General features: G+C 72.2%; 49 protein-coding genes and 1 riboswitch (1 of these 50 cut by a window edge). Of the genes, 20 read left to right on the top strand and 29 right to left on the bottom strand.

Features of this window, described 5'->3' with window-relative positions; all coding sequences use genetic code 11:
- Window positions 1–149: 149 nt before the first annotated feature.
- Window positions 150–1,322 (bottom strand): cystathionine gamma-lyase, encoded by a 1,173-nt coding sequence (locus tag ACIP5O_RS01075; RefSeq protein WP_401287000.1) that lies wholly within the window; start codon window positions 1,320–1,322, stop codon window positions 150–152.
- 9 nt (window positions 1,323–1,331) lie between these two features.
- Window positions 1,332–1,709 (bottom strand): phage holin family protein, encoded by a 378-nt coding sequence (locus tag ACIP5O_RS01070; protein ID WP_401286997.1) that lies wholly within the window; start codon window positions 1,707–1,709, stop codon window positions 1,332–1,334.
- A 51-nt stretch (window positions 1,710–1,760) separates the two neighbouring features.
- On the opposite strand from ACIP5O_RS01070, the gene ACIP5O_RS01065 reads away from it, so the two are divergent.
- The 4 genes from ACIP5O_RS01065 to ACIP5O_RS01050 all read left to right on the top strand — a co-directional run bounded on the left by ACIP5O_RS01065 (window position 1,761) and on the right by ACIP5O_RS01050 (window position 4,224).
- Window positions 1,761–2,078 (top strand): cupin domain-containing protein, encoded by a 318-nt coding sequence (locus tag ACIP5O_RS01065; RefSeq protein ID WP_401286994.1) that lies wholly within the window; start codon window positions 1,761–1,763, stop codon window positions 2,076–2,078.
- 163 nt (window positions 2,079–2,241) lie between these two features.
- On the top strand, window positions 2,242–2,460 hold the full coding sequence (locus ACIP5O_RS01060) for a DUF5326 family protein (RefSeq protein WP_356539710.1): 219 nt from the start codon (window positions 2,242–2,244) through the stop codon (window positions 2,458–2,460).
- A gap of 420 nt (window positions 2,461–2,880) precedes the next feature.
- On the top strand, window positions 2,881–3,645 hold the full coding sequence (locus ACIP5O_RS01055) for an IclR family transcriptional regulator (RefSeq protein ID WP_401286991.1): 765 nt from the start codon (window positions 2,881–2,883) through the stop codon (window positions 3,643–3,645).
- 138 nt (window positions 3,646–3,783) lie between these two features.
- The gene (locus ACIP5O_RS01050; RefSeq protein ID WP_401288093.1) at window positions 3,784–4,224 is read left to right on the top strand and encodes an SsgA family sporulation/cell division regulator; all 441 of its coding nucleotides are present in this window, start codon (window positions 3,784–3,786) and stop codon (window positions 4,222–4,224) included.
- A gap of 105 nt (window positions 4,225–4,329) precedes the next feature.
- Here the strand turns inward: ACIP5O_RS01050 and ACIP5O_RS01045 are convergent, their stop codons facing one another.
- Window positions 4,330–5,739: a YibE/F family protein gene (locus ACIP5O_RS01045; protein WP_401286988.1), complete on the bottom strand. Its 1,410-nt coding sequence runs from the start codon at window positions 5,737–5,739 to the stop codon at window positions 4,330–4,332.
- Between the two features lie 72 nt (window positions 5,740–5,811).
- Window positions 5,812–5,958: riboswitch (TPP riboswitch) on the top strand.
- Between ACIP5O_RS01045 and thiC the strand changes: the two genes are divergently transcribed.
- The gene (gene thiC / locus ACIP5O_RS01040) at window positions 5,952–7,733 is read left to right on the top strand and encodes a phosphomethylpyrimidine synthase ThiC (protein ID WP_401286986.1); all 1,782 of its coding nucleotides are present in this window, start codon (window positions 5,952–5,954) and stop codon (window positions 7,731–7,733) included. (Overlaps the previous riboswitch by 7 nt.)
- A 62-nt stretch (window positions 7,734–7,795) precedes the next feature.
- Here thiC and ACIP5O_RS01035 read toward each other — a convergent pair whose 3' ends face one another.
- The 3 genes from ACIP5O_RS01035 to ACIP5O_RS01025 form a co-directional block, all read right to left on the bottom strand.
- Window positions 7,796–8,446, bottom strand: coding sequence for a hypothetical protein (locus ACIP5O_RS01035; RefSeq protein ID WP_401286984.1), 651 nt, complete (start codon window positions 8,444–8,446; stop codon window positions 7,796–7,798).
- Window positions 8,447–8,678: 232 nt separating this feature from the next.
- On the bottom strand, window positions 8,679–10,169 hold the full coding sequence (locus ACIP5O_RS01030) for a metallophosphoesterase (protein WP_401286981.1): 1,491 nt from the start codon (window positions 10,167–10,169) through the stop codon (window positions 8,679–8,681).
- Window positions 10,170–10,494: 325 nt separating this feature from the next.
- On the bottom strand, window positions 10,495–11,601 hold the full coding sequence (locus tag ACIP5O_RS01025) for a LacI family DNA-binding transcriptional regulator (protein ID WP_401286979.1): 1,107 nt from the start codon (window positions 11,599–11,601) through the stop codon (window positions 10,495–10,497).
- Window positions 11,602–11,992: 391 nt separating this feature from the next.
- On the opposite strand from ACIP5O_RS01025, the gene hisC reads away from it, so the two are divergent.
- From hisC to ACIP5O_RS01000, 5 genes are all read left to right on the top strand, one after another.
- Window positions 11,993–13,090 carry a histidinol-phosphate transaminase gene (gene hisC, locus ACIP5O_RS01020; RefSeq protein ID WP_356539721.1) on the top strand — a complete coding sequence of 366 codons (1,098 nt, stop codon included), beginning with the start codon at window positions 11,993–11,995 and terminating at the stop codon, window positions 13,088–13,090.
- 276 nt (window positions 13,091–13,366) lie between these two features.
- Window positions 13,367–14,875, top strand: coding sequence for a cytochrome ubiquinol oxidase subunit I (locus ACIP5O_RS01015; protein WP_401286975.1), 1,509 nt, complete (start codon window positions 13,367–13,369; stop codon window positions 14,873–14,875).
- Window positions 14,876–14,893: 18 nt separating this feature from the next.
- A complete protein-coding gene (gene cydB / locus ACIP5O_RS01010) occupies window positions 14,894–15,916 on the top strand; it encodes a cytochrome d ubiquinol oxidase subunit II (RefSeq protein WP_401286972.1) in 1,023 nt (340 codons plus the stop codon).
- A 25-nt stretch (window positions 15,917–15,941) separates the two neighbouring features.
- Entirely contained in the window at window positions 15,942–19,577 is a 3,636-nt protein-coding gene (gene cydD / locus ACIP5O_RS01005; RefSeq protein ID WP_401286969.1) for a thiol reductant ABC exporter subunit CydD, read from the top strand.
- Window positions 19,578–19,600: 23 nt separating this feature from the next.
- The gene (locus ACIP5O_RS01000) at window positions 19,601–21,313 is read left to right on the top strand and encodes a GAF domain-containing protein (RefSeq protein WP_401286966.1); all 1,713 of its coding nucleotides are present in this window, start codon (window positions 19,601–19,603) and stop codon (window positions 21,311–21,313) included.
- A 97-nt stretch (window positions 21,314–21,410) separates the two neighbouring features.
- Here the strand turns inward: ACIP5O_RS01000 and ACIP5O_RS00995 are convergent, their stop codons facing one another.
- Window positions 21,411–22,301, bottom strand: coding sequence for a Cof-type HAD-IIB family hydrolase (locus tag ACIP5O_RS00995; RefSeq protein ID WP_401286963.1), 891 nt, complete (start codon window positions 22,299–22,301; stop codon window positions 21,411–21,413).
- A gap of 245 nt (window positions 22,302–22,546) precedes the next feature.
- Here ACIP5O_RS00995 and ACIP5O_RS00990 point away from each other — a divergent pair, with 245 nt between their 5' ends.
- Complete coding sequence (locus tag ACIP5O_RS00990) at window positions 22,547–22,837, top strand: hypothetical protein (protein ID WP_401286960.1); 291 nt, start codon at window positions 22,547–22,549, stop codon at window positions 22,835–22,837.
- A 68-nt stretch (window positions 22,838–22,905) separates the two neighbouring features.
- On the opposite strand, the gene ACIP5O_RS00985 is transcribed toward ACIP5O_RS00990, so the two are convergent.
- The 6 genes from ACIP5O_RS00985 to ACIP5O_RS00960 all read right to left on the bottom strand — a co-directional run bounded on the left by ACIP5O_RS00985 (window position 22,906) and on the right by ACIP5O_RS00960 (window position 29,339).
- Entirely contained in the window at window positions 22,906–23,802 is an 897-nt protein-coding gene (locus ACIP5O_RS00985; protein ID WP_401286957.1) for an LLM class flavin-dependent oxidoreductase, read from the bottom strand.
- 106 nt (window positions 23,803–23,908) lie between these two features.
- Window positions 23,909–24,781, bottom strand: coding sequence for a DUF72 domain-containing protein (locus ACIP5O_RS00980; protein WP_401286955.1), 873 nt, complete (start codon window positions 24,779–24,781; stop codon window positions 23,909–23,911).
- A 96-nt stretch (window positions 24,782–24,877) separates the two neighbouring features.
- Window positions 24,878–25,420 carry an RNA 2'-phosphotransferase gene (locus tag ACIP5O_RS00975; RefSeq protein ID WP_401288090.1) on the bottom strand — a complete coding sequence of 181 codons (543 nt, stop codon included), beginning with the start codon at window positions 25,418–25,420 and terminating at the stop codon, window positions 24,878–24,880.
- A 178-nt stretch (window positions 25,421–25,598) separates the two neighbouring features.
- Window positions 25,599–26,624 (bottom strand): MerR family transcriptional regulator, encoded by a 1,026-nt coding sequence (locus ACIP5O_RS00970; RefSeq protein WP_401286952.1) that lies wholly within the window; start codon window positions 26,622–26,624, stop codon window positions 25,599–25,601.
- Window positions 26,625–26,700: 76 nt separating this feature from the next.
- Window positions 26,701–28,494, bottom strand: coding sequence for an SDR family oxidoreductase (locus ACIP5O_RS00965; protein WP_401286949.1), 1,794 nt, complete (start codon window positions 28,492–28,494; stop codon window positions 26,701–26,703).
- Window positions 28,494–29,339: a M24 family metallopeptidase gene (locus ACIP5O_RS00960; protein WP_401286947.1), complete on the bottom strand. Its 846-nt coding sequence runs from the start codon at window positions 29,337–29,339 to the stop codon at window positions 28,494–28,496. The genes ACIP5O_RS00965 and ACIP5O_RS00960 overlap by 1 nt, the downstream gene beginning before the upstream one ends.
- Before the next feature lie 283 nt (window positions 29,340–29,622).
- On the opposite strand from ACIP5O_RS00960, the gene ACIP5O_RS00955 reads away from it, so the two are divergent.
- Genes ACIP5O_RS00955 through ACIP5O_RS00940 form a run of 4 tightly spaced genes read left to right on the top strand, consistent with a single transcriptional unit; the run spans window position 29,623 to window position 33,147 of the window.
- Window positions 29,623–30,597, top strand: a complete 975-nt coding sequence (locus ACIP5O_RS00955; RefSeq protein WP_125660723.1) for an ABC transporter ATP-binding protein — start codon at window positions 29,623–29,625, stop codon at window positions 30,595–30,597.
- A complete protein-coding gene (locus tag ACIP5O_RS00950) occupies window positions 30,594–31,505 on the top strand; it encodes an ABC transporter permease (RefSeq protein WP_401286944.1) in 912 nt (303 codons plus the stop codon). The genes ACIP5O_RS00955 and ACIP5O_RS00950 overlap by 4 nt, the downstream gene beginning before the upstream one ends.
- On the top strand, window positions 31,502–32,413 hold the full coding sequence (locus ACIP5O_RS00945; protein ID WP_401286941.1) for an ABC transporter ATP-binding protein: 912 nt from the start codon (window positions 31,502–31,504) through the stop codon (window positions 32,411–32,413). The genes ACIP5O_RS00950 and ACIP5O_RS00945 overlap by 4 nt, the downstream gene beginning before the upstream one ends.
- Before the next feature lie 14 nt (window positions 32,414–32,427).
- A complete protein-coding gene (locus ACIP5O_RS00940) occupies window positions 32,428–33,147 on the top strand; it encodes an ABC transporter permease (protein ID WP_401286938.1) in 720 nt (239 codons plus the stop codon).
- Between the two features lie 183 nt (window positions 33,148–33,330).
- Here the strand turns inward: ACIP5O_RS00940 and ACIP5O_RS00935 are convergent, their stop codons facing one another.
- Together ACIP5O_RS00935 and ACIP5O_RS00930 are read right to left on the bottom strand one after the other, a co-directional pair.
- Entirely contained in the window at window positions 33,331–34,731 is a 1,401-nt protein-coding gene (locus ACIP5O_RS00935) for an MFS transporter (RefSeq protein WP_401286936.1), read from the bottom strand.
- Between the two features lie 35 nt (window positions 34,732–34,766).
- Window positions 34,767–35,447 carry a FadR/GntR family transcriptional regulator gene (locus ACIP5O_RS00930; protein WP_401286933.1) on the bottom strand — a complete coding sequence of 227 codons (681 nt, stop codon included), beginning with the start codon at window positions 35,445–35,447 and terminating at the stop codon, window positions 34,767–34,769.
- A 123-nt stretch (window positions 35,448–35,570) separates the two neighbouring features.
- Between ACIP5O_RS00930 and lpdA the strand changes: the two genes are divergently transcribed.
- Both lpdA and ACIP5O_RS00920 read left to right on the top strand, forming a co-directional pair.
- Window positions 35,571–36,974 carry a dihydrolipoyl dehydrogenase gene (lpdA, locus tag ACIP5O_RS00925; RefSeq protein ID WP_401286930.1) on the top strand — a complete coding sequence of 468 codons (1,404 nt, stop codon included), beginning with the start codon at window positions 35,571–35,573 and terminating at the stop codon, window positions 36,972–36,974.
- A 99-nt stretch (window positions 36,975–37,073) separates the two neighbouring features.
- Window positions 37,074–37,679 carry a rhomboid-like protein gene (locus ACIP5O_RS00920; protein WP_401286927.1) on the top strand — a complete coding sequence of 202 codons (606 nt, stop codon included), beginning with the start codon at window positions 37,074–37,076 and terminating at the stop codon, window positions 37,677–37,679.
- Between the two features lie 187 nt (window positions 37,680–37,866).
- Here ACIP5O_RS00920 and ACIP5O_RS00915 read toward each other — a convergent pair whose 3' ends face one another.
- From ACIP5O_RS00915 to ACIP5O_RS00875, 9 genes are all read right to left on the bottom strand, one after another.
- Entirely contained in the window at window positions 37,867–38,673 is an 807-nt protein-coding gene (locus ACIP5O_RS00915) for an HAD family hydrolase (protein WP_356539750.1), read from the bottom strand.
- Window positions 38,670–39,959: a serine--tRNA ligase gene (gene serS, locus ACIP5O_RS00910; protein ID WP_401286923.1), complete on the bottom strand. Its 1,290-nt coding sequence runs from the start codon at window positions 39,957–39,959 to the stop codon at window positions 38,670–38,672. Before serS ends, ACIP5O_RS00915 begins: the two co-directional genes overlap by 4 nt.
- Before the next feature lie 487 nt (window positions 39,960–40,446).
- Window positions 40,447–41,382, bottom strand: coding sequence for a prephenate dehydratase (pheA, locus tag ACIP5O_RS00905; RefSeq protein ID WP_030209318.1), 936 nt, complete (start codon window positions 41,380–41,382; stop codon window positions 40,447–40,449).
- A 192-nt stretch (window positions 41,383–41,574) separates the two neighbouring features.
- The gene (gene efeB, locus ACIP5O_RS00900) at window positions 41,575–42,876 is read right to left on the bottom strand and encodes an iron uptake transporter deferrochelatase/peroxidase subunit (RefSeq protein ID WP_401286920.1); all 1,302 of its coding nucleotides are present in this window, start codon (window positions 42,874–42,876) and stop codon (window positions 41,575–41,577) included.
- Window positions 42,877–42,882: 6 nt separating this feature from the next.
- A complete protein-coding gene (locus tag ACIP5O_RS00895; RefSeq protein WP_401286916.1) occupies window positions 42,883–44,871 on the bottom strand; it encodes a copper resistance protein CopC in 1,989 nt (662 codons plus the stop codon).
- A gap of 24 nt (window positions 44,872–44,895) precedes the next feature.
- On the bottom strand, window positions 44,896–45,366 hold the full coding sequence (locus ACIP5O_RS00890) for a copper chaperone PCu(A)C (protein WP_401286913.1): 471 nt from the start codon (window positions 45,364–45,366) through the stop codon (window positions 44,896–44,898).
- Window positions 45,363–46,103 carry an SCO family protein gene (locus ACIP5O_RS00885; RefSeq protein ID WP_401286911.1) on the bottom strand — a complete coding sequence of 247 codons (741 nt, stop codon included), beginning with the start codon at window positions 46,101–46,103 and terminating at the stop codon, window positions 45,363–45,365. Before ACIP5O_RS00885 ends, ACIP5O_RS00890 begins: the two co-directional genes overlap by 4 nt.
- A 39-nt stretch (window positions 46,104–46,142) precedes the next feature.
- Window positions 46,143–46,916 (bottom strand): YcnI family protein, encoded by a 774-nt coding sequence (locus ACIP5O_RS00880; protein ID WP_401286909.1) that lies wholly within the window; start codon window positions 46,914–46,916, stop codon window positions 46,143–46,145.
- 199 nt (window positions 46,917–47,115) lie between these two features.
- On the bottom strand, window positions 47,116–47,901 hold the full coding sequence (locus tag ACIP5O_RS00875) for a hypothetical protein (protein ID WP_401286906.1): 786 nt from the start codon (window positions 47,899–47,901) through the stop codon (window positions 47,116–47,118).
- A gap of 228 nt (window positions 47,902–48,129) precedes the next feature.
- Here ACIP5O_RS00875 and ACIP5O_RS00870 point away from each other — a divergent pair, with 228 nt between their 5' ends.
- Window positions 48,130–48,609 (top strand): ATP-binding protein, encoded by a 480-nt coding sequence (locus ACIP5O_RS00870; protein WP_401288088.1) that lies wholly within the window; start codon window positions 48,130–48,132, stop codon window positions 48,607–48,609.
- Between the two features lie 90 nt (window positions 48,610–48,699).
- Here ACIP5O_RS00870 and ACIP5O_RS00865 read toward each other — a convergent pair whose 3' ends face one another.
- Together ACIP5O_RS00865 and ACIP5O_RS00860 are read right to left on the bottom strand one after the other, a co-directional pair.
- Window positions 48,700–50,160 (bottom strand): aminopeptidase P family protein, encoded by a 1,461-nt coding sequence (locus tag ACIP5O_RS00865; protein ID WP_401286904.1) that lies wholly within the window; start codon window positions 50,158–50,160, stop codon window positions 48,700–48,702.
- Window positions 50,161–50,353: 193 nt separating this feature from the next.
- The gene (locus ACIP5O_RS00860; protein WP_401286901.1) at window positions 50,354–51,832 is read right to left on the bottom strand and encodes a PP2C family protein-serine/threonine phosphatase; all 1,479 of its coding nucleotides are present in this window, start codon (window positions 51,830–51,832) and stop codon (window positions 50,354–50,356) included.
- A gap of 535 nt (window positions 51,833–52,367) precedes the next feature.
- Between ACIP5O_RS00860 and ACIP5O_RS00855 the strand changes: the two genes are divergently transcribed.
- Window positions 52,368–53,108 carry a bifunctional DNA primase/polymerase gene (locus ACIP5O_RS00855; protein WP_401286899.1) on the top strand — a complete coding sequence of 247 codons (741 nt, stop codon included), beginning with the start codon at window positions 52,368–52,370 and terminating at the stop codon, window positions 53,106–53,108.
- A 179-nt stretch (window positions 53,109–53,287) separates the two neighbouring features.
- Window positions 53,288–54,010, top strand: a complete 723-nt coding sequence (locus ACIP5O_RS00850) for a hypothetical protein (RefSeq protein WP_401286896.1) — start codon at window positions 53,288–53,290, stop codon at window positions 54,008–54,010.
- A 220-nt stretch (window positions 54,011–54,230) separates the two neighbouring features.
- On the opposite strand, the gene ACIP5O_RS00845 is transcribed toward ACIP5O_RS00850, so the two are convergent.
- The 3 genes from ACIP5O_RS00845 to ACIP5O_RS00835 all read right to left on the bottom strand — a co-directional run.
- Window positions 54,231–55,208 carry a DUF5926 family protein gene (locus ACIP5O_RS00845; protein WP_401286893.1) on the bottom strand — a complete coding sequence of 326 codons (978 nt, stop codon included), beginning with the start codon at window positions 55,206–55,208 and terminating at the stop codon, window positions 54,231–54,233.
- Window positions 55,209–55,351: 143 nt separating this feature from the next.
- Window positions 55,352–55,954, bottom strand: coding sequence for an ATP-binding protein (locus ACIP5O_RS00840; RefSeq protein ID WP_401286891.1), 603 nt, complete (start codon window positions 55,952–55,954; stop codon window positions 55,352–55,354).
- 107 nt (window positions 55,955–56,061) lie between these two features.
- A protein-coding gene (locus ACIP5O_RS00835; RefSeq protein WP_401286888.1) for a glycerophosphodiester phosphodiesterase crosses the window boundary here: on the bottom strand, window positions 56,062–56,643 show its 3' portion. The gene runs 240 nt beyond the window's last position; the window shows 582 of its 822 coding nt (coding positions 241–822); the start codon falls outside the window, past its right edge — the gene reads right to left on this strand; the stop codon is at window positions 56,062–56,064.

Below are 56,643 nucleotides of genomic sequence, written 5' to 3'. Positions count from 1 at the left end.
GGCCTCTGTCGTTACCGTGATTGGACACCGACGCACGGTCAACTAGCCTTGTGCAGGCGGGTTTCCGCGCGTGGAACCGAGGGCGTTCCGAGCCACGAGGGGGAGGCTCGGAGCGCCCCGTTCCACGCGGGGAGGCCCGTACCCGCTGCTCAGCCGACGGAACCGGCCTCGTCGAGGGCGCGCAGCACGTCGGCGATCAGGTCCTCGGGGTCCTCGGCGCCGACGGAGAAGCGGATGAAGCCCTCCGCGACCGCGTCCCCGCCCCAGCGCCCGCGCCGCTCCGCCGTGGAGCGCACCCCGCCGAAGCTGGTGGCGTCGTCCACGAGCCGCAGCTCCTCCAGGAACCGCTCGGCCCGCTTCCGGTCCGCCAGCTCGAAGGAGACCACCGGCCCGAAGCGCCGCATCTGCCCGGAGGCCACGGCGTGCGAGGGGTCGCCGGGCAGCCCCGGGTAGCGCAGCCCGGTGACGTCCGCCCGCCCGGCGAGCGTCCGCGCCAGCTCCAGGGCGGTCGAGCACTGGCGGTCGATCCGCAGGTGGAGCGTGGCGAGCGAGCGGTGGGCGAGCCAGGCCTCCATGGGGCCGGGGATGGCACCGACGATCTTGCGCCAGCGCCGCACCTCCGCCGCCCGCTCGGGATCGCGGCAGCTCACGTGGCCCAGCAGAATGTCGCCGTGTCCGGTCATGCCCTTGGTGTCGCTGGCGACGGAGAAGTCCGCGCCCAGCTCCAGGGGCCGCTGGCCGAGCGGAGTGGCCAGGGTGTTGTCCACGGCGACGAGCGCGCCCGCGGCGTGCGCCTCGCGCACCAGGCGGCGGATGTCGCAGACGTCGAGCCCGGGGTTGGACGGGGTCTCGATCCACAGCAGCCGGGCCCCTTCGAGGACGGCGAGCTGCCCGTCGCCCCCGGTCGGGGCGGTGCGGACCTCGATCCCGTACGCCCGCAGCTGCTCGTGGAGCAGGGGCAGCGCCTGGTAGCCGTCGGTCGGGAGCACCACGGCGTCGCCGGACGTCAGCTGGGAGAGGAGGACGGCGGAGATCGCGGCCATGCCGGAGGCGAAGACCAGCGTCTCGACGCCCTCTTCCCCCGGTGCCTCCAACTCGCCGATCGCCTGTTCCAGGCGGGTCCAGGTGGGGTTCTCGTCGCGGCCGTAGGTGTACGGACCGGTCGGTTCGCCCGGCAGGTGGAAGTGGGCGGCGAACACCGGTCCCGGAAGGGTCGGTTCGTACTTCACCGGCTCGGGGAGCCCGGCCCGCACCGCGCGGGTCCCGTCGCCGAGCGCGGCGGCCGTCCGGTCGGGGCCGGAGGCGTTTTCCTCGTGCGTCACGGTGCCCCCTCAGTCCCGGTCGGGGAGCACGACGTTCAGTGCCCAGGAGACGACGGAGATGATCAGGGCGCCCAGGACCGCGGTCCAGAAGCCCTCCACGTGGAAGCTGAGGTCGAGCTTGTCGGCCAGCCAGGAGGTGAGGAGCAGCATCAGGGCGTTCACCACGAGGGTGAACAGGCCGAGCGTCAGGACGAAGAGGGGAAACGTGAAGAGCTGGACGACGGGCTTCACCACGGCGTTCACCAGGCCGAAGACCAGTGCGACGAGAATGAGGGCCAGGACCTTCTTTCCGGTGCTCTCACCGGTCAGGGTGATGTCCTGGAGCAGCCAGATGGCGACTCCCAGGGCGCCCGCGTTCGCGAGCGTCTTGACTAGGAAATTCATCATGTGTCTGATCGTGGCAGACGTGATCGGACCGAGGGCAGGGGCGGACGGGCGATGAAGGCATTCCGGCTGGACGAACTGGAGGCGGAGCGTGCCGCGAACAAGGGCGCGTACCTCCAGTTCCTGCGGGAGCGGAACATGTCGGTCGGCCTGTACGCGCTCGACGCCGGGGAGCTCGACCCGCAGCAGCCGCACCGCCAGGACGAGGTGTACTTCGTGGTGAGCGGCCGGGCGGCGATCACGGTCGGGGCGGAGACGACCCAGGTGGCGCGCGGCAGCGTGGTCTACGTGCCGGCCGGGGTGGAGCACAAGTTCCACCACATCAGCGAGGACCTGCGGGTCATGGTGGTCTTCTCGCCCCCGGAGGGCTGAGGGACCCGGGGGTCGGATCCGGGAGACGGGCCCGATCCCCCTAGGGGACGGATCAGGGGAGAGCGGGGGCCCCACGCCCACCGACGGCCCCTTCGGACGCCTAGCCTTGAGGGTGTTCGGCGCGGAGTGCGCGGGACGGACCTTCGGGAAGCGGGGTAGGACGATGGCCGTACGGGAGATGCTCGCGGGAACGCCCTGGTGGGTGAAGTGGGTCGCCATACCCGCCCTCGCCCTGCTCGTCTTCGGCGGGCTGATCACCAGCGTCCTGACCTTCGTGATCGGACTGCTCTTCAAGGTGCTGCTCTTCGTGGCCCTCGTCGCCGGACTGATCTACGTCGTACGCAAGTTCAGCTCCTCCGGCCGCTCGCGCGAGGACTGGTAGCGAAGGGCCTCCGAGGAGGCCCGGCCGCAGAGGCCCGCCGGCCGCTCGTGCGAGCACCGGCCACGGCGGCCCGGCCACAGCGGTCCGGTCCGGCGGCCCGGCCACAGCAGCCCGGTCCAGCGGCCCGGCCACAGCAGCCCGGTCCAGCAGGGCCGGTGGCCGAGCGTCAGTACCGGTAGCACAAGCCACTCATCGGTATGGCGGCAGCGGAGAGTGTTAGCCCGGGCGGGGGAACGGGCCGGGCTGGACGGGGTGGGGGCCCGAAGGCTGCCACTACAGTGGAATCTCTCCGCCGCGATGGGGACTACAGGCGTAGACCTCCTTACTGACCAGCGGTTTCCCAGGCCCGGCGGGCGCGGGGGCGGCCCCCGCGGGCGGGTGCGACGCATCCGTCGTCACGCCTGGGGGTGACCTTTGGCCATGGCTACGCGGACGACCGCTCCAACCCTGATCGGCTCGGTGCAGCGCGCGCTGAGACTCCTGGAGGCCGTGGCCTCCCACCCGGACGGCGCCCCGGCGAAACAGCTTGCCCGCGAGACGGGCCTTCCGCTGCCCACCACGTACCACCTGCTCCGTACCCTGACGCACGAGGGCTATCTGCTCCGCGAGAAGGGCGTGTTCGTCCTGGGGGACGCCGCCGTCAGGCTCGCCGCCGGCGGAGCTGTGCAGAATCGTCGCATCAAGATCGAGAACTCTCTCGCCCGCTGGCGGGACGAGCTCGGCGTCCCGGTCTACTTCGCCGTCTACCGGGAGGGAGAGGTCGAACTCGTCGCCGTCGCCGACACCCCCTCCGCCCCCGCCGTGGAGGAATGGGCCGATTTCCGCGAGACGGCGCACGCTCACGCGATCGGGCAGTGCATCTTGAGCCAACTTGATCCGGGAACTCGTCAAGACCACCTTGACCGCCACCCGGTGGAATCCATCACTCCGTACACGGTGAGTAACCGGAGTGCGCTTTTGGATCGTTTGGGCGGTTTGGGGAGAATGGAGCCCCTGGTGGAGCGTCAGGAATATGCGCTCGGCACGGTCTGCGCCGCAATCCCCCTCACCGCAGGCTCCACGGCGGCCGCGATGGCCATTTCCCTCCCCCTTCACCAGCAAGAACGGTTGCTCCCGGCAATCGAGCGACTACGCAGCGAGATCGGGAAGCTCTTCGGGTCGCTCGCGTTCTCTATCAGTATCTGAAAAATCACTCCTTGTGATCTGCTAGTGCTTACAGCACGATTGCGTCAAGAGGGCCACGGGGGATCATTCCTGGCCGTTTCGGTCACAGCTTTCAGCAGCTGTGTTTACACAACTGCTTCATCTACTGCGGGGTACATGATGCGAGAGTCGGTTCAGGCCGAGGTCCTGATGAGCTTCCTCGTCTCCGAGGAGCTCTCCTTCAAGATCCCGGTCGAACTGCGGTACGAGGCCCGGGATCCCTACGCGGTGCGGATGACGTTCCACCTCCCCGGGGACGCACCCGTCACCTGGGCCTTCGGCCGTGAACTGCTGCTCGACGGGATCAACCGGCCGAGCGGGGACGGCGATGTGCACATCGCCCCGACCGAGCCCGAGCGGCTCTCGGACGTCTCCATCCGCCTCCAGGTCGGCGGCGACCGCGCCCTGTTCCGGGCCAGCGCGCCACCGCTCGTCGCCTTCCTCGACCGCACGGACAAGCTGGTTCCGCTCGGTCAGGAACGGGCGCTCGGCGACTTCGAGGACAACCTGGAGGCGGCGCTGGGCCGGATCCTGGCCGAGGAGAACGCCGGCCCGGCCTGAAATCGCCGCACCGACGTCGAGTCGTCCCGATCCGGACCCTTCTGCGTAGCCGACCCCCCGAGCCGGCACGCCGACGGACCGGACGTACCACTCCTCGTCCTTGCGTCACTTGGCGCGGCGGCGCCGTCCGCCCCGCCCCGACGAGGTCTTCCGGCCGCCGGTTCCCGGGCGGCCGGTGGCCCCGGCGCGGTCGGCCGAGACCACGAGCGCCGCGAGCGCCGTGGTCACCGGGACGGACGCCACCAGACCGATCGACCCGACCAGCGTCCGGACGATCTCCTCGGCCACCAGCTCGCTGTTGGCCACCGTCCCCATGCTGCTCTGCGCGATGGAGAAGAGCAGCAGCAGCGGCAGGGCGGCGCCCGCGTAGGCGAGCACCAGCGTGTTCACGACCGAGGCGATGTGGTCGCGGCCGATCCGGATCCCCGCCCGGTACAGGCCGCGCGGCCCCATGCCCGGATCGGCCTGGTGCAGCTCCCAGACGGCCGAGGTCTGGGTGACCGTCACGTCGTCGAGCACACCGAGCGAGCCGATGATCACACCGGCCAGGAGCAGACCGGACATGTCGATGTCCGGATAGAGCCCGTGGATCAGACCGGTGTTGTCGTCCGTGTTGCCGCTGAGCGAGGCCCAGCCGATGAACAGCGAGCCGAGCAGCCCGATGAGCAGCAGTGAGATCAGCGTGCCGAGCACCGCGACCGAGGTGCGGGCCGAGAGGCCGTGGCACATGTAGAGCGCGATCAGCATGATCGCGCTCGACCCGACCACCGCCACGACCAGCGGGTTCGACCCCTGCAGGATCGCGGGCAGGATGAAGAAGGTCAGCACCAGGAAGCTCACGGCGAGCGCGATCAGGGCCATGAGCCCCCGCATCCGCCCGACCACCACGACCGCGAGGGCGAAGATGCCGGCGAGCACCGCCATCGGCACCTTGCGGTTCACGTCCGTCACCGAGTACTGGAGGTCGTACGGGGCGTCGGGGGCGTACGCCACCACCACGCCCTGCCCCTCCTCCAGTTGGCGCGGCGCCCCCGGCTGCACGATCTCGGTGAACTCGCGCCCCTTGTTCGGACCGGTGGTGACCTGGACCTTCGCCTTCTTGCACTCCCCCTGCTGGGCCTCGACCGCCTCGCGCCCCTCCGGGGTGGAGGTGTCCCCGGTCGGCGGGACCTGACCGGCGTTCACGACCTTGCAGTCGACGTACTCGACGGAGACGACCTTGCCCTGCTCGGTCTGCCGGTCGAAACCGACGCCGGTGCGCTCGTGCGGCGGGGCGCCGCCGGGCCACAGGGCCACGAGCCCGACCAGGACGGCGGCGGCGAAGGGGACCAGGACGGCGGCGATGACCTTGCGCAGATGCCGGGACACGGGCGCGGCGGGCCCGTGACTGTGGCTGTGCCCGTGGCCGTGCCCTGATCCATGACCGTGCCCGGAATCGGGTCCGCGGCCGTGGGACGACGGGCCCGTGCCGTGGGAGTGGTCGTGCGGCTCGGGGGTCTGCTGGGGGGAAGTCACCGACCGATCATCGCAAGAACGGCGGGGGGCCCACTGTTCAGCACGCCCGGGATGACGCTAGCGTGGTGACACCTTTGCACACGCGGGAGCTCGGAGCACCGGGCTGAGAGGGCGCTGATCACCGTACGCGCGTACCGATGTACGTACGGGAGGAGGCTGCGCCGACCGCCGAACCTGTTACCGGGTAATGCCGGCGTAGGGAGATCGGTCTCATGACCATTCAGGACGCACGCACGCCTGCCTCCGACCAGAACGACCAGTCCGACGGGCGCACGCCGGGCTGGCACAAGGGATACGTCCAGGGCTCGCGCCCCGACCTGCGGGTGCCGGTCCGTCAGGTGCACCTCACCAACGGCAGGGACGTCACGCTGTACGACACGTCCGGTCCGTACACCGACCCCACCGTCGACACCGACGTGCGGCGGGGCCTGCCGCCGCTGCGCGAGAACTGGATCATCGCGCGCGGTGACACCGAGGAGTACGCGGGCCGCCCGGTCCGCCCCGAGGACGACGGCATCAAGCACACCTCGCCGCGCGGCGGCGGGCTCAAGAACCTCGACGCGGTCTTCCCCGGCCGCCCCCGCCTGCCGCGCCGGGGCCGCTCCGGCCAGGCGGTGACGCAGCTCGCGTACGCCCGCCGTGGCGAGATCACGCCGGAGATGGAGTACGTCGCGATCCGCGAGAACGTCTCCCCCGAGGTCGTGCGGGAGGAGATCGCGGCGGGCCGGGCCGTGCTCCCGGCGAACGTCAACCACCCGGAGATCGAGCCGATGATCATCGGCAAGCGGTTCCTGGTGAAGGTCAACGCCAACATCGGCAACTCCGCCGTCACCTCCTCCATCGAGGAGGAGGTGGAGAAGATGACCTGGGCGACCAAGTGGGGCGCCGACACGGTCATGGACCTGTCCACCGGCCGCAACATCCACACCACCCGCGAGTGGGTGCTGCGCAACTCCCCCGTGCCGATCGGCACCGTGCCGCTCTACCAGGCCCTGGAGAAGGTCGACGGCAGGGCCGAGGAGCTGAGCTGGGAGATCTACAAGGACACGGTGATCGAGCAGGCCGAGCAGGGCGTCGACTACATGACCGTGCACGCCGGCGTCCTCCTGCCGTACGTGCCGCTCACCGCGCGCCGCAAGACCGGCATCGTCTCGCGCGGCGGCTCGATCATGGCCGCCTGGTGCCTCGCGCACCACAAGGAGAACTTCCTCTACACGCACTTCGAGGAGCTCTGCGAGATCCTGGCGGCGTACGACGTCACGTACTCGCTCGGCGACGGCCTGCGTCCCGGCTCGATCGCCGACGCCAACGACGCCGCCCAGTTCGCGGAGTTGAAGACGCTCGGCGAGCTGAACACGATCGCCAAGCGCCACCACGTCCAGACGATGATCGAGGGTCCCGGGCACGTCCCGATGCACAAGATCAAGGAGAACATCGACCTCCAGCAGGAGATCTGCGAGGAGGCGCCGTTCTACACGCTCGGCCCGCTGACCACGGACGTGGCGCCCGCCTACGACCACATCACCTCCGGCATCGGCGCGGCGATGATCGCCTGGTGGGGCACGGCGATGCTCTGCTACGTGACGCCCAAGGAGCACTTGGGCCTGCCCAACCGCGACGACGTGAAGACCGGCGTCATCACGTACAAGATCGCGGCCCACGCGGCGGACCTCGCCAAGGGGCACCCGGGCGCGCAGGAGTGGGACGACGCGCTCTCGGACGCGCGCTTCGAGTTCCGCTGGGAGGACCAGTTCAACCTGGCGCTCGACCCGGACACCGCCCGCGAGTTCCACGACGAGACGCTGCCGGCGGAGCCCGCGAAGACCGCGCACTTCTGCTCGATGTGCGGTCCGAAGTTCTGCTCGATGAAGATCTCCCAGGACATCCGTCGTGAACACGGCGGTACGGAGGAGGAGATCGAGGCCGGCATGGCGGAGAAGTCGAAGGAGTTCGCGGCGAGCGGCAACCGCGTCTACCTGCCGCTGGCGGAGTAGGGATCCGTCCGCTCACGGACCGGCCCGCGACCCCCGGGGGAGTCGCGGGCCGGTCCGGCGCGTCAGGGGCCGGCCGGATCCGGCGGGGTGGCGGCGAGGGCGTCGCGGAGGAAGGGGAGGATGCCGCGTTCGAGGAGGGCGAGGCGCCAGGCCTCGCGGGCGCGGGAGAGCTCGTCGTCCGGAGCGCCGGGCGGACCGCCCGCGTCCACCTCGACCGGGCTGTTGCGCAGGGCCGTCACGAGGAGTCCGGCGGCCGCGCAGAGCAGTCCGGCGGCGGCGAGCGAGCCGAACACGAGCCCGGCGGTGAGCAGGGTCGCGCCGAACGCCACGGTGGGGGCGAGGGCGTGCAGCACCGCGCCGACCAGCAGGAAGATGACGGAGGCGGCGCCCGCGAGGACGGGCACCATGACGGTGACGATCGCGACGACGCCCGCACCGGGGCCGGGAAGGTCGTACGGGGCCGGGGTGCGGGCCCCGACGGACGCGCGGTTCTGCTCGCGGACCTTCACGAAGTGGTCGTACTCGCTCGCGGCGGCGGAGGTGACGAGCGCCGTCGCGTTCAGCGTCATCGCGCGCAACTGCGCGGCCGTGAGCCGGATGCCGACCCCGGCGAGTTCCGGACGTGCGTGGGCGGTGCTCAGTGCGTCGTCGAGGACCCGCTCGTACTCGGCACGGTCCTCGGTCAGCAGGTGCGGAGCCACGTTCATGTGCATCCCCCGATGCTCCGTAGGCCCGTGTCGGACGCGGGAGGGCGGCCGGGCGGGCGGAAACGGAGGAGAGCCTGCTACGGATGCACCCGATGGTATTGCGGCGACGCGGCGGGCTGACAGGGAGTTTCCCGAAATCGTCCTTCCCGGATGCGCAGGGTGATAGCCGGGTGTCCGGTCAGCCGTTCAGCCGGTCGTTCAGCCGGTCGTTCAGCCGGTCGCTCGGTCAGCCGTTCGGTCAGCCGTTCAGGGGGAGTTGGACGACCAGGAGCTTTCCGGCCATGGTCACCCCGCCGTCCATGGCGATCGCGAGCCCGTCGGCGTACACGTGCGGTCCGTCGACGACCGGGCCTCCGCCGTCCTCGCCGTCCTCCGTGCCGACCTGGCCGAGGAGGTACGGGATCGGGCTGTGGCCGTGCACGATCCGGCTGCCGCCGTAGGTGGAGAGCAGCTCCTGGACGGCCTGCGGCCCCCCGTCGTCGCGGAACGCGAAGCGCTTGGTGAACTTCCGGAAGACGTCCCAGACCTCGTCCGCGTCGTTCCGGTTGAGGATGTCGTGGACCGTGTCGTTGACGTCCTCGATGGTCTCGCCGTATTCGAGGTACGCGGTGGTGTCCGAGTGCACGAGGAGGTGGTCGTCCTCCCGCACCACGGCGTCGAGCCGGGACATCCACTGGAGGTGGACGTCCTGGAGACGGTCCATGTCCTGCTTCTGGCCGCCGTTGAGCAGCCAGGCGGCCTGGAAGGTGGCGGTGCCCGCGCCGGAGTTGACCGGGGTGTCGCCGAAGCGTTTGGCGCCGATGAGCAGCAGTTCGTGGTTGCCCATGAGGGCCTTGCAGTAGCCGCCGGCGGCGGCGGCCTCGGCGGAGAGCCGCATGACCAGGTCGATGACGCCGATGCCGTCGGGGCCGCGGTCGGTGAAGTCGCCGAGGAACCAGAGCCGGGCGTTGCCCGCGGCCCAGCCGCCGTTCTCGTCGACGAGACCCTGGGCGCGGAGGGCCGCGACGAGTTCGTCGAGGTAGCCGTGGACGTCGCCGACGACGTAGAGGGGCCCGGGTCCGTCGCCGGCCGGGGCCTCGCCGGCGGGGCCGGGCACGGGGGAGACCTTCACCTGGACGGTGTCGCCGCGGTTGATGACGGGCAGGTCGCGCTCGGTCGGCGTGTACCCCTCGGGCATCTCGTCCTCGGGGAACGCGTTCCCGGGGTGGCCGGAGGCGACGGGGGCCGCGGGCGCCGCCGGGGAGGCGGGGTACGGGGGCGCGGCGGTGCGGTGGCCGAGGTGGAGGGTCGGGTCGGCGGGCATGGGCGCGGGTGCCTGCGGCGGGGGCGGGGGCGTCTGCGGTACGGACGCCTGCGGTACGGCCTCGGCTGCCCGAGGGTGCACCGGCACCGGGGTCGGCACCGGCACGGCCTCGACCGGGGAGGGCGCGACGGGGGGGAGCGGCTCGGCGGCGGGCAGCGGCTCCGCGGGGGGCAGCGGCTCGGCGGCGGCCGGCCGGACGGCCGGGGCCGGGGGCGCGGCGGAGTACGCGGTCGGGTGCTCGTCATGACGCTCGTCATGACGCTCGGCACGGCGCTCGGCACGGCGCTCGTCCGGCGCGGAGTACGGCTCCGGGCCCGACGGCTCGGCGGCATGGCTCTGCACGGGCACGCGTGCGTACGGCGGTACGCGGAAGTCACGCAATGTCGCCGTGCGTACCACGGGCTCCTGACCGGCCCCCTGAGTCATCGACCCCTCCACCACCGTCGCGATGCCCTGCACATCGCGGACCGGCCTGGTCGGGGTGGTCCGCGGTGTCGTCCGCCCATCATAGGAATGAGCGTCCTCCTGTGTGACGCACCAGGGGTGGTGAATCCGGGTCCACTCCGGGTTCACCAGTCGTTTCGCCCGAATTGGGAAGGTCCAGTCCAGGGTGGGAACCGGTGCGGTGATCGGTTTGACCGTTCCCGTCCACGGGCAGGGACGGGAACGGCGTGTGCGAAGGCGTTCCTCTTCGGGGAGCCGACCCTCCGCGTGCGCTTTTCGCACGGGGCCCTCGGGTCGGTCCTCCGGTTCAGTCCTTCGCGGGCGAGCGCGGCGGGCTGACCGTCGTGCGGGGCGGGCGGCGCTGCGAGGAGGTGCGGACGATGAGTTCGGTCGGTATCACCTGCTCGACCGGTCCGTCGTTCTCGACCCCCTCGATGGCGTCGATGAGGAGCTGGACGACGGCCGTGCCGATCCGGCGCGGTTTGAGCGAGAGCGTCGTGATGGCCGGTTCGGTGGTGGCGTAGCCGGCCGACTCGCTGCAGCAGACCAGCAGGAGGTCGTCCGGGACGCGGAGCCCGTAGCGGCGCGCGGCCGCGAGGAGGTCGGTCCCGTTGGGGTCGAAGAGGCCGTACACGGCGTCGGGCCGGTCCGGGCGGGCGAGCAGCCGGTCGGCCGCGACGGCGCCCGCGCACGGGTCGTGCGCCGGATAGGCCTCGTAGACGGGGTCCTGGCCCACTCGCGCGCACCAGTCGAGGTAGGCGGTGGTGGACAGGCGGGTGTACGTGTCCGTGCTGGTGCCGGTGAGGAGGCCGATGCGGCGGGCGCCGGCGGCGGCGAGGTGGTCGAGCAGGTCGAGGACGGCGGCTTCGTGGTCGTTGTCGACCCAGGCGGTGACCGGAAGGGTGCCGGCGGGGCGTCCGTCGGAGACGACGGGCAGGCCCTGGCGGACCAGTTCGGTGACGACGGGGTCGTGGTCGGAGGGGTCGATGACGACGGTGCCGTCGAGGGCGACGTTCGACCAGACGTCATGGCGGGAGGTGGCGGGGAGGATGACCAGGGCATAGCCCCGGGCGAGCGCGGCCGACGTGGCCGCCCTGGCCATCTCCGCGAAGTACGCGAATTCGGTGAAGGTGAAAGGTTCATCCCCGTACGTGGTCACGGTCAGGCCGATGAGTCCCGACTTGCCGGTACGGAGCGTGCGGGCCGCCGCGGACGGGCGGTAGCCCAGCCGGTCGGCGACCTCGCGGACGTGGCGGCGGGTGGCGTCGGGGAGCCGGCCCTTCCCGTTGAGCGCGTCGGAGACAGTCGTGATGGAGACCCCGGCGGCGGCGGCGACGTCCCGGATGCCCGCCCTGCCCTGCCGGCTCCCCCGGGTCTGTGCCCGGCTCACCTGGTGCTTCCCTGCTGCTGTCATGGCGAGCCGATAGTAGGGGGATGAGGGACGGTCGGGACGGTCGCATATGCAGACGTTGACAGGCACGTTTCTGCATGATCGAACTCTAGTAAATGCCTTCCAATTAAAGGTAGTTACTGAGATCAATCTGCGTCTTGGGGGTGGCGGGTGGCGTGGGCCTGGCGAGGGGCCGAAGTCTCCAAGAGGTCTCAACTCACCTCTACGGGGGATGCGCGCCACGGCGCTCGCCACCGGCGCGCGCCACCCGTGCGCGCGCCCCCCACTCGCCGGGGCGGCCCGGAAGCGGCCGGGGAGCCGTGTCCCTCCTGTTGTCCACAGCCCATTCGCAGCGGGGCCGAATCCTCTTAAGGTGAGCAGTATTGGCGGTACGGACGATCGAGGAGGCCACACTGTGAGCGAGACCAGCGGGACGAGCACCGGCAGCCCCAGGCTGCGCGCCGAGCTGGACGGCGTCCCCACCTACAAGCCGGGCAAGCCGGCCGCCGCGGGCGGGCCCGTGGCCTTCAAGCTGTCCTCCAACGAGAACCCCTACCCGCCGCTGCCGGGGGTCCTGGAGAGCGTGGTGGCCGGGGCCGACACCTTCAACCGGTACCCGGACATGGCCTGCACCGGTCTGATGGAGGAGCTGGCCGAGCGCTTCGGCGTGCCCGTCTCGCACCTGGCCACGGGCACCGGTTCGGTCGGGGTCGCGCAGTCGCTGCTCCAGGCGACCTCGGGCCCGGGCGACGAGGTGATCTACGCCTGGCGCTCCTTCGAGGCGTACCCGATCATCACGCAGATCAGCGGGGCCACCTCGGTGCAGGTGCCGCTGACCGACGGCGAGGTGCACGACCTCGACGCGATGGCGGAGGCGATCACCGACCGGACCCGGCTGATCTTCGTCTGCAACCCCAACAACCCCACGGGCACCGCGGTGCGCCGGGCCGAGCTGGAGCGCTTCCTCGACCGGGTGCCCTCCGACGTCCTGGTCGTGCTCGACGAGGCGTACAAGGAGTTCGTGCGCGACCCCGAGATTCCGGACGGCATCGAGCTGTACCGTGACCGGCCCAACGTCGCCGTGCTGCGCACCTTCTCCAAGGCATACGGCCTGGCCGGGCTGCGGGTCGGCTTCGCGGTCGCCCACGAGCCGGTGGCGGCGGCGCTGCGCAAGACGGCGGTGCCGTTCGGCGTGAGCCAGCTGGCGCAGGACGCGGCGGTGGCCTCGCTGCGGGCCGAGGACGAGCTGCTCGGCCGGGTCGGCTCGCTGGTGGCCGAGCGCGAGCGGGTCCGCGCGGCCCTGGTGGGCCAGGGCTGGACCGTGCCGGACACCCAGGCGAACTTCGTCTGGCTGCGGCTCGGCGAGCGGACGACCGACTTCGCGGCGGCCTGCGAGCGGCACGGCGTCGTGGTGCGCCCGTTCGCCGGCGAGGGCGTGCGCGTCACGATCGGCGAGGGCGAGGCGAACGACCTGTTCCTCCAGGCGGCGGAGGGCTTCCGCAAGGAGCTCTGACACCGACCGAGGAACGCCGGAAGGCGTTTCGACGGCCCCCGCAAGCAGCCGCTCGCGGGGGCCGTTCGCGTGCGGGGAGCACGTTTCGCGGTCGGGGAGCGTGTGAGGAAAGAGACGTCCTGTAAAGGGGCCCCGGAGACAAGTACGGATTTCGTATGAGCCATAATGCTTGTGAATGTGAACGCGTTCACAAGCGTGCCCCGGTTCGTCCCACTATCGGTGGAATGGTCAGGGCGGACCGCCGATGTGACCACGGCGATGTAAGGAGAAAGCGACGTGGACCTCGCTCTTGCGCCAGAGACGCTGGCGCGCTGGCAGTTCGGTATCACCACCGTCTACCACTTCCTCTTCGTCCCGCTGACGATCTCCCTCGCGGCGCTCACCGCCGGCCTCCAGACCGCCTGGGTGCGGACGGAGAACGAGAAGTACCTCAGGGCGACGAAGTTCTGGGGCAAGCTCTTCCTGATCAACATCGCCATGGGCGTCGTCACCGGCATCGTGCAGGAGTTCCAGTTCGGCATGAACTGGTCCGACTACTCGCGCTTCGTCGGGGACATCTTCGGCGCCCCGCTCGCGTTCGAGGCGCTCATCGCCTTCTTCTTCGAGTCGACCTTCATCGGCCTGTGGATCTTCGGCTGGGACAAGCTGCCGAAGAAGATCCACCTCGCCTGCATGTGGATGGTGTCGATCGGCACCGTCCTCTCCGCGTACTTCATCCTGGCGGCCAACTCCTGGATGCAGCACCCGGTGGGCTACCGCATCAACGAGGAGCGCGGCCGGGCGGAGCTCACCGACTTCTGGCTCGTGCTCACCCAGAACACGGCCCTCACCCAGTTCTTCCACACCATCACGGCGGCCTTCCTGGTCGGCGGCGCGTTCATGGTCGGCATCTCCGCCTTCCACCTGGCCCGCAAGAAGCACATCCCCGTGATGCGGACCTCGCTGCGGCTCGGCCTGGTCACCCTGATCATCGCCGGCCTCGGCACCGCCATCAGCGGTGACCTGCTCGGCAAGGTCATGTTCAAGCAGCAGCCGATGAAGATGGCCGCCGCCGAGGCGCTCTGGGACGGCGAGGCGCCCGCCCCCTTCTCGATCTTCGCCTACGGCGACGTCGACAAGGGCCACAACAAGGTCGCCGTCGAGATCCCCGGCCTGCTGTCCTTCCTCGCCAACGACGACTTCAGCTCGTACGTCCCCGGCATCAACGACGTCAACAAGGCCGAGCAGGAGAAGTACGGACCCGGTGACTACCGGCCCAACATCCCCGTGGCCTACTGGGGCTTCCGCTGGATGATCGGCTTCGGCATGGCCTCCCTGACCCTGGGGATCATCGGCCTCTGGCTGACCCGGAAGAAGTTCATGCTGGCACCGGGGCTGCGGACGGGGGAGGACGAGGTGCCGAATCTGGTCCTCTTCAAGAACCAGGCCCTCAGCCCCCGGATCGGCGAGTGGTACTGGCTCGTCGCGCTCTGGACGATGCTCTTCCCGCTGATCGCCAACTCCTGGGGCTGGATCTTCACCGAGATGGGCCGTCAGCCGTGGGTCGTCTACGGCGTGCTGCGCACCCGGGACGCGGTCTCCCCCGGTGTCTCCCAGGCCGAGGTCCTCATCTCGATGATCGGCTTCACCCTGCTCTACGCCGTCCTCGCGGTCATCGAGGTCAAGCTCCTCGTCAAGTACGTCAAGGCGGGACCGCCCGAGCTGACCGACGACGACCTCAACCCGCCCACCAAGATCGGCGGGGACACCCGTGACCCCGACCGGCCCATGGCCTTCTCGTACTGAGGCTCAGGAGACCGAGGCATGGAACTTCACGACGTCTGGTTCGTACTCATCGCCGTCCTCTGGACCGGCTACTTCTTCCTGGAGGGCTTCGACTTCGGGATAGGCATCCTGACCAAGCTGCTCGCCCGCGACCGGGCCGAGAAGCGGGTCCTCATCAACACCATCGGACCCGTCTGGGACGGCAACGAGGTGTGGCTGCTCACCGCCGGCGGCGCCACCTTCGCCGCGTTCCCCGAGTGGTACGCGACGCTCTTCTCCGGCTTCTACCTGCCGCTGCTGCTCATCCTGGTCTGCCTGATCATCCGGGGCGTGGCCTTCGAGTACCGGGCGAAGCGGCCCGAGGAGAACTGGCAGCGGAACTGGGAGCAGGCCATCTTCTGGACCTCGCTGCTCCCCGCGATCCTCTGGGGCGTGGCCTTCGGCAACATCGTCCGGGGCGTGAAGATCGACGCCGACATGGAGTACGTGGGCACCTTCTTCGACCTGCTCAACCCGTACGCGCTCCTCGGCGGACTGGTCACGCTCACCCTCTTCACCTTCCACGGGGCGGTCTTCGCCGCACTGAAGACGGTCGGGGACATCCGGGTGCGGGCCCGGGGGCTCGCGCTCAAGCTGGGCCCGGTCACGGCGGTGCTCGCGCTCGCCTTCCTGATCTGGACCCAGGTCCACACGGGCGACAGCTGGAGCCTCGCGGCGACGGTGGTCGCGGCGGTGGCGCTCGTCGGCGCGATCGTCGCCGTCGGAGCGGGACGCGAAGGCTGGTCGTTCGCGCTCTCGGGCGTCACGATCGCCGCCTCGGTGGCGATGCTCTTCCTGGCGCTCTTCCCGGACGTCATGCCGTCTTCGCTCCGCCCCGAGTGGAGCCTCACCGTGACGAACGCCTCGTCGAGCCCGTACACGCTCACGATCATGACGTGGTGCGCCGCGATCGCGACCCCGCTGGTGCTGCTCTACCAGAGCTGGACCTACTGGGTGTTCCGCAAGCGGATCGGTACGCAGCACATCGCCGACGCGCAGCACCACACCGCCGACGCCCACTAGGGCCGGTCGGCGCTCAGAGAGGGGCATGTTTCACGTGAAACCGATCGACCCGCGTCTGCTCCGGTACGCCCGGGCCACCCGCCTCTTCCTGGCCGCGGTGGTCGTCCTCGGCCTCGTCGGTGCGGCGCTGGTCGTCGCCCAGGCGATGCTCGTCGCCGAGATCGTGGTGGGGTCCTTCCAGAAGGACCAGTCGGTTTCCGCCCTGGCCACGCCCCTGCTGCTGCTCGCCGGAGTGGCGGTGGCACGGGGGCTGGTCTCCTGGCTGACCGAGCTCGCCGCCCACCGGGCGAGCGCGGCGGTCAAGTCCGAACTCCGCGGGCGGCTCCTCGGCCGGGCCGCCGCGCTCGGACCGGGGTGGCTCGGCGGGCAGCGGACCGGTTCGCTGATCGCCCTCGCGACGCGGGGCGTGGACGCGCTCGACGACTACTTCGCCCGCTACCTGCCCCAGTTGGGCCTCGCGGTGGTCGTGCCGGTGGCGGTCCTGGCCCGGATCGTCACCGAGGACTGGGTCTCGGCGGCCATCATCGTCGTCACGCTGCCGCTCATCCCGCTCTTCATGATCCTCATCGGCTGGTACACCCAGGCCCGGATGGACCGGCAGTGGAAGCTGCTCTCGCGGCTCTCCGGCCACTTCCTGGACGTGGTGGCCGGCCTTCCCACCCTCAAGATCTTCGGCCGGGCGAAGGCCCAGGCCGAGTCGATCCGCACGATCACCTCCGCGTACCGGCAGGCGACCATGCGCACGCTGCGGATCGCCTTCCTCTCCTCCTTCGCCCTCGAACTCCTCGCCACCCTCTCGGTCGCCCTCGTCGCCGTGACCATCGGCATGCGCCTCGTCCACGGCGACCTCGACCTCTCCACCGGGCTCGTCATCCTGATCCTGGCGCCCGAGGCGTACCTGCCGCTGCGGCAGGTGGGGGCGCAGTACCACGCGGCGGCGGAGGGGCTCGCGGCGGCGGAGGAGATCTTCGACGTCCTGGAGCAGCCGGTACGCAGCGGGGGAACGGGCGCGGTTCCGGACTCCGTCCGCCTCGAACTGGACGCCGTGACGGTACGGCACGCGGGGCGCGCCGAACCGTCGCTCGACGCGGCGACGCTGACGGTCGAGCCGGGCGAGACGGTGGCCCTGGTCGGACCGAGCGGCTCGGGCAAGTCGACGCTGCTGGACGTGGTCCTCGGGTTCACGGACCCGGAGCCGGGCGGCACCGTCCGGGTCGGCGGCGAGGACCTCGCGGGGCTCGACCCGGAGGCGTGGCGGTCGCGGATCGCCTGGGTGCCGCAGCGCCCGTACCTCTTCGCGGGGACGATCGCCGAGAACGTACGGCTCGCCCGCCCGGACGCCTCTGACGAGGCGGTACGGGAGGCCCTGCGGGACGCGGGTGCCGACGGCTTCGTCGCGGAGCTGCCGGCCGGGCTCGACTCCCCGCTCGGCGAGGACGGCGCCGGACTCTCGGCGGGGCAGCGGCAGCGGCTCTCCCTCGCCCGCGCGTTCCTGGCCGACCGGCCCCTGCTGCTGCTCGACGAGCCCACGGCCGCGCTCGACGGCGAGACGGAGGCGGGCGTGGTCGACGCGGTCCGGCGCCTCGCGGCCGGCCGGACGGTCCTGCTCGTGGTCCACCGCCCGGCCCTGCTCGCGGTGGCGGACCGGGTGGTGCGCCTGGGCACGAACCCCGGGACACCGGTGGCGACACCGTCGGCCGGCGGAGCGGTGGGAACCGGCGCGGCCGGAGCCGGGGCGCCCGGCACGGCCGAAGCGGTGGTCTGGTCCGGGACGGCGGTCACGGGCGGTGTGATCGAAACGGCCGAGACGGTTGCCGCCGCGGGCGGAAGCACCTCGGACACCACGGCCCCGCACGGCCTGCTGCGGCGGGTCCGGGACATGGCCGGGGAGCTCAAGGGACGCATGGCGCTCGCGCTGCTGCTCGGGAGCCTCGCCCTCGGGTCCGCCGTCGGGCTCATGGCCGTGTCCGGCTGGCTCATCTCCCGGGCCTCCGAACAGCCCCCCGTCCTCTACCTGATGATGGCGGTCACCGCCACGCGCGCCTTCGGCATCGGCCGGGCCGTCTTCCGGTACGCCGAGCGGCTCGTCTCGCACGACGCCGTCCTGCGGATGCTCGCCGACCTGCGGGTCTCCGTATACCGGCGCCTGGAGCGGATCGCCCCGGCCGGTCTCGGGCGCACCCGGCGCGGCGACCTGCTCGCCCGGCTCGTCCAGGACGTCGACGCGCTCCAGGACTACTGGCTGCGCTGGCTGCTCCCGGCGGGTGCCGCACTCGTCGTGGGCGTCGGGGCCGCAGGGTTCACCGCCTGGCTGCTGCCCGAGGCCGGCGCCGTCCTCGCCGTGGGCCTGCTGATCGCGGGGATCGCCGTACCGGCGGCCGCCGGGGCCCTCGCCCGCCGGGCCGAACGGCGGCTCGCCCCCGCGCGCGGTGCCCTGGCGACCGCCGTGGCCGACCTGCTGCGCGGCTGCGCCGAGCTGACGGTGGCCGGCGCCCTGCGGAGCCGTGTCGAGAGGACCCGGGAGGCCGATCGCGACCTCACCGGCATCGCCTCCCGGCAGGCCGCCGCCACCGCCCTCGGGGCCGGGCTCTCCGCCCTGGTCTGCGGCCTGACGGTCGTGGCCGCCGCCCTCGTCGGCGTCCAGGCCGTACGGGACGGGCGGCTCGACGGGGTGTCCCTCGCCGTGGTCGTCCTGACCCCGCTCGCCGCCTTCGAGGCCGTGACCGGCCTTCCGCTCGCCGTCCAGTACCGGCAGCGCGTCAAGCACAGTGCCGAGCGGGTCTTCGAGGTGCTCGACGCCCCCGTCCCCGTACAGGAGCCGCGGACGCCCGCCGCTCCCCCGGCGGGTCCGTTCCCCCTCGAACTGTCCGGGCTCTCCGCCCGGTACGCCGGGCAGGAGCGTCCGGCGCTCACCGGCTTCGGGCTCACCCTGGAGGCCGGGCGGCGGGTCGCCGTCGTCGGCGCCTCCGGCTCCGGCAAGACCACGCTCGCCCAGGTGCTGCTGCGGTTCCTGGACGTGGAGTACGGCATGTACCGGCTCGGCGGCGTGCCCGCCCGGGAGCTGGACGGGGACGCGGTCCGGCGCCTGGTCGGCCTGTGCGCCCAGGACGCGCACCTCTTCGACAGCTCCGTGCGCGAGAACCTGCGGCTCGCCAAGGTCGGCGCGGACGACGCGGAGCTGTGCGAGGCGCTGCGCCGGGCCCGGCTGCTCGACTGGGTGGACGGACTGCCCGAGGGGCTCGACACCCTGGTGGGCGAGCACGGCGCGCGGCTCTCCGGCGGCCAGCGCCAGCGGCTCGCGCTCGCACGGGCCCTCCTGGCCGACTTCCCGGTCCTGGTCCTCGACGAGCCGGCCGAGCACCTGGACCTCGCCACCGCCGACGCGCTCACCGACGACCTGCTCCGGGCCACCGAGGGCCGCACCACCGTCCTCATCACCCACCGGTTGCACGGCCTGGACGCCGTCGACGAGGTGCTCGTCCTGGACGGGGGCCGGACCGTGCAGCGCGGCCCGTACGCCGAACTCGCGGCGGAGGACGGGCCGCTGCGCCGGATGCTGGAGCAGGAGAGGGCGACCGATCTGCTCGCCACCGCCACTGCGGGCGGTACCGCCACCCTGAGCAGCACCGCCGCGAGGGAGACGGCCGACTTTTCTCGCTAAATAGGACTTACTAGGCTCAGGTCATGACCGCCACCGAGTCCGACGCCCCGGACCCCCTGGAAGCCGCCACCCGGGCCACCCGCAGCCTCCAGGGGCTGTCCACGGAGCTCACCGCCCGCGTGCCGCAGCTCCTGGAGGCCATGCGCTCGGTCGGCACCGGGCTCGAACTCCACTCCACCCTCGACCGCATCTGCGAGACCGCCGCCGAACTCGCTGACGCCCGGTACGCGGCGATCGGCGTCGTCGACGACGACGGCGACGGCCTCTCCGACTTCGTCACCTTCGGCGTCGACGAGGCCACGGTCCGCCGGATCGGACGCCGCCCCGACGGCCACGCGGGACTGCTCGGCGCGCTCATCCGCGACCCGCAGACCATCCGCCTCGCCGACCTCTCGAAGGACCCGCGCGCGACGGGCTTCCCGGCCGGGCACCCGCCGATGCGGTCCTTCCTCGGCGTCCCCATCCGGGTCCAGGGCGAGATCTTCGGCAACCTGTACCTCGCGGAGAAGCGCGGCGGGGACGAGTTCAACGACTACGACGTGCACATGGTCCGGGTGCTCGCCACCGAGGCGGGCATCGCCATCGGCAACGCCCGCCTGTACGAGGCCGCCCGCCAGCGTGAACGGTGGATCGACGGCTCGGTCGCCGTCACCACCGCCCTGCTCTCCGGCGGCGACGCCGACGACGCCCTCACGGTCGTCGCCGAACAGGCCCGCCGGCTCGCCGACGCGGACGCCGGCATCGTGCTGCTCCCCGCCGAGGAGGGCGGCCTGGAGGTCGTCGCCGTCTCCTCGCCCCGGTCCACGAAATGGCTGGGCGTGGTGATCCCGCCCGAGAGCGACGTGGTGGAGCGGCTCTTCGAGGGCGAGGCGGTCTTCGTCGCGGACGCCTCCTCGGACCCGCGCATGACCAGTCCGATGACCTCGGTGTACGGGCCGAGCATGATCCTGCCGCTGCAGAGCGGCGGGCGGGTGCTCGGGGCGCTCGCCATGCCGCGCGTACGGGACGGCCGCCCGTTCACGGAGACGGAGCGGACGCTCGCCACCCAGTTCGCCTCGCAGGCGGCGCTCGCCCTGATGATGGCCGAGGCGCAGCGGGACCGGGAGCGCCTCGCCGTGTACGAGGACCGCGACCGGATCGCCCGCGACCTGCACGATCTCGTCATCCAGCGGCTCTTCGCCACCGGCATGATGCTGGAGAGCGCCCAGCGCAGGTCGATCGTGCCGGCCGTGCGCGAGGGCGTCGGCAAGGCCGTGGACGAGCTGGACGTGACCATCCAGGAGATCCGTACGGCGATCTTCGCGCTCCAGCAGGGGCCCGCCGAGGCCCCGTCGGGGCTGCGCACCCGCGTCCTGCGGGAGATCAACATGGCGGCGGTGCCGCTCGGCTTCAAGCCCGCGCACCGCTTCCTCGGCGCGATCGACTCGACGGTCGGCGAGCTCACCGGCAAGAACCTCGTCGCCGCCCTGCGCGAGGCGCTCTCCAACGCGTTCCGGCACGCCGACGCGAGCCGGATCGAGGTGGTCGTCGACGCCGGTGCCACCCTGCCCGACGGCTCCGCCGGGGTACGCCTGTCGGTCGCCGACGACGGGGTCGGCATCCCGGCGGGTGGGCGGCGCAGCGGCCTGCGCAACCTGGCGCGCCGGGCGGAGTCCCTGGGCGGCGCGAGCTGGTGCGGGCCGGGCATCGGGGAGGACGGCGGGGGGACGACGGTGGTGTGGGAGGCGCCGCTTTAGGGCCTGCCCGTCGTGTCCTGCGTCTGCCCGTTGTGCCTCACGCGGGCCCGTCGCAGCTGGTGCGGGCCCGTGGTGACCAGCACCTGCCCCGTCGCGGCTAGCGCGGGCCCGTGGTTCCGGCGAGGGCCTCGGCGACGAGCCGCTCGATGACGACGGCCACGCCGTCCTCATTGTTACCGGTCGTACGGCCCGAGGCGGCGGTGATCACGTCCGGGTGCGCGTTGCCCATCGCGTACGAGCGGCCCGCCCAGGTGAGCATCTCGATGTCGTTCGGCATGTCGCCGAAGGCGACGACCTCCTCGGCCGTGATGCCGCGTTCGGCGCAGCACAGGGCGAGCGTGGAGGCCTTGGAGACGCCGAGCCCGCTGATCTCGATGAGGGCGGTGGGGCTGGACCGGGTGAAGGCGGCCCGGTCGCCCGCGGTCTCCCTGGCCACCGCGAGGAACACGTCGGGATCGAGCTCCGGGTGCTGGGCGAGCAGCTTGAGCACGGGGGCCGCCGCACCGGCCGCCTCCTCGAAGAGGAGCTTCTCGGCGGTGGCGACGGTGGCGCCGGGGTCGAGGAAGAAGGGCGGGTAGTGCGGCTCGTAGTGGATGCCGGTGGTGAGCTCGACCGCGAAGGAGGTCCCGGGGGCGGCGGCGCGCAGGGCCTCGACGACGTCCAGGGCGACCGGCCGCTCCAGCGGGCGGACCTCCAGGAAGGCGCCCCCGGCGTGCAGGTCGACGACGGCGGCGCCGTTGGCGCAGATCGCCATGCCGTGTCCGTGGACGTGCGCGCTGACGACGTCCATCCAGCGGGCGGGCCGGCCGGTGACGAAGAAGACCTCGATCCCGGCCCGCTCGGCCGCGGCGAGAGCGGCGACCGTGCGCTCGGAGACGGTCTTGTCGTCGCGGAGCAGCGTGCCGTCGAGATCGGTGGCGATCAGCCGGGGCACCGGGGCGGAAGGACGCGGGGACCGCGGGGGTCGCGGAGAACGGGGAGAGGTCACCGCCCCATTCTTCCGCACCTCGCGCACGGGCGTGCGGGGAGCCGCACATATGAGTGGAGCAAAAGGGGAGGGAGGGGCTGATTCGCGCCGATCGCGAAAGCCGACGCACCCGCCCCGCTTCTGGCCGGAGGCGGGTCGCCGTGCCGTGTCCGGCACGTTCGGACATGGCTGTAAACATCCGTTCGTTTTCCCGATGGCGGGGAAGACTTCCCGGGGAGCTGACGGCGTCTCGGAGGGGGCGGGGCATGGTCGCGGGCCGACGGAGCGCGGAGTGCGATTTCTGCTGCGCTCGTTACGGGACGTGGGTCGCGAGCCTGGGGATGGTCCTCTGCCCCGAGTGCGAGCGGACCGGGACGGACCGGCCCGCGCGCGAGCCGGTCCTGGTGGGCGACGTCCTGGCGGGCCTGGCCGGGGCACTGGTCCCGGCCGACGCTGCGATCCTGGCGCCCGCTTCGACCCCGGCCGACGCGCTGGCTCCGGCCGACGCCCCGGTCCCGCCCGCCCGGGAGCGGAGCCACGTCCGACGGGGTTCCTGACCGGGCGGCCGCCGGGCGCGTGGCACTGTGCGTCGGGCGCGTAGCACCGTACGTGGGACGGTCGCGCGTCAGCCGAGCCGGGCGAGCGCCTCCGTGGCGACGGCCTCGAAGACGGCCTGGTCGGCCGCGAAGTCGGAGTCCGGAACCGGCCAGTGGATCACGATCTCGGTGAAGCCGAGGTCGCGGTGGCGCCCGGCGAAGTCGACGAAGGCGTCCACGGACTCCAGCGGACGCGTCCGGTCCGGGGTGAAGCCGGTGAGCAGGATCTTGTCCAGGTCGGCCACCTCCCGGCCGGCCTCGGCGCACGCCTCGCCGAGCCGCTCGATCTGGCCGCGCAGCGCCGCCACCGACTGCTCCGGGGTCCCCGCCTCGTACAGCTTCGGGTCGCCGGTCGTCACCCACGCCTGCCCGTACCGCGCGGCCAGCCGCATCCCGCGCGGGCCGGTCGCCGCCACCCCGAACGGCAGCCGGGGGCGCTGGACGCAGCCGGGGATGTTCCGCGCCTCGTCCGCCGCGTAGAACGTGCCCCGCTCCGTCACCGCGTCCTCGGTGAGCAGCCGGTCGAGCAGCGCCACGAACTCCCCGAACCGGTCCGCCCGCTCCTTCGGCGTCCACGCCTCCTGGCCGAGCGCGGTGGCGTCGAAGCCGTTGCCGCCCGCGCCGATGCCGAGGGTGACCCGCCCGCCGGAGACGTCGTCCAGCGTGATCAGGTCCTTGGCGAGCGTCACCGGGTGCCGGAAGTTCGGCGAGGTGACGAGGGTGCCGAGGCGGAGCCGCTCGGTGACCGCCGCGGCGGCGGTGAGCGTGGGCACCGCGCCGAACCAGGGGCCGTCGCGGAAGGCGCGCCAGGACAGGTGGTCGTAGGTGTACGCGGCGTGGAAGCCCAGCTCCTCGGCGTGCCGCCACTTCCGGCGGCCCTCCTCGTGCCAGCGGTCGATCGGCAGGATCACAGTGCTCAGTCGCATGGGGACGACCCTACGAGAGGCCGGACCTGCGCGGTGCCGACCCTGCGAGAGGCCGGACCTGCGAGAGACCGGGCCTGCGAGAGGCCGGTCCTACGAGAGGCCGGTCCTACGAGAGGCCGAGCAACTGTCGCATCGACTCCGCGGCGCGTACGGCGGCGTCGCCGCAGCAGTTGTTGAACAGGACGTGCACCTCCCGTGCCCGCTCGGCCATCGCGCGGATGCGCGGTGTCCACTCCGAGAGCTCCTCGGGGGTGTAATCGTGGCGGAACCTCTCCTCCTTGGTCCCGGTGCCCCAAGCGGTGTTGCGGCCGTGGAAGCGCACCAGGGCGAGGTCCGGGAAGGTGACCCGGGCGACCGGCGGCACGGACGTGGTCAGGGTCTGCGTCATGTCCACGGCCACGGCGGCCGCGTCCAGCTCCGTCAGCAGGGCGGCCGTCGCGTCGGCGTACTCCTCGTGCCACCAGCCGGGATTGCGGAACTCCACGGCCACCGGCCATCCCGCGGCGCGCTCGCGGCACCGGCGCAGGAACTCCACCGCCGGCCCTCCCGGTACGAGCCGGTGCGGGAACTGGAACAGGAGCGTCCCCAGGCGGCCGGTCTCCCGCAGCGGTTCGAGGGCCGCGCTGTACCGGTTCCACACCTCGTCGAGCAGCCCGGGGTCGACGCCGTCCCGCCCCCGCTGCCGCGCGAAGGCCGGACGGAGGTCGGCGGGCAGGGCTTCCGGGCGGGTCGGGTGGCCGGTGAGCAGCGAGAACGCCTTCACGTCGAAGCGGAACCCCTCGGGGGTGCGCTCGGCCCACAGCAGGCTGTTGCGGGTGCTGGGCAGCCCGTAGTACGTGGAGTCCACCTCCACCACTGGGAACCGCGTGGCGTAGTACCGCAGTCTGCCCTCCGCGTCACGCTGCCCCTTCGGGTACCAGCCGCTGGACACCAGCGCCTTGTCCGTCCACGAGCAGGTTCCGACCCGGATCTCTCCCATCCGGCCAGTGTTCCCCGGGTCCGCCGACGGATTCGCCCGGCACGCGGGGGTTTCGTCGGCGCCCGGCGGCATCGGTGCCCCCGCCCGCCCGCGGGGTCAGGACGGGAAGCGGAGGAACCGGGGCGGGACGGCGTCGGCCAGCCAGACCCCGTTGGCGCTGACGTGGAAGACGTGCCCGGCCCGGTGCATGGCGCCGGCGTCGACGCTCAGGACGACCGGCCGACCCCGGCGGGCGCCGACCCGGGTCGCGGTCTCCCGGTCGGGGGAGAGGTGCACGTGGTGGCGGGCCATGGGCCGCAGCCCCTCCGCCCGGATCGCGGAGAGCCGGTCCGCGACCGTGCCGTGGTAGAGGTACGCGGGCGGTTCCGCATCCGGCAGGTCCAGGTCCACCCGGACGGTGTGGCCCTGGCTGGCGCGGATGCGGGTCCCCTCGATCGCGAAGCGCTTCTTGTCGTTGGTCGCAACGACGTGGTCCAGCTCCTCGCGGGTGATCGGGAAGCCGTGCTCGGCGGTGGCCCGGAGCAGGGCGTCGATCTCGGCCCAGCCCTGTGTGTCGAGGACGAGCCCGATGCGCTCGGGCTGGTGCCGCAGGTGCTTGGAGAGGTACTTGGAGACCTTCACCGTGCGGCGTTCGTCCATGGGCGGTCGTGGGGTCATCGCGCCAGAATGCCGGAGCTGGAAGCGCTCCGACCAATGATTTCCGGGGTTCTTCGCCGGACAGGTTTGATCCACAGCCAAGCCGACTTATCCACAGGGAAGTTGGCCTTTCTGTGGACAACAGGACTCTCGGCGAGGGGCAATTGGTCTATTTTAGCCCCTATGTCTCTCTGTGGTGATCGGTCAAGAGAGCGTCCAACGTCCGCTTGTGGACCTCCCGTTCCGCGGCCGCCGTGACGAAGGCCGCGACCCCCTCCGCCCCGACCAGGCCCTGCACGGCCCGGACCGTCCCGGCGGGCAGCGCCACCGGGCGCGGCTCGTCGTCCTGCGCGGCCGGCGTGTCCGGCGACAGATGGCTCTGGAGGTGCCGGGTGGCGAAAAGGCGCATGGCACGCGCCAGTTCGGCGTCCACCGTCTGCTGGGCGAGCGGCCTGAGCCGCCGCACCAGCTCCGCCGCCTCGGCCGCGTCCGCGTCCGTCGGCGGCCGGTGCTCCAGATACCGGGCGAAGACGTACTCGGTCGTGAACTCCAGGAAACGCGAGGCGATGTGCTCGACCTGCCCCCGCAGCTCCTTCAGGTGCCCGGTGATCGCCGTCAGCGGCACCCCGGCCGCGTACAGCTCGACCGCCACCGCCAGCTCCTGGGGGCTCGGCACGAGGTACTCCTCCGTCTCCCGGTCCGGGATCCGCTCCAGCACACCCAGCTCCACGGCCTCCCGGACGGCCTCCTCGTCCGGTGTGCCGCCGAAGCGGGCGTCCAGCTCGGCGCGCGATATCCGGGCCGCCTCCTCGTCCGTCCACGGCCCGTGGACCTCCGCGACCAGACCGAGCACCCCGCCGAGCCCCCGGCCGGTGTCCCACGCCTCCAGGAGCTCCTTGATCGAGGCCAGGGTGTAGCCCCGGTCGAGGAGGTCGGCGATCCGCCGGAGCCGCGCGAGGTGCGCGTCCCCGTAGACGTTCGCCCTGCCCCGCCGCTCGGGACGGGGCAGCAGGCCGCGGTCCTGGTAGGCGCGGATCGTCCGGACCGTGGCCCCACTGAGATGGGCGAGGTCCTCGATCCGGTACTCCGGCTGTGCTGACTGCTCGGACAAACCCGCTCCCACCGACCGCTTCCACCACCCCGCCGCCGCGGGGCCCGTCCTGCGAGGGATCGTACGACCGCCGCGCCCATCCCCCGCCGCGCCCATCCCCCGTCGCGCCCGCCCTCCGCCGCGCCCCCGCCGGGGCAGGCCGTTCAAGCCGACCGGCCCCGGCACCGGCTCCCTACGCCGGCGGCTGCCACCGCGCGAGGGCCCGCAGCGTGCCCGGGCTCAGCCGGGACAGGAAGCGGGCGCCCCGGGCCTCGGGGGTCACCGGCACGACGGCCCGGTCGTGCAGGACGGCCCCCAGGATCGCGTCCGCGACCTTCTCCGGCGGATAGTTCCGCAGCCCGTACAGCCGGGACGCCTTCTTCTGCCGCCGCTTCTCCTCCGCCGCGTCCGACACCCCCGCGAACCGCGTGGTCGCGGTGATGTTGGTGTTGACGATGCCGGGGCATATCGCGGACACCCCGATGCCCTGCCCGGCCAGCTCGGCGCGCAGGCACTCGCTGAGCATCAGCACCGCCGCCTTCGACGTGCTGTACGCGGGCAGGGCCCGGGAGGGCTGGAAGGCCGCGGCCGACGCGGTGTTCACGATGTGGCCGCCCTGGCCCCGCGCGACCATCCGCGCCCCGAAGTGCCGGCACCCGTGGATCACGCCCCACAGGTTGACGTCCAGGACCCGCCCCCACTCCTCGCTCGACGTCTCGAAGAAGGAGCCGGCGAGCCCGATGCCCGCGTTGTTGACCAGGACGTCGACGACCCCGTACTCGTCCTCCACCTTGGCGGCCAGCTTCTCCATCGCCTGCTCGTCGGAGACGTCGACGGCCTCGCCCCAGGCCTCCGGGGCGCCGATCAGCCGCGCCATCTCCGCCGTGCGGGCCGCCCCGTCGGCGTCCCGGTCCACGGCCACGACCCGTGCGCCGGCCTCCGCGAACGCGAAGGCGGTGGCCCGTCCGATGCCGCTGGCCGCCCCGGTCACCAGGACGAGCCGGCCGCCGAACCGCTCCGCGTACTCCGGCCGCACCCCGTTCTTCGCGGCCGTCGCCGCGACCGGCCCCGTCACTCCGGCCGACGGCTCCTCGTGGGTCCTGACGAACTCGGCGATCCAGGAGGACAGCTGGTCCGGCCGGGTGCGCGGCACCCAGTGCTTGGCGGGCAGGGTGCGCCGGGTCAGCTCCGGCACCCAGGTGCCCAGGTCGTCGTAGAGCCGGTCGGAGAGGAAGGCGTCACCGGTCGGCACGATCAGCTGCACGGGCACGTGCGCGTACGCGTCGGGGCGCGGCCGGGAGAGCCGGGCCCGGACGTTGTCCCGGTAGAGCCAGGCGCCGTGCGCCGCGTCGTCCGGCAGCGAGGACGTCGGGTAGTCGCCGGCCGGGACCTTCTCCACCCGCTCCAGGATCCCCGGCCAGCGCTTGCCGAGCGGCCCGCGCCAGGCCAGCTCCGGCAGTACGGGGGTGTGCAGCATGTACACGTACCAGGACTTGGCGCCCTGGCCGAGGAGCTGGCCGATCCGGCGCGGGGTGGGGCGGGACATCCGCCGCTTGATCCAGTGCCCGAAGTGGTCGAGGGAGGGCCCCGACATCGAGGTGAAGGAGGCGATCCGGCCCTCGGTGCGCGGCACGGTGGCGAACTCCCACCCCTGCACCGAGCCCCAGTCGTGGCCGACGAGGTGGACCGGCCGGTCCGGGCTGACGGCGTCGGCGACCGCGAGGAAGTCGTCCGTCAGCTTCTCCAGGGTGAAGCCGCCGCGCAGCGGGACCGGCGCCGTCGACCGGCCGTGGCCCCGGACGTCGTACAGCACCACGTGGAACTCCTCGGCCAGCCGGACCGCGACCTCCGACCACACCTCCTTGGAGTCCGGGTAGCCGTGCACGAGCAGGACGGTCGGCCGGCCCGTCTCGCCGAGTTCGGCGACGCACAGCTCGATCCCGCCCGTACGGACCCGGCGCTCCCGGGCCCCCTTGAGCTCCGTCATCAGACCGCTCCCTCGTTCCAGCGCCGCACGTGCGGCAGATCGTCGTCCAGCCAGAACGCGCTCTGCTCGGGGTCCCGGGAGTCGGTGACGACCAGGATCTCCTCGAACTTCGCGCCCGTACCCCGGAATCCGAGGTGCGGCTCGACCGCCCACAGCCCGGGTGTGGGCGGGTGGTCGGAGAACTTGTACGGCGACCAGAGCGGCGACCAGCCGTCCCGGTGCCCGTGCAGGGCGTCGCTCGCCAGGCCCTTGAGCGCCCGGGTGCCGAAGCCGAAGAGCGTCGGCGACCAGCGGCGCTCCCGCACCCGGTCGATCTTGTGGGCGATGACGCCGAAGGGGTAGGCCCGGTGCCGGTTCGCGTACCCCTGGCGGACCATGAGCCGGTCCACGTCCTCGTATACCTCGCGCAGCGTACGGCGCTCGCGCACCTCGCGCAGGATCAGCTCGCGGTGGTCCGCGAGGTCGGCGAGCAGTCTGTCGTGCAGGGGGTTGAGGCCCAGGCAGCCGCTGTAGCCGATGTCGGCCGTGTGCCCCTTGTACACCGGGGCCATGTCGAGGATGAACGGCATCCCCGCCTCCAGGCGCCGGTCGGTGGGGAAGAACTGGAGCGGGACCTTGAAGTCCACGAAGGCCGTGCGGTCCCCGAACCAGGCGAACGGCCGGTGGAACCAGTCGCGGACGCCCCGCTCGTACAGCCACTCCCGCTGCATCCGGGCGGCCTCGCGCTCGGTCACGCCCGGCTTGAGCTGCGCCGCGACGGCTTCCGCGCACGCGTAGGAGAGCCGCTGCACTTCCCTGAATCCCCGCAGCTCCGCAGAGAGCTCACCTGCCACTGCCGTTGCCATGCCACCCGCCGTCCCCTGTGAGCGCCCGACTGCGCTACGCGTTCGTAATGTGACATCGATGAATGTGACAATGCTCGGCGGCTGAGTCAAGGGGTCGGGCGGCGGCCTGTGGAAAACTCGACCGCACGTCCGCCGATGGCCACCCGGAGGTGCGTCGGACGGCCGGAAGGTGACGACTTTCGTCGTTCCGTCCCCAGGGGCTTGTACTCCTGTAGTCGGACAGAGATCGAGCCGTTGGTCTGACGACGCGTGTGGCGCACACCACTACCTTCGAAGCGTGACTGTGATCGCGACCGAAAGCCTCAGCAAGCGGTTCCCCCGGGTGACCGCTCTCGACCGGCTCTCCCTGGACATCGGGCCCGGTGTGACCGGACTGGTGGGTGCCAACGGAGCCGGCAAGTCCACGATGATCAAGATCCTGCTCGGACTCTCCCCCGCCACGGAGGGCCGCGCGGAGGTCCTGGGCCTCGACGTCCGCACCTCCGGCGCCCAGATCCGCGAGCGCGTCGGATACATGCCCGAGCACGACTGCCTCCCCCCGGACGTCTCGGCCACCGAGTTCGTCGTCCACATGGCGCGCATGTCCGGGCTGCCCCCGACCGCCGCCCGCGAGCGGACGGCCGACACCCTGCGCCACGTCGGCCTGTACGAGGAGCGCTACCGCCCCATCGGCGGGTACTCGACCGGCATGAAGCAGCGGGTGAAGCTCGCCCAGGCGCTGGTCCACGACCCGAAGCTGGTCCTCCTCGACGAGCCGACCAACGGCCTCGACCCGGTCGGCCGGGACGAGATGCTCGGACTGATCCGCCGGGTCTGGACCGACTTCGGCATCTCCGTCCTCGTCACCTCCCACCTCCTCGGCGAGCTGGAGCGCACCTGCGACCACGTCGTCGTCATCGACGGCGGACGCCTCCTGCGCTCCAGCTCCACCAGCGACTTCACCCGGACCACCACGACCCTCGCGGTCGAGGTCACCGACTCCGACGAGCACCCCGACGGCACGGCGGCCCTCCGCACGGCCCTCACCGCCGCCGGCGTCACCCTCCACCCGGGCGTGGAGGAGGGGCTGCCCGGCGCCGGCCACATCCTGCTCCTGGAGGCCGCCGGGGAGGAGACGTACGACCTCGTGCGCGACACCGTCGCCGGCCTCGGCCTCGGCCTGGTCCGCATGGAGCAGCGCCGCCACCACATCGCCGAGGTCTTCCGCCCGGAGGCCGCCGAGGCGTCCACGCCGCACGAGGAGGTGCCGGCCCGATGAGCACCCAGATCCCCCAGCCCTCCCAGGCCGCTCCCGACACGACCCGGATCCACAACATCGGCTACCGGTCCTACGACGGCCCGCGCCTCGGCCGGGCGTACGCGCGCCGGTCGCTCTTCTCGCAGTCCCTGCGCGGCGCGTACGGACTGGGCCGCAGCGCCAAGTCCAAGGTGCTGCCGATGCTGCTCGCCGGCGTGATGTGCGTCCCGGCGCTGATCATCGTCGCCGTCGCGGTCGCCACCAAGCAGACCAGGCTCTCGATCGAGTACACGCAGTACGCGATCTTCCTCCAGGTCGTCATCGGCATCTACCTGGCCTCCCAGGCGCCCCAGTCCGTCTCCCGCGACCTGCGGTTCAGGACCGTGCCGCTGTACTTCTCCCGCCCGATCGAGCGCGCGGACTACGTCCTCGCCAAGTACGGCGCGATGGCGTCGGCCCTCTTCATCCTCACGGCCGTCCCGCTGCTGATCATGTGGATCGGCTCGATGCTCGCCAAGATGGACTTCGCCGAGCAGACCAAGATGTTCGGCCAGGGGCTCGTCTCCGTGGCGCTGCTTTCGCTGCTCTTCGGCGGGATCGGCCTCGTCATGGCGGCCCTCACCCCGCGCCGCGGCTTCGGCGTCGCCGCCGTCATCGCCGTCCTGACCATCTCGTACGGCGCGGTCTCGACGCTCATGGGCATCGCCTACGCCACGGAGAACCAGGGCGCCATCGAGTGGCTCGGCCTGTTCTCGCCCATCACCCTCATCGACGGCGTGCAGACCGCCTTCCTGGGCGCACCGCCCATGTTCCCCGAGCTCGGAGGCCCGGGCGCCGGGGTCGGCGTGGTCTACCTCCTGGTCGTCCTCGCGCTGATCGCCGGTTCGTACGGCATCCTGATGCGCCGCTACCGAAAGGTCGGGCTGTGACCACGCTCCACATCGACCACGTCTCCCGCTGGTTCGGAAACGTCGTGGCCGTCAACGACGTCACGATGGCGGTGGGCCCCGGCGTCACGGGCCTCCTCGGCCCCAACGGCGCCGGGAAGTCCACCCTGATCAACATGATGGGCGGCTTCCTCGACCCCTCCACCGGCACCGTCACCCTCGACGGGCGGACGATCTGGGGGAACGAGTCGGTCTACCGCGACATCGGCGTCGTGCCCGAGCGGGAGGCGATGTACGACTTCCTCACCGGCCGCGAGTTCGTCCTGGCCAACGCCGAACTCCAGGGTCTCGGCGCCGAGGAGGCCCAGCGCGCCCTCGCCACGGTCGAGATGGAGTACGCGCAGGACCGCAAGGTCTCCACGTACAGCAAGGGCATGCGGCAGCGCGTGAAGATGGCCTCGGCCCTCGTCCACGACCCGTCCGTCCTCCTGCTCGACGAGCCGTTCAACGGCATGGACCCGCGCCAGCGCATGCAGCTGATGGACCTGCTGCGGCGGATGGGCGCGGCCGGCCGCACGGTCCTGTTCTCCTCGCACATCCTGGAGGAGGTCGAGCAGCTCGCCTCCCACATCGAGGTGATCGTGGCCGGACGGCACGCCGCCTCCGGCGACTTCCGCAAGATCCGCCGCCTGATGACGGACCGGCCGCACCGCTACCTCGTCCGTTCCAGCGACGACCGGGCCCTCGCGGCCGCGTTGATCGCCGACCCGTCCACGGCCGGCATCGAGGTCGACCACGCGGACGGCGGACTGCGCATCCAGGCGGTCGACTTCGGGCGGTTCACGGAACTGCTGCCCAGGGTCGCGCGCGAGCGGGGGATCCGTCTGCTGACGGTCTCGCCCTCGGACGAGTCCCTCGAATCGGTCTTCTCGTACCTCGTAGCGGCCTGAAAGGAGCCCGACCGATGTACAACCCCACAGTCGCCCGGCTCACCTACCGGGCCCTCCTCGGCCGCCGCAGGGCCATGATCCTCTTCCTGCTGCCCGCCCTGCTGCTGGTCATCGCGGCGGCGGTCCGCATGTTCAACGGCGCGGACGACCAGGTCGCCGCCGACGTCCTCGGCGGCTTCGCCCTGGCCACGATGGTGCCGCTGATCGGCGTGATCGCCGGCACGGGCGCGATCGGCCCCGAGATCGACGACGGCTCGATCGTCTACCTGCTGTCCAAGCCGGTGAAGCGGCCCGCGATCATCTTCACGAAGCTGATCGTGGCGATCGCGGTGACGATGGTCTTCTCGGCCGTGCCGACGCTGATCGCCGGGTTCATCCTCAACGGCAACGGCCAGCAGGTGGCCGTGGCCTACACGGTGGCGGCGCTCGTGGCCTCCATCGCCTACAGCGCCCTGTTCCTGCTGCTCGGCACGGTCAGCCGGCACGCCGTGGTGATCGGACTCGTCTACGCCCTGGTGTGGGAGACCCTCTTCGGCTCCCTGATCTCGGGCGCCCGCACCCTGAGCGTCCAGCAGTGGGCGCTCGCCCTCGCGGAGAAGGTCACCGGCGACGGCCTGGTCACCTCCGAGGTCGGACTTCCCACGGCGGTGGTCCTCCTGGTGGCGGTCACGGTCGCGGCGACCTGGTTCGCCGGCCAGAAGCTCCGCCGCCTGACCCTGGCCGGCGAGGAGTAGGCCCGGAGAGGGACACGGAAGCGGTACGGCTCCGAGGGTCGTCGCCCCCGGAGCCGGGAGGCCCTCCCGGAGCCGCCCCGCCACGCCGGTCGGTTCCTCGGCTCCCCGCCGGCCGGGCCGTTTCTCAGCCCCCGCCACGCCGGCCGAGCCGTTTCTCAGCCCCCGCCACGCCGGCCGGGGTCTTCAGACCGTGCGGTTCCGGGCCGCGAGGAGCCCCACGGTCAGGGCCGTCGCGCAGACGCCGAGGACGACGCAGATCGGCGCGGTCCAGGAGCCGGTGGCCTCGTGGAGGGCGCCGGCCGCCAGCGGGCCCGCGGCGGCGAGCAGATAGCCGACCGTCTGGGCCATCCCCGAGAGCCCGGCCGCGGTCACCGCGTCCCCGGAGCGCAGCACGATCAGGGTCAGGGCGAGCCCGACCGCACCGCCCTGACCGACACCGAGGAGCGCCGACCAGAGCCAGGCGCCCTCCACCGGCGCCACCATCAGCCCGGCGTAACCGGCCGCGACCAGCGTGGTGACGAGCACGATCAGCGGGCGCTGGCTCCGCATCCGGCCGGCGAGGAGCGGCACCACGAAGGCGCCCGCCACCTGCACCAGGTTGTTGAAGGCGAAGACCACACCGGCGGTGGAGCGGTCCATCCCGTGGTCGACGAAGATCGTCGGCATCCAGGCGATCAGCACGTACGTCCAGAGCGACTGCAGGCCCATGAAGAGGGTGACCTGCCAGGCGAGCGCCGAGCGCCAGACGTTCACCGGGCGGGCGCCACCGGCCGGGACGGCCCGTACGGCATGCCCCGTACGGCCGCGGGCGATCAGCACCTGGGGCAGCCAGGCGAGCGCCGCCACCGCGGCGAGCAGCGACCAGAATCCGAGGGAGGCCTCCCAGCCGCCGCCCAGGGCCTTCTCCAGGGGGACGGCCGCCGCCGCGGCCACCGTGGCGCCCGCGATCATCGCCCCCGTGTAGACCGAGGTCATCGCCGCGGCCCGGTCCGGGAAGTCACGCTTGATCAGGCCCGGCATGAGCACGTTGAGCAGGGCGATCGCCGTCCCGACGAGGATCCCGCCGCCGTACAGCGCGTACACGGACGGCAGGACGCGCGCGAGGACGCCGACCCCGAGCAGGAGGAGCGCCGCGAACAGCACGTGCTCGGCACCGAACCGGCGCCCCAGCCACGGCGCCACCGCCGCGCCCACGCCGAGGAAGAGCACCGGCACCGAGGTGACGAGCGAACTCGCCGTCGCGGAGAGCCCGAAGGCGGCGGATATCTCGCCGACCAGGGGAGCCACGCTCGCCAGGGCCGCGCGCATGTTGAGCGAGGCCAGCACGATCCCCACGAGGAGCAGCGCCGGGTGCGCGAGCAGGGCACGCCGGGCCGCCGCCCCGGCCGCCGAGGACCGGACCCCGACCTCGGCGTCGACGAGCACGGACGCGGGGCCCGGCGTGGAGCCGGACACGGGCGTGGAGGCGGGCTCGGACGTGGAGCCGGGCTCGGACGTGGAGCCGGGCTCGGGCGCGGAGTCGGGGGTGTGCGTGGTGTCGGGTGCGGTCACGGGCGCCGGTGCGCCCGCCTCCGTACCGGACATACGTGCCTCCGTACCGGACGTACGTGCTCCGGCGCTCATCGGGTCCGCTCCGTCAGCGCCGTCACCGTCTCCATCGGCACCCGCAGCAGCTCGCGGGCCTGGCGTTCCGCCGCCTCCGGATCGCCCGCCTCGACGGCGGCCACCAGGGCCTCGTGGGCGTCGATGTCGACCGGCGGCATCTCCCGGTCGCCGAGGGCCTCCACCAGGACCTCGTGGACCTGGGTGGAGAAGAAGCGGTAGACCTCCACGAAGGCCGCGTTGTGGGTCGCGCCGACGACCGCCAGGTGGAAGGCGAGGTCCGCGTCGGCGTCCCGGTCGCCCTCCTCCCGCAGGGTGGTCAGGGCGGCCCGCAGCCGCAGCAGGTCGTGGGTGTCGCGCCGGGCGGCGGCGAGCCGGGCCGCCTCGGCCTCCAGGGCGACCCGGAGTTCGAGCACGTCGGCCGCGCCCGCGTGCCGTACCCCGTGCAGGACGGCCGCCGGATCCGCCGTGGACCGGACGAAGGTGCCGTTGCCCTGGCGGGACTCCAGGAGCCCGGCGTGGACGAGGACCCGGACGGCCTCGCGGACGGTGTTGCGGCCCACTCCGAGCTGCTGCGCGAGCTCGTGCTCGGTGGGGATGCGGTCGCCGACCGACCACTCCCCGCCCGCGAGCTGACCGCGGAGCTGTTCCACCGCGGAGTCCACCAGCGAGGTCCGTCCCGCCGCCCTGAGTGCCATGCCGTCCCGACCTCTCCATTTGCCCGGTTGCCCAGTCATCCTACAACTCACCACCCCGAAGGCGCCGGACTACTGTGGGGCCGTACGCGGACCGCACACCCTCATCACCCTCGGGAGTCAGTCATGTCAGACCGCTTCGACGTCGTCGTGCTCGGAGCCGGCCCCGGCGGTTACGTCGCCGCCATCCGCGCCGCCCAGCTCGGCAAGCGGGTCGCGGTCGTCGAGGAGAAGTACTGGGGCGGCGTCTGTCTGAACGTCGGCTGCATCCCCACCAAGGCGCTGCTGCGCAACGCCGAACTCGCCCACATCTTCCACCACGAGGCCAAGACCTTCGGCATCAAGGTCGACGGCACCGTCTCCTTCGACTACACGGAGGCGTTCCGCCGCAGCCGTACGGTCGCGGACGGCCGCGTCAAGGGCGTCCACTACCTGATGAAGAAGAACGGGATCACCGAGTTCGACGGCCGGGGCACCTTCCTCGACGCGAACACCCTCCAGGTGGCCACGTCCGACGGCAGCACGCAGACGATCGCCTTCGACAACTGCATCATCGCCACCGGCGCCACCCCGCGCCTGCTGCCGGGCACGTCCCGCACCGACCGCGTGGTGACGTACGAGGAGCAGATCCTCGCCGAGGACGCCCCGCAGTCGATCGTCATCGCCGGCGCCGGCGCGATCGGCATCGAGTTCGCGTACGTCCTGAACAACTACGGCACCAAGGTCACGATCGTCGAGTTCCTCGACCGCATCGCCCCGCTGGAGGACGAGGACGTCTCCAAGGAGCTGGCGAAGCAGTACCGCAAGCTCGGCATCGACGTCCTGACCTCGACCCGCGTCGAGACCATCGACGAGTCCGGCCCGCAGGTCCGCGTCACCGTCACCGGCAAGGACGGCGCCCAGAAGGTCCTGGAGGCCGACAAGGTCCTCCAGGCGATCGGCTTCGCCCCGAACGTCACCGGCTACGGCCTGGAGAACACCGGCGTCGCCCTGACCGAGCGCGGCGCGATCGACGTCGACGGCCGCTGCCGCACCTCCGTGCCGCACATCTACGCCATCGGCGACGTCACCGCGAAGCTGATGCTCGCGCACACCGCCGAGGCCATGGGCGTCATCGCCTCCGAGACCATCGCGGACGCCGAGACGATGGAGCTCGACTACCCGATGATCCCGCGCGCCACCTACTGCCAGCCGCAGATCGCCAGCTTCGGCTGGACCGAGAAGCAGGCGCGCGAGAAGGGCTTCGACGTCAAGGTCGCGAAGTTCCCCTTCACCGCGAACGGCAAGGCGCACGGCCTCGGTGACGCCACCGGCTTCGTCAAGATCGTCGCGGACGCCAAGTACGGCGAGATCATCGGCGCCCACCTGATCGGTCCCGACGTCACCGAGCTGCTGCCCGAGCTGACCCTGGCCCAGCAGTGGGACCTCACGGTCCACGAGGTCGCCCGGAACGTCCACGCGCACCCGACCCTGGGCGAGGCCGTGAAGGAGGCGATCCACGGGATCGCCGGACACATGATCAATTTCTGAGGTTCCTCCCGCGACCTGACAGGTCCGGGTGATAGGCACTGAAAGGTGCCGAGCAGAACCTCTCCGGGTGGCGAACCGTCCCGGCCGATCAGGTCGTGGGTGCGTTCGTCACCCGGTACGCACGTGTGGCTGGCGGTCATCGCGCTCACCAGCCTCGTCCTCGCGCTCGCGCCCACCGGCGTGCAGGACTACTTCCTCCACCGCAACAGCAGCAACCTGCACCAGCTCGCGCACCATCCGGTCCGGGCCCTGCTCGGCAGCGCGTTCTGGATCGAGGACCCGGCCGGCATCGTGCTGTACGCGGTGCTCTTCGAGCTCCTGCACGCGCCCGTGGAGCGCTGGCTCGGCACCGCGAAGTGGCTCTTCACCGTCGCCGCCGCGCACGTCACGGCGACGCTCGTCAGCCAGCAGGTGGTCCTGGCGGCCATCCGCCTCCACGACGTGCCGCGCAGCATGGCGCACGTCGTCGACATCGGGGTCAGCTACGGGCTCGCCGCCTCGGCGGGCATCCTCACCCACCGGCTTCCCCGCCCCTGGCGCCGGCTCTACCTGGCGGGCGTGCTCGCGTTCTTCGTCGTCCCGCTCGTCACCGACCGCACGTACACCGATCTCGGGCACACGATCGCCCTGGCCGTCGGCCTCGCCTGCTACCCGCTGACGCGCGAAAAACCGGTCGCACACGAAGGGCGACCCGGCGCACACTAGGCGTACGGGGGACACGGGGGATCTCCCGAGGGGGAGGGGCGGCCGCTTCGAGCGCGCGGACCACGGTCCGCGCGGGCCGCCCCTCCTTTTCCGAGAACCTCGTTCCGAGAGCTTCGTTCCGAGAGCCTTGTTTCGAGAACCTCGTTCCGAGAGCCCCGGGCTCTTTCTCCGAAGGCCTCGGGCCGGTTCAGCCGGCCAGCAGGCGCTCCAGGACGACCGCGATGCCGTCCTCCTCGTTCGAGGTGGTCACCTCGTCGGCCACCGCCCGCAGCTCCGTGTGCGCGTTGCCCATGGCCACGCCGTGGGCCGCCCAGCCGAACATCGGGATGTCGTTGGGCATGTCGCCGAAGGCGATCGTCTCCGCCGCCTTCACGCCCAGCCGGCGCGCGGCGAGCGAGAGCCCCGTCGCCTTGCTGAGGCCGAGCGGGAGGATCTCCACGATGCCGGGGCCCGCCATGACGATGTCCACGAGCCCGCCGACCGTGGCGCGGGCGGCCCGGGTCAGCTCGTCGTCGGTCAGCGTCGGGTGCTGGATGTAGAGCTTGGTCAGCGGCGCCGACCACAGCTCCGCCGGGTCCTCGTACGGCACGTACGGCAGCGGTCCCTCGTGGACCCGGTAGCCGGGGCCCATCAGGACCTCGCCCTCCAGGCCGTCGCGGCTCGCGGCGAGGGCCAGCGGGCCCACCTCGGCCTCGATCTTGGACAGGGCGAGACCGGCGAGCTGCCGGTCCAGGGTCAGCGAGGTCAGCAGCCGGTGCTCACCGGCGTGGTAGACCTGCGCGCCCTGCCCGCACACCGCGATCCCCTCGTAGCCGAGGTCGTCGAGGATGTGCCGGGTCCAGGGCACCGCCCGGCCGGTGACCACGATGTGGGCGGCGCCCGCCGCCGTCGCGGCGGCGAGCGCGTTCCGCGTACGGTCCGAGACGGACTCGTCGGACCGCAGCAGCGTCCCGTCGAGGTCCGTCGCGACCAGGCGGTAGGGGAAGGGGCTCACTTGGCGATCGGCTCCAGGACCTCACGGCCGCCGAGGTACGGCCGGAGCACCTCGGGCACCCGCACCGAACCGTCGGCCAGCTGGTGGTTCTCCAGGATCGCCACGATCGTGCGCGGTACGGCGCACAGCGTGCCGTTCAGGGTGGCCAGCGGCTGCACCGTCTTCTTGCCGCCCTGCTCGTCGCGCATGCGGACGGAGAGGCGGCGGGCCTGGAAGCTGTCGCAGTTCGACGCCGAGGTCAGCTCGCGGTACTTGCCCTGGGTCGGGATCCACGCCTCGCAGTCGAACTTGCGGGAGGCGGAGGCGCCGAGGTCACCGGTGGCGACGTCGATGACCTGGAACGGCAGTTCCAGACCGGTCAGCCACTGCTTCTCCCACTCCAGGAGGCGCTTGTGCTCGTTCTCCGCCTCCTCGGGCGCGACGTACGAGAACATCTCGACCTTGTCGAACTGGTGGACGCGGAAGATGCCGCGGGTGTCCTTGCCGTACGTGCCGGCCTCGCGGCGGAAGCAGGGCGAGAAGCCCGCGTACCGCAGCGGCAGCTTGTCGGCGTCGATGATCTCGTCCATGTGGTACGCGGCGAGGGGGACCTCGGAGGTGCCGACGAGGTAGTAGTCGTCCTTCTCCAGGTGGTACACGTTCTCCGCGGCCTGGCCGAGGAAGCCGGTGCCCTCCATGGCGCGCGGGCGGACGAGCGCGGGGGTCAGCATGGGGATGAAGCCGGCCTCGGTGGCCTGGGCGATCGCCGCGTTGACCAGGGCCAGTTCCAGGAGGGCGCCGACGCCGGTCAGGTAGTAGAAGCGCGAGCCGGAGACCTTGGCGCCCCGCTCCACGTCGATGGCGCCGAGCGCCTCGCCCAGCTCCAGGTGGTCCTTGGGCTCGAAGCCCTCGGCCGCGAAGTCGCGGACGGTGCCGTGCGTCTCCAGGACGACGAAGTCCTCCTCGCCGCCGACCGGGACGTCCGTGTGGACGATGTTCCCGAGCTGGAGCAGCAGACGCTTGGCCGTCTCGTCGGCCTCGTTCTGCTCGGCCTCGGCGGCCTTGACGTCGGTCTTGAGCTGCTCGGCCTTCTGCAGGAGCTCGGCGCGCTCCTCCGGGGTGGCCCTGGGGATCAGCTTGCCGAGCGCCTTCTGCTCGGATCGGAGCTCGTCGAAGCGGACGCCGGACGACCTGCGCCGCTCGTCGGCGGAGAGCAGGGCGTCGACGAGGGAGACGTCCTCTCCACGGGCACGCTGGGAGGCGCGAACACGGTCGGGGTCCTCACGGAGCAGGCGAAGGTCAATCACCCCACCAGGCTACCGGTGCGTGTCGGCACGACCCCACCGGATAAGGGGGCGTGTGTCATTTCACCCGAATTGCCACTTCCGGAAATGCCGGGCGCGGGACGCGTGCATTTAGTTATCCACAGGCTGTGCGGAAGTTCTGTGGACTACCGAAAGAGTCCCAGGCTTTTCTCGCCCCACGCCTGGGAAATCCGTGATCAAACCGCATCGAGACGCTCATTCGGGTGGGAATCGCTCACTCCGAAGAGTGGGTCCTATGGGGGATGCTGACGGGGGCACGGGTGGAGCGCTGTGGATGGTGCCCTCGGTGGAGGGGATTGACCAGGGCGATTTGTCGACCTTGCCGGACTGCGGTGTCGACTTGTCCCCAGGTCGCACGGAATACCTGTGGATAACCTCTGTGGGTAACTGAAAAGTATGCAGGTAGGACTAGTGGTTCGTACCTGTGGACGACCGCGCACGCTCCGGAGGGCGATCCGTCATTCTCGGATCAGGCCCGACCGTCCTGGGCCCTCGCCAACCAGTCGGAGGCCGCCATGAACTCCCCGTCCGAGGTGCCGCGCCGCAGCACCCGCACGTCCTCGACCGCGACGCCCGCCCGCGGGTACGAGCCGAGGAAGCGCACCTTGGGGCAGATCCGCTTGAGCCCCATCAGCGCCTCCCCCACCCGCCGGTCCGCGATATGGCCCTCGGCGTCCACGGCGAAGCAGTAGTTCCCGATCCCCGCTCCCGTGGGACGGGACTGAATCAGCATCAGGTTCACCCCGCGCACCGCGAATTCCTGGAGCAGTTCGAGGAGGGCACCCGGATGATCGTCACCCAGCCACAGCACCACCGAGGTCTTGTCCGCGCCCGTCGGGGCCGCGGGCCGGGCCGGCCGGCCCACGAGCACGAAGCGGGTCTCGGCGTTCTCCGCGTCGTGGATCTCGGTGACCAGCGCCTCCAAGCCGTACGTCGCCGCCGCGAACTCCCCCGCGAAGGCGGCGTCGAAGCGGCCCTCCCGCACCAGCCGGGCCCCGTCCGCGTTGGACGCGGCCGACTCCCACACGGCGTCGGGCAGGTGCTTCCGCAGCCAGTTCCGGACCTGTGGCTGGGCCACCGGGTGGCCCGTGACCGTCTTGATCTCCGAGAGTTCGGTCCCGGGCCGGACGAGGAGCGCGAAGGCGATCGGCAGGAGCACCTCGCGGTAGATCATCAGCGGCTCGCCGGAGGCCAGTTCGTCCAGGGTCGCGGTCACCCCGCCCTCGACCGAGTTCTCGATCGGGACGAGCGCGGCGGCGGCCTCCCCGTTCCGGACGGCGTCGAGGGCGGCCGGGACCGAGACCATGGGGACGAGCTCCCGCGTCGCGGCCTCGGGCAGCGTGCGGAGCGCCGCTTCGGTGAAGGTGCCTTCGGGGCCGAGATAGGTGTACCGGGTGGCGGACATACCGTCACCCTAATGGTCCCCGGAGGCCGCCGACGGCCGTCCGCCGGACACCGCTGCCCACCACCGGCCGGGCGTCGGCGCCGTGCTCCGTCACCCGTCGGGCGACCGCGCCCTGCTCCGACGCCGGCCGGGCCCCGGCGCCCGGCCCCTCCACCGGCCGGACGCCTCGCGGCGGTCGTCGTCCGGGCGGTCTCACGCCTCCAGGAGGCGCTGACCCACGTACTCGCCCTCGGCGGGGCCGCCCGGCACCGCGAAGAGGCCGCTCGACTCGTGGCGGATGAACGGGGACAGCGCGTCGCCCCGGTCGAGCTTGCGCTGCACCGGGACGAAGCCCCGGAGCGGGTCCGCCTGCCAGCAGACGAAGAGGAGACCGGCATCCGGCGTCCCGTCCGGACCGATGCCGTCGTGGAAGGAGAACGGCCTGCGCAGCATCGCCGCCCCGCCGTTCTGTTCGGGGGCGGAGATCCGGGCGTGGGCGTTGTCGGGGATCACCGTTCCGCCGTCGGGGCCGCGCTTGTTCAGGTCGAGCTCGGTGGTCTCGGTGCCGCCGGTGAGCGGGGCCCCGTCGGACTTCCGGCGCCCGATCACCTTCTCCTGCTCGCCCAGCGGCAGCTTCTCCCAGTCGTCCAGGAGCATCCGGATCCGGCGCACCACCGCGTACGAACCGCCGGCCATCCACTCCTCGGCGCCGGTGGCCCCGGCCGGGACGAAGATCCGCCGGTCGAAGTCGGGGTCGGCGGGCTTCGGGTTGCGGGTGCCGTCGACCTGGCCCATGAGGTTGCGGGAGGTCATCGGCCGTGCGGTGGCACCGGCCGAGCGGTTGAAGCCGTTCATCTGCCAGCGCACCCGGGCCGCGTCCCCCGCGTCCTTCTGCACGGCCCGCAGCGCGTGGAAGGCGACGAGGGCGTCGTCGGCACCGATCTGCACCCACAGATCGCCCTCCGAGCGCCGGGGGTCCAGGGCGTCCGAGGAGAAGGCCGGCAGCGGGTCCAGCTCGGCGGGGCGCCGGGCGGTGAGGCCGGTGCGGTCGAAGAAGGTGCGGCCGAAGCCGAAGGTGACCGTGAGGGAGGAGGGGCCCGCGTCGAGCGCGACCCCGGTGTCCTGGGTCGTCGCCTTGCCCGCCATCAGCACCCGCGCCGTGGCCGACCAGCGGCGCATCAGGGCGGTGGCCTCCTTGCGCCCGGCTCCGGGGGCGAGGTCGAAGGCGACCAGATGGCCACGGGCCTGGAGCGGGGTGGTGATGCCCGCCTGATGTTTCCCGTGAAACGTCACCTCGGTCGAGCCGACGGTGGTCAGGGCCGCCGGGCCGCCGGCGCCGTTCGCCGAGGCGGTGCCCTCGCCGGACACGGCCGCCGAGATCCCGGCGCCGCCGGCCGCGCCGGCGATCAGGCCGGCCGCGCCCGCCGCGCCGACGGTGCCGAGCAGCCGTCGCCGGGAGACCTCCAGGACGCCGGTCTCGCTCTTGTCGCGCTCGCTGTTGTCGCTCTCGCTCACGGGGGGTCAGCCGATCTTCACGTTCTTGTCGATGGTGGTCTGGTCGATGTCGGAGGTACGGACGGTCACCTGGATCCGCCACTCGCCGGGCATCGGGATCTGGACGCCGCTCGCGCTCCAGTGTCCGGCCTGGATGCGGTCGGGGGCGACGGGCAGCGGGCCCACGTTCTTCGCCTCCAGGGTGAGGGCGACCTTGATCTCGGGGACGTCCAGCGGCTTGCCATCGGGACGCTCGACATAGAGGTGCAGCCCGTTGGCGCCGGTGCGACCGGGGTCGAGGCTGAGCCGCACGACGCCCTTGCCGTCGACGCCGCCGGTGTCGAAGGGCAGCCGGAGGTCGACGGGCCGGTCGGGCACGGCGACCGGGCCGGAGGCGGCGTTGGACCGTCCGGCCTCCTCCTCGGTGCGGCCGGGTTCGGTCGCGGTGAGGACGGTGGTCACGGCGAGGAGGACGACGGCGACGGCGGCCTCGGTCAGCACCGAGCGGCGCAGCCCGGACCGCTCGGGGTCGGCGTCCCGCTCCCGCTTGCGCCGGGCGGTGGCCACGGCGGCCCGCTGGCGGGCGAGTTGGGCGGCCCGCTCGGGATCGACGCCGGAGGCGGCCGCAGAAGCCTCGCCGCCCTCGGTCTCCTCCGCTTCCTGGGTCTCCTCCGCTTCCTCGGTCTCCTCCGCTTCCTCGGGCTCCGCGGTGTCCTCCGCTTCCTCTCCCTCCCCCGTCTCCTTCTCCGCCGAAGGCAGGCCCTCCGGCGAAGGCAGGTCCGCGAGCCTCTGTGTCCACCGGCGGGAGATCCAGGCGATCCCGACGAGGACGCCCATCAGTCCGATCTTGACGAGGAGGAGCTGACCGTAGCGGGTGCCGGTCAGGGCGGACCAGGAGCCGACCTGGCGCCAGGACTGGTAGAGCCCGGTGGCCGCGAGGACGGCCACGGAGGCGAAGGCGACCTTGGAGAAGCGTTCGACGGCGCTGCGTTCGACGGAGGGCGCCCGGTGGAGGGCGACCAGCAGGACGGTGAGGCCGCCGAGCCAGGCGGCCACGGCGAGGAGGTGCAGGATGTCCACGGGCATGGCGATGCCCGGCTGGATCCCGGTCGAGGCGTGCTCGGCCAGGGCCCAGGTGCCGGCGATCCCGGTGGCCACCACGGTGCCGCCCATGCCGAGGCCGAAGACGAGGTCCCTCTTCTCCTTCGGGTCGGTGCGCCGGGTGTAGGAGCCGAAGAGGACGGCCACGAAGAGGGCGGCCGCGCCGAGCAGCAGCAGCCGGGAGGTGAGCGCGGCCCCGGTCTTCGTCTCCAGGACGCTCTTCAGGCCCGCGAGGTCGAAGGCGTCGGAGAGCTCGCCGGAGCCGGTGTACGGGTTGCGCAGGAGCAGCATCACCAGGGTGGCGCCGGTGAGGGTCAGCCAGGCCCGCACCACCGTCCGCTGCACCGGGCGGACGCTCGCGCCGCGCGGCCAGCAGACCAGGACGAAGGTGCCGCCGCCGACGAGGACGGCGAAACCGGCGTACGAGAGGTAGCGCGCGATGCCGTAGAGGGCCCCGACGAGTCCGCCGCCGGGCTTCTGGTCGGGCAGGGCGACGGAGGTCTGGGAGGGGGCCCCGATGGAGAAGGTGAAGGCGCCGGCGACGGGGTGGCTGTCGGCGGAGACGGCCTGCCAGGCCACGGTGTACGTGCCGTCGGGCAGCCCGGCGCGGAGCCCTACCCCGTACCGCACGACGGAGCCGCTGCAGAGGTCGCGTATCTCGCCGGTGTCGGCCCGCCGTCCCGCCGGGTCGAGGACCCGGATGGAGTCGGCGCTCATGGCGACCTGTTCGGAGAAGGTGAGGTTGACCTCCTTGGGCGCGGTGACGACCACCGCCCCGTCCTTCGGGTCGCTGCCGGTGAGCGCCGCGTGCGCGGAGGCGGGCGCGGCGCCGGCGAGCAGCGTGCCGAGGAGCGCGGCCGCGAGGATCAGCAGCCGTGCCAGGGCGGTGCCGAGGCGCGGGGCGGTGGTCGTCATCTCTGGGTCACTCCGTCAACGCGTTCAGTGCTGCTGCGGGTTGTGGTTGGCGGCCTCGACGGGAAGGTCGACCTTGATCGGGTCGGACTTCTCGAAGTGGAGCTCGACGCTGACCTTGTCGCCCTGCTCGGGCTTCTCCTTCAGCGACATGAACATGATGTGGTTGCCCCCGCGTGCCAGGGAGAGCTTTCCGTTCGCGGGGATGTCGAAGAACTTCACCTCCTGCATCTTCTGGTTCTTCGTCTCGTGGATCGTGACGTCGTCCGAGATCGGGCTGGTGACGGAGGTCAGCCGGTCGGCCGTGTCGCCGTCGTTGGTGATGGTGAGGAAGCCGCCGGCCATGTCCATCACCGGCTGGGGCATGAACGCGCCGCTGACCTTCAGCTCCGGCTTGCCGTTCCCGGCCGGGCCGTCGGACGAGGACGAGCACCCGGTCAGCGCGAGCGAGGCGGCGAGGGCCACGGCGGCGGACAGGGTGGTGGTGCGGCGGTTCACGGGTTCTCCCCCTTGATGAGCTTCGGCAGGTCCTTGGCGTAGTCCTCGACGGTCGTGTCCTCGCCGTACAGGACGTAGCCCTGGTCGGTGGTGGGCGAGAAGGCGATCACCTGGGCCCCGTGCATGGAGACGACCTTGCCGTCCTTCTCCTTCTTCGGCGGGTCGATGCCGATGCCGATCTGCCGGGCGCCCGCCTGGATGGCGGAGAAGTCGCCGGTGAGACCGGTGAAGGAGGGGTCGCCGGCGGCGGGCAGCCACTGGGCGAGCTCGGCGGAGGTGTCCCGCTCGGGGTCGGTGGTGACGAAGACGACCTGGAGCTTGTCCTGGTCGGCCTTGGGGAGCTGCTTCTTGGCGATGGCGATGTTGCTCATCGTCATGGGGCAGACGTCGGGGCAGTGCGTGTAGCCGAAGTAGATCAGGGTCGGCTTGCCCTTGGTGCGCTCGCGCAGGTCGTACTTCTGGCCCTTGGTGTCGGTGAGGACGAGCGCGGGCTTAGGGTACGGCCGGTCCAGGACGGTCGCGGCCCTGGTGGAGTCGGTGCCGCCGGAGACCTCGGCGACGGAACCCTTGCCCGCGCCGGAGGTCTTGCCGTCGTCACCGAGGCCGACGGCCAGGGTGATCCCGATCGCCGCGGCGATCGCGGCCGCGGCGATGACCAGGGGGGTGCGCCGGCCCGGGCGGCCCGGACGCGCCGGACCGCCCTCGGACTCGGGGGTGTTCGTCTTCTGTGCGGACATGCTGTTTCTTTCCGTGTCCTTCGGGAGGAAGTACGGCCGTCAGGCCGAGCGGCGGCGGCCGGCGAGGACGCCGAAGGCCACACCGGCCACGCCGACCAGGATGCCGACGACGCCGAGGATCCGGGCGGTGGTGTCGGAGGAGGAAGAGGAAGAGGGGGAAGCCACGGTCTCCTTCTCGTGGTCGCCCGCCTTGTCGTCGTGACCGTCCTTCTCCCCGGCGGAGGCGGAGGCGGACGGCGCGGCGCCGCCGCCGTGGTGGTCGTCGGACGCGGCGGAGAGCTTCAGGACGGGGGCCGGGTTCTGCGGCTCCTCGGCGCCCTCCTTCTGCTCCTCGATCCAGCGGACGACCTCCTTGTTGGAGTACGTCTGGACCGACTTGAGGACCAGCTGGTCGGCGTCCTCGGGCAGCTGTCCGAGGGAGAGCGGGAACTGCTGGAACTCACCGGGGCCGATCCCCGAGCCGTCGGCGGTCCAGGTGACCTTGGAGACGGCCTCGTTGATCTTCTTGCCGTGCAGCTCCAGCGGCTTGTCGAGCTTGCTCTTCGTCACCTCGGCCTTCCAGCCGGGGACGGGCTGCGGCATGACGGAGGCGAGCGGGTGGTCGAGCGGGAAGTTGACCTCCAGCTTCACGGTGGAGGCGTTGTCGCGCTCGTTCGGCACCTTGATGTTGACGGTCGCGTAGCCGCCCTTGGCGGCTTCGCCCTGCGGCTGCACGCTGACGTGCGCGAAGGCGGTGCCGGAGAGCAGCACGACGGAGGAGAGGGCGATGCCCCCGGCGAGGGCGGCGCGGGTGGAGATGCGGGAAACGCTCATGACGGGACACTCCAGCTCGGAGAGGAAACGGAGAAGGACGGGAAGGTCCGCCACGCCGGGACGGGAATCCGGGACGGGAACCCAGGACGGGAACCCGGAACAGGAACCCAGACGGAAACCCGGAACAGGAATCCGGGACGGAAATCCGGGCGGGCGTGCGGACGAACGCGGCCCCGCTCCTCTTGTCGAGCGGACCGCGTCAGGCTGCGAGGACGCAGTCGGCGGCCGGCGGGCCGCGCCTGATCACCGTGTCCCTGAGCGCCTCGGCCACCGGCGGCGGCGAGGAGTCGAAGGCCGTGCGGAGGGTCCGCCGGTGCCCGGTGCGCGCCGCCGACGGCAGCCCGGCGAGCAGGACCCGTACGAGGCGGAGCGCGGCCCGCAGCGAGCGGACCCGGGCGTGCTCCGCGAGCTCCGTCACGCCCTGCTCGGAGAGGTCGACGAGCCGGCCGAGGGCGCGGTCGCCGCGCCGCAGCAGCCAGCCCGTGGCCAGGGCGGCGAGCAGGTGCCCCAGGAGCATGGGCAGGCCGGGCAGCAGGCCGTCGGCGGGGACGGCCGCCGCGGCGGCCGCGCCGTGTCCCGCGTGGGCGTGGGCGGCGGCCGGGTCGAGCCCGGCGTCGGTGAGGATCCTGGTGGCGTCGGTGGGGCTGAGGGACGCGGCCCCGGCCCCGCAGACCAGGCGCGCCGCCATCCGGACGAGGGCGTCGTCGGCCTGGGCGCCCAGGGTGAGTCGGTGCTGCCCGAGGCCGAAGAGGACGTGCAGGCCGAGCTGTCCGGCCGCGAGGGCGCCGACGACGGAGCCGAGGGAGCGTTCGCGTCCGCCGAAGAGGACGGCGATCCCGAACACGCCGAGGAAACCGGCGGCCAGGGACCACGGGGCGACGCCCGCGCACGCCGCGAGGGCGTGTCCCAGCGCGGACAGCACGACACAGACCGCGGTGAACACCGCGGCCCTCAGCAGTCGTGGGCCGAGCGCGGGGGCAGACATGGCGGGCCCATCATCGCACCACGCCTCCCACCCCCGTACGGCAGGTCCGGAAGGTCGTCCTTGGGGCCCTTCGGACCGACATACACCGGCCTGCCTGTCCCGGGCATCCGCCGAACGAGCGCTCTTGACGCCTCCGGGCGCTTACGGAGCCGCCCGCACGGCAATAGGTACCGGTACGTCGTGCCGCAGGACCACTGGTCCGCCGAGCCGATGCCGGGAGGCTGGAGCATGAGCATCTGGTGGTCACTCCATCTGCGGCGCGAAGCCGCGAGCGTGCCGCTCGCGCGCCGGCTGCTGCTGGGCACGATGGAGACGGCGGGGGTCGATCCCGACGTGTCGTACGAGCTGTCGGTGGCGCTGACCGAGGCGTGTGCGAACGCGGTCGAGCACGGCGGCGCGGGTGCCGCCCCCGACACGGGGCCGGACGGCCCCGACGGCCCGGGCGGGGCGCTCTCGGGGGCGTACCGGGTGACGGCGTACCTGGACGGCGAGACCTGTCGCATCGAGGTGGCCGACTCGGGGCCCGGCTTCCCGTACGCGGAGCTCCCCGCGACCCCGGCGGACGCCGAGCACGGACGCGGGATGCGGCTGATCGAGGAGCTCTCCGACCACGTGCGGTTCGGCAACCGCTCGGGCCGGGGCGGTGCGGTGGTCAGCTTCGACAAGATCCTGAAGTGGAAGGACGCCCCGTCCCTCCTCATGGCGTGAGCCGCCGGGACGCGGGAGGCGCACGGGTACGGAGAAGGACCCCCGCCGGTCGGTCGGCGGAGGCCCTTCGTGTTCCAACGTACGCGGAGGTCAGCCCTTCAGCGAGGCCATCCACGCCTCGACCTCGTCGGAGCGGCGCGGCAGCGCGTCCGAGAGGTTCCGGTTGCCGTCCTCGGTGACGAGGATGTCGTCCTCGATCCGGACGCCGATGCCCCGGTACTCCTCCGGCACGGTCAGGTCGTCGGCCTGGAAGTACAGACCCGGCTCGACGGTCAGGCACATGCCCGGCTCGAGCGTCGTGTCGACGTAGGCCTCGGTGCGCGCGGCGGCGCAGTCGTGGACGTCCATGCCGAGCATGTGGCCGGTGCCGTGCAGGGTCCAGCGGCGCTGGAGGCCGAGCTCCAGGACGCGCTCGACCGGTCCCTCGACCAGACCCCACTCGACGAGCTTCTCGGCGAGGACGCGCTGGGCGGCGTCGTGGAAGTCGCGGTAGGCGGCGCCCGGCTTCACCGCGGCGATGCCGGCCTCCTGCGCCTCGTACACGGCGTCGTAGATCTTGCGCTGGAGGTCGGTGTACCGGCCGTTGATCGGCAGGGTGCGGGTGATGTCGGCGGTGTAGAGCTCGTTGGTCTCCACGCCGGCGTCGAGCAGCAGCAGGTCGCCGGAGCGCACGTCGCCGTCGTTGCGCACCCAGTGCAGGGTGGTGGCGTGCGGTCCCGCGGCGCAGATGGAGCCGTAGCCGATGTCGTTGCCCTCGACGCGGGCGCGCAGGAAGAACGTGCCCTCGATGTAGCGCTCGCTGGTGGCCTCGGCCTTGTCGAGGACCTTGACGACGTCCTCGAAGCCGCGGGCGGTGGCGGCGCAGGCCTTCTCCAGCTCGGAGACCTCGAAGGAGTCCTTCACGAGGCGGGCCTCGGAGAGGTAGACGCGCAGCTCTTCGTCGCGCTCGGCGGTGACCTTGTCGGTCAGCGCGGCCTCGATGCCGGCGTCGTGGCCGCGGACGGCACGGACCGGGCCGGTGGCCTCCGCGAGCGCGCCGGCGAGCTCGCGCACGTCCTTCGCCGGGATGCCGAGGAGCTGCTCGGCCTCGGCGAGGGAGTGGCGGCGGCCGACCCACAGCTCGCCCTGGCCGTCGAGCCAGAACTCGCCGTTCTCGCGGTCGGAGCGCGGCAGCAGGTAGATCGTGGCCTCGTGGCCGTCCCCGGTCGGCTCCAGGACGAGGACGCCGTCCTGGGTCTGGTCGCCGGTGAGGTACGCGTACTCGGTGGAGGCGCGGAAGGCGTACTCGGTGTCGTTCGACCGGGTCTTCAGCTTGCCGGCCGGGATCACCAGGCGCTCGCCCGGGAAGCGGGCGGAGAGCGCGGCGCGGCGCTCGGCGGTCCGGTCGGCCTGGGCGATCGGCTCCAGGCCGTGCAGCTCGGTGTCGGCCCAGCCGGACTTCATGTTCTCGGCCAGCTCGTCGGACACGCCCGGGTAAAGGCCGTTCTTGCGCTGCTTGATCGGCTGGTCTTCGGTCTCTTCCGGGGTCTCCGGGGTGAGCTCCTCGGCCACGGGTCTGCCTCCTCTGGTACGACACTGAACCCCCACCATCGTACGGTCGTACGGAAGGGGGCCCAGGGCCGGAAGACCCATTACCGGAACGTCACGGTCCGCTTACTCGGACGGACCCGGCACGCGTGCGCGTCCCTACTCGAATCCCACTCGGATCCCATTCGGATCCGCACTCGGATCCGCACTTGGATCCTCACTCGAAACGGGCCGCGAGCAGGACCACGTCCTCCCCCTCCACGGCCGGGTCGAGGCCCCCGGGCAGCAGGGTCCGCAGGACGTGGTCGGCGACCGCGCCCGGGTCGGAGCGGTCCGTCCCCGGCACGCTCGCGGCCGCCGCGTGGAGCCGGGCGAAGGCCCGGTCCGTGGCGTCGCCGGTACGGCGCAGCAACCCGTCCGTGTAGAGGAGCACCGTTTCTCCCGGCGCGGGGGACAGCTCCACGCTCGGCGCCTCCCAGCACGTCAGCATCCCGAGCGGGGCCGACAGCGAGGTCTCGACGAACGCGGTGCGGTGGTCGCCGACGACCAGCGGCGGCGCGTGCCCGGCCCCGGCGAGCACGATCCGGCGCTGCGCGGGTTCGGCGTACGCGAAGAGCGCGGTCGCGGAGCGGGCCGGTTCGGTGAGCCGCAGCAGGAGTTCGAGGTCGGAGAGGACGGCGACCGGGTCCTCGCCCTCCATCACCGCGTACGCCCGGAGGGAGGCGCGCAGCCGGCCCATGGCGGCGAGCGCGCTGGGGCCGGTCCCGGAGACGGAGCCGACGGCGAGTCCGAGGGCGCCCTCGGGCAGCGGCAGCGCGTCGTACCAGTCGCCGCCGCCCTGCGGGCCGGTGAGGTGGCGGACGGCGAGCCGGACGCCGGGCACGCGGGGGAGCCGGCTCGGGAGCAGCTCCTCGGTGACGGTGGCGACCCGCACGCGGGCGCGCTCGACCTGGAGGAGCCGGGCGAGGTGCTCGGTGGCGAAGCGGCCGTAGAGCCCGATGAGGTGGCGCCGGCGTTCGTCGGGTTCGGCGGGCTCGTCGTAGAGCCAGACGACCGCGCCGAGCCCGCCGGCCTCCTCGGTGGCGAGGGGCAGGGCGTAGCTGGCGGCGTAGCCGAGACGGGCGGCGACCTCGCGGTGGCGCGGGTCGAGGCCCTCCTCGGTGCGCACGTCGCGGATGGCGATCGGCTCGGGCACGCGCGCGGGGCGGGTGGAGGAGGGACCGGGAGCCGTGGGGCCGGCGTCGGGCAGGCCGTCGAGGAGGCGGCCGTAACTCCCCGAGCCGCGCGGGACGGTCTCGATGGTGCCGAGGTCGGCGTGGGCGAGGCCGAGGCCGATGGTGCTGGTGGGGCCGAGGCCGTCGGCGGGTTCGAGGACGGCCATGCCGCGGCGGGCGCCGACGAGGGCGGCTCCGGCGCCGAGCACCTCGCGGAGGGCCTCGTCGAGGGAGGAGGTCTTGATCAGACGCTCGGTGAGTTCGTGCAGGGTGGTGAGGCCGGAGACCCAGGAGGCCAGCCGGTCCTGGATCAGGACTCCGGGAGGGAGGGCCGCGTCGGAGGGGGAGGCGGCCGGTGGGACCCCGGGGAGGGGCGCCGTAGTGTGCGGTGGCGCAGGAACCGTTGAATCGATTCCAGCCACTTTCGGCAGACGTGGGGCACTCATGTCAGTCGGCTTTCCGACCGGTGCGTTTGACGCCATAGCATCGCAAACCCCCATGTCATCCTGCGCCGCTCGATGTACCCACATGTACACGTACAAGAGGAGCGATGTCCAGCATTGTCCCCACGGGAAAAGTGGTGTCCGTGAGGTCGTGCGAGAGGGTTGAAGTAAGTGGGAAGTTGGCCGAAAATTACCCACGGTGTGCACCTTTTGCGGTCGACTGGCGTCGTTTGAAAGCGCGTCATTCCGAGCGTGCGGGGTACGTAAACGGTGACAGGCAGGGGCAGTTGCGATCGCCCCGGAACGTGATGCGGGACCCCGGCGTCTTCCACGCCGCAGGCCGCGGCCCGCCACCGGCCGGCGGGGAACGTGTTCCGAACCGCTCCGGATCCGACCTGGCTCCATCGGGCTCCACCTGGCTCCACCGGGATGTACACGGTTTTTCCGGCCCGGCCGGCCCCGCCCCCACGCGGTCCGGCACTCCGCCGACCCGGTACGCGCCGATACGCACGGTGAATGAATCTGCACGTGGTGTGATGGGAATTCGGCGTTCAACGGAAAGGAACGAGCGCTCATGCGCGAGATCCTCGGAAGGCGACGCAAGCTCTGGTTCCGGCGCGGGGCGAGGACCGCACGGCTCGACGCGGCGGTCACCTTCGCCGTCGAATGGAACTGGCCCGTCCTGCCGGGCGCGGGCCTGCGAACGACACCCCGTACGGCCGCGGGCCTCAAGGTGCTGTCCCGTACGGCCGCGGGCCTGAAGGCCCTGGCCCGTACGGACGCGGAGCCCGTCTGTTCCTGTCCCGACCCCGACTGCGTGGTGCCCGGCGCGCACCCCTACGACCCCGGGCTGCTCGCGGCCACCACGGACGAGCGCATGGTCCGCTGGTGGTGGACCGTGCGCCCGGACGCCCCGGTGGTCCTCGCCACGGGCGGCGGCGCGCCCTGCGCGGTCAGTCTCCCCGCACCGGCGGGCGCCCGGGCCCTCGCCGCGCTCGACGCCACCGGCATGCGCCTCGGGCCGGTGATCGCCACCCCCACCCGGTGGTCGATCCTCGTCGCCCCGTACGACCTGGAACGGTTGGGCGAGCTGCTGTACGCGAAGGACAGCGTGCCCAGTTCGCTGAGGTTCCACGGTGAGGGCGGCTATCTCCTGCTCCCGCCCTCGGTCGCGGGCTCCGGACAGGTCCGCTGGGAGCGGGCGCCCCTCGCGGGCTCGGCCCGCCCGTGGCTGCCGGACGTCGAGGCGGTGGTCGACGCCCTGGTGGAGGCGAGCACGAGCACACCGGGCGGCGGGAGCCGGCTGGCGTACTGAGACCGGGCCGCCGCCTCCTCGTTGCCCGTCGCCCACGACGGCGGGCGTTCACCCGAACGGGTGCGTCCCGGACCGACTCGTACGGGAAACGGGTGCGCGGCCGTCCGGGCACCCGTCGTCCGCCGCTATGTTCGCCCCACCGTTCAGGATCTCCAGCCGAGCAGGAGCAGGTGGGCCCGATGACTCCGGTGAACCTCCGCGTGGTCGCACTCGGGGCCGCCGTCACGGTCGCCGTCCTGCTGCCGCTCGTCGCGACGGCGGGACCGGTGGGGCCGTTGGGCCCGGCGGGTCCGCAGGGATCGGCGAGAGCGGTGGGGGAGGCCGTGCGGCCGGCCGATGCACGGAACGAGGGCGACGAGAAGCCGGGGAACGACGGGGAGACCGGGCGGAACGGGAAGTCGGGGAACGACGGAGAGGCCCGGGAGCCGTGGAAGGGCCTCGGCGGCGGATCCCGTACGGCGGAGTCGACCGTTCCCGAGACGCCCGACGGCCCTTCCGCTCGTTCCGCCCCTTCCGTTCCTCCGGCCCCCGACGCACCGGTGGCGTCCGAGCGGATCACGCGCTGTGGGCCGGAACTCGCCTCTCCCGGCGGGGTCGAGGCGCAGACGTGTGTCCTGAACGAGGGGTCCGATGTCTGGGCGCGTACCTACTACCGCAACACCACGGGCCAGGAACTCGACGCGTTTCTGACCCTCATGGCCCCCGGCGGACGGACCGTGCACGTGCGCTGCGCGGTTCCGGCGCAGGACGAACCGGGTACCTGCGAGGTGCCCCGGGAGCGCGGCGCGGGCGCGGTCACGGCGTATGCGGCGGTGGCGGAATTCGCCGGCGCGGGCGAGGGCGGCAGCACTCCGCTGCTGTTGCGGGCAGGCAGCAACACGGTGGACCGCGAGGGAAGTTGAACGTCGGACGCCCCGGCAGGGCCGGAGGCGGACATGGAAAGGCCCGGTCGCTGGCGACGGGGGATGCACCAGCGACCGGGCTTCCAGAACCGTAACAAGAGATCTGCGGTTCGCAAATTCGATCTCGGTTATTCGGACAGGGATTTACCTGTCCGAAGACCGGGTTGTGGTGGAAGTCACCGACTGGTCGGTCTGTCAGTCACCGATACCACCTGGGGTATCAGCTGAGAGTGACCTGACGGTTCGTGAGGCCGCCGCGCGCCCGTCGCTCCTCCGCGGTGAGCGGAGCGTCCGAGGCGAGCGCCTCGGTCAGCCGCTCGAAGAACTCGGCGGCCGGCTTCTCGCACTCCTCGGCGGTCATGGAGGTCGGCAGGTCCCACACCGGCACCACGAGGCCGTGGGCGCGGAAGGAGCCGACGAGCCGGGTGTCGGAACCGAGGGAGGTGCCGCCGGCGGCCTGGAGCCGGGCGAGCGCGTCGAGCAGCTTCTCCTCCGGGTACGGCATGACCCAGCGCAGGTGGTTCTTGTCGGGGGTCTCGCACCAGTACGCGGAGTCGACGCCCGCGAGGCGGACGGTCGGGATCGCGGCCGCGTTGGCCCGCTCCAGGGAGGCGGCGACCTCCGGGTCGGCGCCGTCCGCCGACTGCGGGATCCAGAACTCGAAGCCCGTGTGGACCTCGGGGACGAACGCGGCGTCGGCGTCCAGCAGGTCCTGGAGGCGCGGGCCCTCGGCCGGCACGCGGCGCGCGGGCACCGGCGTGCCCGGCTCGGCCTCCAGGGCGCGCTGGAGGGTGTCGGCGAGGTCGCGGGCCAGGTCGCCGGAGGTGGAGTCGTTCTGCAGGGCGAGCAGGACGGAGCCGTCGTCCCGGCGGAGCGCCGGCCAGGCCATCGGCAGCACGGTCGCGAGGGTCACGGACGGCACGCCCTCGGGCAGCCCGCCCTTCAGGGTGAGCGGCACGGTCGCGGCGGGCACCAGTTCGCGCAGCGCGACCCAGTCGCACTCGCCGGGCAGACCCTCGAAGGGACGCTGGACGAGCTCGGTGACGGCGTGCGCGGCGGCCCGGCCGTGACACGCCTTGTAGCGGCGGCCCGAACCGCACGGGCACGGCTCGCGCGCGCCGACGACAGGGATCTCCCCGCTCGTGACCTGTGCCTGGCCGGTCTTGCCGGCCTTCGTCTGGGGGCGCTTCTTGGCCATGGTGTGGCTTTCTCCCGATCGCGGCGGTGCTGGTGTGCGGTGCTGTGTCGGGCGCGAGCCTAGCCGCCCCGACCGCCACCGCCCCTCAGGCGGGCCGCGCCGGGGAACCGACCCGGAGCACGGGGCCGGTCCCGGACCCGGGATCAGTCCAGGTCGTCGTACGCGTCCAGGAAGTCGAAGCTCGAACCGCCGCCGACGTGCGTCGCGAAGTCCTCGCGGCGGTGTCCCTCGGTGACGACCACCCAGACGGTGACCTCGCCGGTCGCGCTGTCGCGTACGCCCCAGTCCTGGGCCAGCGCGCCGATGATGTTCAGCCCGCGTCCGCCCCGCGCCGTGACCGAGGGCGTCGACGGGACGGGTCGCGTCGGACCGCCGCCGTCGGTGACCTCGACCCGCAGGCCGCCCGCCGGGTCGACCCGCCAGGCCGCCCGTACGTCCCCTTCACCGCGATCCGCCCGCCCCAGCGGCCTGGCGTACCGGCAGGCGTTGCTGAGCAGTTCGGAAAGGATCAGCACCGCGTCGTCGACGACCGATTCCGCGACCCCGCTGCGGTACAGCTCGTCCCGCATCCGGTGCCGCGCCTCACCCACGCCCGCAGGGCCATGGGGTACGGCCATGCTCGACGACGTGGGCACCTCCTGTGCCACCACCAACGCCACCCCCGAGACCTCCTTTGCCCCACGCCACGGTGTGAATGCCCCGATGACCTGGGCCGGAAACCGGCCAATCGGCGTGGGATGAGGCACTCGTGACGATCGCGTACGGACGGAACGCGCCGGTGCACTCCCTGTAACCCCTGATGCACCCTTTGTCCCCTGGGGCGGATGGGGCGGAAGTGACGAAAAGGAGGGGATCAGCCGCGGCCCAGCTGGGCCAGCACCTGCTTCGGGCGGTTGGTGATGATCGCGTCCACGCCAAGACGCTCGCAGAGCTCGACGTCCTCCGGCTCGTCCACCGTCCAGACGTGCACCTGGTGCCCGGCCTTCTGGAGCCGCAGGATCACCGCCGGCTGGTGCCGCACGATCCGGATGGAGGGACCCGCGATGCGCGCGCCCGCGGGGAGCCGCCCGTCGCGCAGCCGGGGCGAGACGAACTGGGCGAGGGAGACGGTGGGCAGCGTCGGCGCGGCGGCGGCGATCCGGTGCAGGGAGCGGGCCGAGAAGCTCATGATCCGTACGGCGGAGTCCTCGGGGGACGCGGGCGCGTGGAGGTCGAACCGCTTCAGGAGCTGGAGCAGCCGCTCCTCGACCTGACCCGCCCAGCGCGTGGGGTGCTTGGTCTCGATCGCCAGCTCGATCCGGCGGCCGGTGTCGGCGACCAGCTCCAGGAGGCGTTCCAGGGTGAGGACGGAGGTGGACCCGGGGGCCCGCCGGTCGGGACTCTCCGCCGACTCGCCCCGGCCCTTCCAGGTGCCGAAGTCGAGCTCGGCGAGGGC

It is taken from the genome of Streptomyces sp. NPDC088915, assembly GCF_044749825.1.
Taxonomy (GTDB): Bacteria; Actinomycetota; Actinomycetes; order Streptomycetales; family Streptomycetaceae; genus Streptomyces.
This window is presented reverse-complemented; position numbering and strand designations above follow the sequence as displayed.

Bases quoted from the DNA above. Each gene is read 5' to 3' on its own strand.
- ACIP5O_RS01070 (WP_401286997.1), bottom strand. From the start codon at position 1,709: ATGATGAATTTCCTAGTCAAGACGCTCGCGAACGCGGGCGCCCTGGGA.
- ACIP5O_RS01065 (WP_401286994.1), top strand. From the start codon at position 1,761: ATGAAGGCATTCCGGCTGGACGAACTGGAGGCGGAGCGTGCCGCGAAC.
- ACIP5O_RS01060 (WP_356539710.1), top strand. From the start codon at position 2,242: ATGGCCGTACGGGAGATGCTCGCGGGAACGCCCTGGTGGGTGAAGTGG.
- ACIP5O_RS01055 (WP_401286991.1), top strand. From the start codon at position 2,881: ATGGCTACGCGGACGACCGCTCCAACCCTGATCGGCTCGGTGCAGCGC.
- ACIP5O_RS01050 (WP_401288093.1), top strand. From the start codon at position 3,784: ATGCGAGAGTCGGTTCAGGCCGAGGTCCTGATGAGCTTCCTCGTCTCC.
- thiC (WP_401286986.1), top strand. From the start codon at position 5,952: ATGACCATTCAGGACGCACGCACGCCTGCCTCCGACCAGAACGACCAG.
- ACIP5O_RS01035 (WP_401286984.1), bottom strand. From the start codon at position 8,446: ATGCACATGAACGTGGCTCCGCACCTGCTGACCGAGGACCGTGCCGAG.
- ACIP5O_RS01030 (WP_401286981.1), bottom strand. From the start codon at position 10,169: ATGACTCAGGGGGCCGGTCAGGAGCCCGTGGTACGCACGGCGACATTG.
- ACIP5O_RS01025 (WP_401286979.1), bottom strand. From the start codon at position 11,601: ATGACAGCAGCAGGGAAGCACCAGGTGAGCCGGGCACAGACCCGGGGG.
- cydB (WP_401286972.1), top strand. From the start codon at position 14,894: ATGGAACTTCACGACGTCTGGTTCGTACTCATCGCCGTCCTCTGGACC.
- cydD (WP_401286969.1), top strand. From the start codon at position 15,942: ATGTTTCACGTGAAACCGATCGACCCGCGTCTGCTCCGGTACGCCCGG.
- ACIP5O_RS01000 (WP_401286966.1), top strand. From the start codon at position 19,601: ATGACCGCCACCGAGTCCGACGCCCCGGACCCCCTGGAAGCCGCCACC.
- ACIP5O_RS00990 (WP_401286960.1), top strand. From the start codon at position 22,547: ATGGTCGCGGGCCGACGGAGCGCGGAGTGCGATTTCTGCTGCGCTCGT.
- ACIP5O_RS00985 (WP_401286957.1), bottom strand. From the start codon at position 23,802: ATGCGACTGAGCACTGTGATCCTGCCGATCGACCGCTGGCACGAGGAG.
- ACIP5O_RS00980 (WP_401286955.1), bottom strand. From the start codon at position 24,781: ATGGGAGAGATCCGGGTCGGAACCTGCTCGTGGACGGACAAGGCGCTG.
- ACIP5O_RS00975 (WP_401288090.1), bottom strand. From the start codon at position 25,420: ATGGACGAACGCCGCACGGTGAAGGTCTCCAAGTACCTCTCCAAGCAC.
- ACIP5O_RS00970 (WP_401286952.1), bottom strand. From the start codon at position 26,624: ATGGGCGCGGCGGGGGATGGGCGCGGCGGTCGTACGATCCCTCGCAGG.
- ACIP5O_RS00965 (WP_401286949.1), bottom strand. From the start codon at position 28,494: ATGACGGAGCTCAAGGGGGCCCGGGAGCGCCGGGTCCGTACGGGCGGG.
- ACIP5O_RS00960 (WP_401286947.1), bottom strand. From the start codon at position 29,339: ATGGCAACGGCAGTGGCAGGTGAGCTCTCTGCGGAGCTGCGGGGATTC.
- ACIP5O_RS00950 (WP_401286944.1), top strand. From the start codon at position 30,594: ATGAGCACCCAGATCCCCCAGCCCTCCCAGGCCGCTCCCGACACGACC.
- ACIP5O_RS00940 (WP_401286938.1), top strand. From the start codon at position 32,428: ATGTACAACCCCACAGTCGCCCGGCTCACCTACCGGGCCCTCCTCGGC.
- ACIP5O_RS00935 (WP_401286936.1), bottom strand. From the start codon at position 34,731: ATGTCCGGTACGGAGGCGGGCGCACCGGCGCCCGTGACCGCACCCGAC.
- ACIP5O_RS00930 (WP_401286933.1), bottom strand. From the start codon at position 35,447: ATGGCACTCAGGGCGGCGGGACGGACCTCGCTGGTGGACTCCGCGGTG.
- lpdA (WP_401286930.1), top strand. From the start codon at position 35,571: ATGTCAGACCGCTTCGACGTCGTCGTGCTCGGAGCCGGCCCCGGCGGT.
- pheA (WP_030209318.1), bottom strand. From the start codon at position 41,382: ATGTCCGCCACCCGGTACACCTATCTCGGCCCCGAAGGCACCTTCACC.
- ACIP5O_RS00895 (WP_401286916.1), bottom strand. From the start codon at position 44,871: ATGACGACCACCGCCCCGCGCCTCGGCACCGCCCTGGCACGGCTGCTG.
- ACIP5O_RS00885 (WP_401286911.1), bottom strand. From the start codon at position 46,103: ATGTCCGCACAGAAGACGAACACCCCCGAGTCCGAGGGCGGTCCGGCG.
- ACIP5O_RS00880 (WP_401286909.1), bottom strand. From the start codon at position 46,916: ATGAGCGTTTCCCGCATCTCCACCCGCGCCGCCCTCGCCGGGGGCATC.
- ACIP5O_RS00875 (WP_401286906.1), bottom strand. From the start codon at position 47,901: ATGTCTGCCCCCGCGCTCGGCCCACGACTGCTGAGGGCCGCGGTGTTC.
- ACIP5O_RS00870 (WP_401288088.1), top strand. From the start codon at position 48,130: ATGAGCATCTGGTGGTCACTCCATCTGCGGCGCGAAGCCGCGAGCGTG.
- ACIP5O_RS00860 (WP_401286901.1), bottom strand. From the start codon at position 51,832: ATGGCGTCAAACGCACCGGTCGGAAAGCCGACTGACATGAGTGCCCCA.
- ACIP5O_RS00855 (WP_401286899.1), top strand. From the start codon at position 52,368: ATGCGCGAGATCCTCGGAAGGCGACGCAAGCTCTGGTTCCGGCGCGGG.
- ACIP5O_RS00850 (WP_401286896.1), top strand. From the start codon at position 53,288: ATGACTCCGGTGAACCTCCGCGTGGTCGCACTCGGGGCCGCCGTCACG.
- ACIP5O_RS00845 (WP_401286893.1), bottom strand. From the start codon at position 55,208: ATGGCCAAGAAGCGCCCCCAGACGAAGGCCGGCAAGACCGGCCAGGCA.